Genomic DNA, 57,671 nt, shown 5'->3' on the forward strand with positions numbered 1-57,671 from the left:
CGTTGGCGATTTACCCATAAAGGGAGTTCGCACGATTCCGATGTTCCTATTACTCCCGCCGACTAGCACCCTTCGCCGTGTATGCGGCTTTCCCGCACTCAGACTACTACGATGCCTCTGTTGCTCAATTAGTTTCATTGCGTGACATCGCTCCGCTAACTGGCAATCCCCCGTGATTTTGTGATTATCCTTTTGTATATCCCTTAGGCGGCAACTTTACCCCGGCGATTCCAGAGACGGTGTGAATCAAGAGTTAACCGTCTACTTCAACTCGGTCTTTATTCCGAGAGATATCTGATCAAAAATTACAAACAGATACAACCGCTTGTCCTCTCCTACATCGGGTATGGGAGAGCGAAGATGACGAGGCTTACGTTACTTCACATATGTTCGCCGTAGGATAAGGAGGCCCGCGCTATACTAGGCACTATTGAAACCCGAAGTGCTTTTCAGCTACGACTTTTAACCCGCTTTATGAAGGTTTGCACTATGTCAATGCTCCCCCATGGGTTAGTTCTCAGCCCGCGCAGTACCAAGGAGGGTGTCACCCCTCCCCATAGGCATTGATTCCTGCGGGATGGGGTATTCACCCATCATTCATCACAAAACTTCGCTTAGACGGAATTCCACCGTCGAGATAGTGTTAACTATCTGCGTGTACGTTACTTGATGGATGACTATGCCATCAATTAGTACAAGCGAGGCGCACAATTTTTGTCTTCAATTGAATCCGGATCTGCTATGAGCAAAAAGGAATTCACATTACTAAAAGCACTCATTATTTTTGTAATTCGCTGAACTGCATATCCGCCAGTCCCTCCGCTACCAACGATCACGATATAATACATCATTCTTGAAATTGAAGGTAGATGATATTGTGATTTCTCTTTTTCATGAAAATCGAATAATCGAATCATTTAAACGACCTCCTGAGAGGTAATCACAACGCGATTTCTCCATTTTTGAGGATATGGTGTATAAGGAATTAGGTTCCACGAATCATCCTGGTTATCGTAGTTACCATCTATCCAGACAGACGAGAGAAGCGGGAGGAATTTACCTGCAACTCCAGCACGCGTCTTGATGTCAAAACGAATAACGCCATCTCCCTTTATCATTCGGCCAATTACACCATATAACATAGTGCCAACCTCATCATTGTCATCAATAGTACTGAAATAAGCTCTCATCGTATTGTGGGAGTGTATTTCAGCAACTCGCATGAGATCTGGTCTAAATTCAGTGTAATTCGGATCAATTGATTCTTTACTTACTTTTTGATGAGGCACATTCACAACATATTTTTTATTTATGCGATCCCAGTAGAAAACTCCCATTACCTCGACTTCTAAATCGGAATAATCCGAGAAGAAAGAGAGTAGCTGTAGCATTAAATGCTCAGGAATCTTCGGGAGGGAAAGCTTAAAGCCTTCTTGGCATTGATCTAAACTATTTCTTTCAGGAAGCTGGGATACGAGCTGCTGGAACCCTTCCCAATTCTGAAGTTCATCGATATTAGATCTGGCAACAAAAATACCAATTGGATTCTCACGAACTTCATAGAATCCATCCTGAGCTGCTAAGATATTGACTATTTCTTTATTTTCAACTAGCTCCTTTGCGGTAGAAAAAAAACCGCGGGAGCCATCAATAAAAAAGGCTCCTTTCGAACCCTTAATAATAATCGGTACGATAATGTTTTGTTTTGCATCCCAGTCCATTTTTGTTCTACCTTTAGAACACTCTGGATGATCTTTCTGTAAGGCTTTTCGTACATCATCCAACGTGGTCACTGATAGTTTATCGAGCGCAATATATTTGGTAATGGGACGGTTTATTCCGGCATAGCAGATAAATGTTGTACTCGTGAACACTGGTTTCTCTTCGGACTTGGCTACAGCAGACTTGATTGCAGTAGATGGTGAATTTCCAGCAAGTTCATTTTCATCTGCTGCATCTTCATTTTCTTGTTCATTATCAGACAAGGCTTCTCTCTCGCTATCATCCAGATTAGCATCATCGCATCCATCCTTAGAGCAAGAGACTGCTACAGATTGTTTACTCGGATCTGAGGCGTTATGCTTGCCATTCAGAATATTCGAGAAACTATTTTTATCACATTCTTTATTATCAGTAGATTTATTTAAATCCTCTGATTTCGTTTCAGCCGGGCTACTGAAGCCACCGCTAAAATAATCAAAGAGACTTGAACCACCATAGTTATCGTTATTAGTTGTCATTTTTATATCCTCCAGATTCGATCATTTTATTTTTATAATCATTGCTTGAACTAGCTAAATTCATTAACCCAATTAAGCAAAGTTCTCCCCGACTTTTTAAGATATTCTTCCGGGAAATCCTTCCCTTTTAACTTTTCTAATAATTCTTTATAGGACAGATTACTATTATTTGCATTATAGTAATAGCACTCAGTATTAGAAGAGTTAAAAAATAGTTCTGGGATCGTTGAAAGCTGTGATAACCGCTTAAGAATAGGACGCTCAGTTGACCCCCAGCAAACAACAAAATTATCTACATTAGAATAAGGAAATTGATAGATCTCTGAATCTTCATTTAGTAGACCGTAGCTTTCAGTGGCGCCAAGAAACACCTTTGAGATAACGTATTCATCTTCGCGATGAAGTAGTTCGAACCCAAAGATAAGTCTAGGAAATGGAACTTCCTCAATTTCTTCCCTGTATAAAAAAACCGATCTTCGATGAGGAGCTACCTCTAGAAAGCAAGTACACTTTGAATTGTCATTATTTACTGAATAATACAAGGTACCACGTGGCAAGATCGGTGTAGCTAAGCCACCTACCTTAGCTGAGTGCGTTAACGCTTTAGCTATCGTTTCAAAGGTATGATATCCTTCGCCTATTTTGATTCCATCTTGATAATCTTCAACGTACGGTAGACTAAAATCAGATATCTTAACAAGTTGTACATTTCCTTTATCTTCTATCTCTAGGGACAAGTTCATGCTACCTCATCAGCCTCTCTATTATTTTTTGCCTTCTTATGTACTTCTGCAGACGAACTAATCAAGACAACCATATCTTGCTCTTGGAGAGAATTCTTACTCACATCTGTCTGGATTGTCGAAGACTGCAATTCCTTATCTATCTTCTGCAGGAGAACACTTCGAAGACGTTGCACCAATGTATTTTTTTTAGAATCTATGAGCTGTTGTACTTCATAACGTATTTCTAACAATTGCTTTAAAAAGTTGTGGTTGTCATCGGAATATCCTAAAAGCTCGATTACCAAGCCATTGGATGAATAACTACCGGTCATTTCTCGATCCCCATACTCTGAGTCGGTACGCAATTAGTTGATTAATGATTTGTACAATCTTCAATTCTTCTTCTGGAGATAGAAGCGACAGCAGTTCCTTCATCAGAGGGAATGGGAGCGTTAGGGTAATGTTTTCACCACCAGAATCTTCGTACTTTTTTTCGTCGATTTCATAACCGCCAAAAATTCGAGTTATACACTCATAAAAGACCGTGAGCTGGGAATCGATATCAGTGTAATAACTACTAAGATAATTAATAGGAACACTACAAATGTCGATACCTGCATCATGAGTCATTTTTAGCATGACCATTGAATCGAATTGCGATTGCAATTGTATTACGTCCTCACTATAAAGATAGCTGCTCTCCATTTTTTACACTCTCCTTTAAAAAAAATTGATATCTTCTGTTTGCTTAATAGGTTCGGTTTTTTTTAAACTCCTAACAGCCTGTCTATTATGTAAATATTGATGGATTACATTATCTTTGTTTGGATTAAACAGAGATTCTGAATCAATATAATCCTGGTCGCAATAACCATATGCTTCGTGCATTGCGGTCATTGCATCCTCTACTGTGAAAGAATTCCAGTCCACAGAATTACTTTCTCCATCAAACCCAGCTTCAATAGCTATAAATACACCAGGTTTAAATCTCGGTGAATTTATAGATGTGCCTGATAGATGCTTTCTGAAGCTATAGAGATCAATACTAATCCCCATTTTTTATCCTCCCTTGTTTTAGGCACAAAAAAAGCCATGGAGACAAAAAAAGCATGCGAAAAATCGCATACTTATAGTCTCCATGGCATGATTTTAGCCTACATTTTTTAGCAAAATAACTATTGCTCTTCTCACTCATTCATCGAATCATTAACGATGAAGAAAATTAAATAAATCGGAATAAATATATTATAGCATACTTGACTATGGTGTAAAGAATGGAGCACTTTTTAAGTGTTATGGGTATGAGGACCATTATGGATTGAAAAATTTTATGTAGTTGAAAAGCTTGTTCGTGGGTTGATAGGAAGGCTGGTAGCAGATGCTAAAACGTACATATTCTCTGGATGTAACCCGAAACAGATAATGAATCTTAATCAAAGAAAACCGCGGAAAGGAGTTGAAGCTCCTTCGCGGTTTTCTTATTAATAAATCGTAGCTAAAGCAGTTCAACAAAATTATAGCATACCCATTAAAGTGAAAAAACCCCATCCCGGTTCGTATGTAAGCGAGTCTATTCCTTTCCTTTTATTTGGTCATAAGATTTTAAAAAGAACCTCTAGCATGGAGTTTTTAGTTGGAAAATATATGTAGACTCAATTACACGCTAGGCGGGAGTACTCTATTAATGATTGCATAGATAATGTATATCAGAATATGAAATGCTCCAAGTTTACTCTGCGAAAGAATACGAACCATACGAGAACGAATGTGAGACCGATACAGAGGTTTTCTATTAATGTGCCTTTCATAGTCCCAGTACTCATCAGGCGTAGCTTCAGACGGAAATCGAACGGTGGTAATGGGCGAATTCCGTGGTTTGTGAGTGCATCAGAGAGTAGATGAATTAGATAAGATAAGCCACCGGCGATCCATAGCGCATGTCCATAGGTATAAGTTGAAAAGTAAAGAAGTGCAGTCCATCCAAGTACACCGTATAAAGAGTGGGTAATCCCACGGTGAGGCACTAGAGCACAGATAATGAGCAGGCAGCCGATGATAGTGCTCCACGGAATATAAGACTGACCAAACAAGATCAGGCAAGCGCCAATCAGGATCATCATGACGTTCCGGAGTGTTCGGGTTGGCATGAAAGATACTAGTGCAGCTAGAATGGCGATGACTGTGTTCCATGGTGCGAGTTCAGCTCCATAAAAATAAACGAATGCAGCAAGTGCGATAAGTACTCCCTGCAGAAGACGAAGCAAGGATGTTGGGAGTGCTCTTGATACTAAAAGTGAATTAGGTTCATCGATATCCGGAAGAAGAGAACTAACCACAGTTACAGCGACTACTGGTACTGTTATTTTATAATCGGCTAACCCTAAGATCGAAATAGTAACTCCGGTACTTATTGCTAAGTGAGCTCTTCCCATCATAAGAATCAACAACCTTTCTTTAGCAAGGTAGTATGTGAATGATATCCTCTAATTTTCTTGAATATTGACACTTTGGGAGACTACGAATGACTCTTCCCCCATATCTCTTGGTTAAGATCCTATTGTCTAGAATGATAAAAGCGCCTTGGCACTTCATGGATCGATTTAAACGCCCAAATCCTTGCTGAAGCTTTACCATCATTTTAGGGAACATATAATCAAAGAAACTGCTGCGCTTGGCTTTTTCAATGACGGCGAGCTGGGCTTGGATTAATGGCTCATTAGGCTGAGGAAAAGGAAGTTTAGCAATTACTACTGTTGTTAATGCATCACCAGGAACATCTACGCCGGTCCAAAAGCTTGCACATCCAAGTACTATTGTTCGTGGATTGGTTTTTAACTGATGAATGATATCCTCTCGATCGCATCCAGGGAATTGAACTAGAAGGTTTAGCGAACGTTCACTGCAGTAATCTTCGAGACTACGAGCAACACGGTTCATACTCTCGAAACTGGTGAATAAGACAAGCATTCGGCCACCGCTATATAGTAATATTTCTTCAATTTTGTGTGGGAGGTATTCGTCATACTCGGGACTACTGGGGTCAGGTGCATCATCGGGGCAAATAATCATTGTTTTCTTCTCATATTCAAATGGGCTGTCTACTATAATGGTTCCATACTCTTTAAGACCGAGTCGGCCAGCATAAAACGTGAATGTTTTTCCCTCTTTAGTACTCGTGGACATGGTAGCGCTCGCCAAGATTACAGGTACCTTGTCGAATAAACCTTTACTTAATATGACTTTTGGGTAAAGAGGAGCGGCATGGAGTATTACATTGCCTCTGCCTTGAATCGTAGCCCAATATGCCCAAGAATTCTTCTCGTTTGAGCTAATGAATTCTAAATCATCATTACCTTCAAAGAGTTTTTCAGTTAAGTCTGATATCCCTCGTACCTTTAAACTTTTGACTTTCTCAATGAAGCTAGTTAGAGTAGCACAGACCTCGGAAATTTCAATCTTTGTTGTCATGAGCTTGAAGGCAAGCAATCCCCCCTGATCATCTCTCATCTTCTTTCCTACTTGAGCGTACACTTCATCAATTTGCTGGTGAAAAGTTTGACGAAGCTGAGCAAGCTCGATTTGATTTCCATGATCGAGTTCCGAAAATGCGCTTCGTTTGAAGATTGCTTCAAATAAAATTTCAAAACGGTTGATATCTACTTTCTTTTCGAAGACATTGCAGCATACATCCTCTATTTCATGTGCTTCGTCAAAAATGACGGCATCATATGCTGGAAGAGTACCATTCCCCGTCTTCATTCTCATTTTTAGATCATTAAAGAAGTAAGCGAAATTTGTAACAATTATATGGGAGGTATACATCTTTCCTTTCAGGTCTTCTAACATGCAGTTGCTTGGTTTAGTAATGGCTGGGCAATTGGAAGCACTAATCTTTTTCCACACAGTGTCTTCAACATCGAATCCTAGAGCCGCACGATCCCCAACCCGTTCTTGTTTTACCATCTTTGAAATCTGACGTACAAGTTTAGCTTCAGAATCATTACTGCGTAACTTTTCTTGCCAGAGTGTTTCTAATTTTGTATTACAGATATAATGATCCTTTCCTTTGACATGTTGGAACTTAAGTGATAACTTCTCCATCTTAAGGATGTTAACTACCCTTGGTAGCTCCACATTAACGATTTGATTCATTAAAGGGATCGTATGCGTACAGACAATAACTGTTTTCTTATTAACGACAGCCCAGCGAGCTGCAGGAGTTAAATATCCAAGTGATTTACCAGTGCCGGTGCCGGCTTCGCAGATTAAATGCTGTGAATTTTCTAAAGATTCGCCAACCTTTTTCGTAATCATTATTTGGGGGGCTCGTGGGGTATATCCATTTACTAGCTTAGACAAATGTCCTTGAGCCCCAAAAGCCCGTTCAATAAAATCCTCCACAGCGAATCCTCCAATTAATATAGTAATAAAATATATATGTAATATATTAATATATTAACAAAAGCGTGAGAAATATCAACGAAAACCATCATAATTATTTAGTAACAATGCTAATTCTTTCAGCACATATGATGTCTCCAGTCGCTGCCTATATTCAAAAAGTTAATGATAATACCATACACTAAACCATGAACACAAACGCCAAAATTCCAAATAAACAACAACCTAAGAAAGACTTCCATCGATCTAAACTATTCCCAAGCTTTATTGATCTAATGAAAGCTACTAAACCGGCCACGATTAGAATTAAATGTTGTGGTTTCTCAGGAAATGAAACTATTCCAAGCATACCCCAGATAGAAATCAATAAATAATAAATTGTAAATGCTTTTGCAGGAATCTTGTTAATAAAAGCCATGGTATCACTCTCCTACTTATTTATTCATCTAAAATTTTGGAAGCATCTGATGCGTAAAAGTATTCATTTTGTCGATCTTTATACTCCTTAGGAATTTCCTTCCCCCAATATTTTGCATACGAATGTAATGTCCTCTTGTTCCCTCCACGTCCAGGTTTCCCAACATAAAATTCGAAATAATTCTTGGGTTTGCTAGTAGGATCAAAAGCTCGTTCAATAAAATCCTCCATAACGAATCCTCCTTAATATTCTAATATAGTATTTAATTGAATTACTAATATACTAAAAAAAATGGAGAGGGAAATCAACCAAAATAACTCAGAATAATCTTGAGTTGAAATTATTAATCTTTTATCACATGTGACGTCTCCAATAACTTTTGGTGGGACGCATAAATTCAGGGAGATGTCCAAATTGTTTTTGGTATCGGAATTCATCCGAAATTGTTCTGAATGAAAAGTATACACCAGTAATTCCCACTACAATGAATAATACAATAGGCAAAATTTCGTTAAGTGCAAGTAATTGATTTAAACTTGGCATTTAAATTCACTCCTATTCTTTTATCATCTAAGACTTTTTGAAACATCTGAAGCAAAAACATCATCTAGTCTGCAATTTTATCGCTGTATATTTCGCATTATTTGCATATCGAAGGTGGAATTCAGCAATTCCATATTCTCTTTTAGAATCTTCCAAACTGGGTTCAACTGCTCTTCCTTCAATAATAAGGCGCTCAATAATTCCTAGCCTATCTTTATAAGCAGCCGTTTCGACTTTCTCAACTTCCTCAATTAGTACAAAATATGTTCACATGAAGAAGGGATTATTAAGTCCATCAGGCGCAAAAAAAATGCTCTCTTTTTTCTCATTACCAGCAATTGAAAACCCGTATCCCCCATCGTTAACCTCAATAATTCTTGAGAACGTACCCACTACTTTTTGTTTCCATTCTTCAATATTTTCAAATACCTTGATCTTTTGTTCTAGCATTTCTAAACCTTCAGATATGTTTTTTGCAGAAACTACTGGTAACCATGATCCTTCGTTATTAAAGTAAGATGCCAGTTCAATTGCTTCAATATCAGCACCTTCTGTGATTTCTCTGATTTGATCCAACTGTTCAGCAAGAGGCGAAGCAATCACCCATAGTTCTGTGCCATACCGAAATCGCCAGCTTTGAATATTCCAACCTTCATTACTTACCAATTTGTCGATTGTATTCAATGTCATTGAAAATCCCACCTTTATTTAATGTATGGAACTAAGCAGAAGCCTAACTTTAATTAAATCTCATTCAATAGACAGGTAAACAAAAGAGAAAATTCTTCTGCTTCTTCTTTAGAATAAATTACATTAAAAGCTCGAACATAAATATCAGTGATGTTTAATTGTGTTTTGATTTTTTTAGTGCAAGATCAATTAAAACAATAATAATCACAAAAGCCTCCAGTGAGATCAGGGATCTTCCAATAAAGGACAACGGAAGAAACCAATTCATCCATACTGAGATAAGAATTAATAGCATTAGTGCAAAAGCAAATATACTAATCCATTTAGTTGCAAATCGATTTAACATTATGAAACACCCTCCCAATGGCTTATTTCGTTTGACGCTAAAGATCTGACTATAAATGGATTACGTACTCTATCAGATATTTGTAGCAATTTTTAATGGTTTTCGCTCATTTCTTTTGAAAAAAACGAAAAGAAGGTTTTTTCACAAGTTAGTTCTAAGTTTTTGAGAGCTGTATTAGCTATATCTTTCTCTTTTTCTAAATATCAATTATCATTATTGAGGTCTGTTATTTCTTCAAACATTTTTATATCCTCAAGGTAAAAATGCCTTAAACTGTCTGCTGTGAATAACTCATCCCTCTCTTAATATCTTGTAATTTCACCAGCCTTTCGTCATCCGGATAATGCTTTTTAAGGTATAGGAGAAATGCATCATTTATTTTTTCATGCAACATTTTAGTGGTTTCAAAAATCAGTTTAGAATTATTAAGGATTTTCAAATTACTTTCCCATTCTCTCAGATCATCAGGCGTGCTCTGATTTAGCACGTCTCTCACTCTAAGTCGTTTTAACTGTTCACGAGCTTCTTTGCTCTGGGGGAATATTATTACGGAATTGAGAATATTACGAATATAACTCATTCAAATCTACCTCCATACAACTTAATATTCATTTTGTTTCGTCCGTTTTGTCGGTAGCATAGTTTCCCCATACTTTTTTTACAGCTATAGATAATACACCTAGAGATCCAAAAACCACTAAAGCACTTGGAGATAAAAACCATTTTATTATATCCATGAATACACTCTCCTTATGAACGGACTTATTCATCGAAGATCATTAAGTAATGTTTTAATAGACACTCCGCTTTCACGAAGCACACTTAAAAATTCTACGGCCTTTATATACATTTCCATGGTTAGCCCTATTTCATTTGACAGGATCTCAAAAGACTTCAATTCCCCATTGGCATCCAGAACATCTTTTATGGTTATCGGAGGGTGCGCAGCGTGCCGCATTTGTGGATCTCCTGGTATCTCGAAAGGATTAAACGTTGTAATTTCGCTTGGGTCAATATCGATAATCCTTCCCCCAAGCTTTTCTACCAAATCATTCATCTTATCATCCATTTGAATACACTCTCCTATTCATTGTGTGTCATCTTCGAAGCTACACACATATTTTTGGTATGAACTAATAAATGCCTGAACATCCGTCTCAGTAATTTTTTCGGATTCCAAGATTTTGACCGCCGTAAAACGTTCGGCTATGTTCTTGATATGTTTTTGGCTCAGGTGCTTTGCATTGGCTCTCTCTTCTTCTGTCATACGCTCCGCGATTTCCAGATCTTTTATAAATTCAAGGCTAGATCCGTATACTCCATCGACTATAACTCCCATCCTACGCAACTCCTCATGCTTCTTTCCTCGCGGCTTCTATGATAACGGATTTCCGCGTACGTCAGTACATCAGTAGGTTGCGGCTTGGGTGAAATGAATTCTCTTACCCGTGGGTACTTGTTTGTTAGATAAGCCAATAGGGTGCCCACAAGCGCAGATCCAGAAACTATGATTACGATGGTTAAAGTCTCCATTCAAGCTCTCTCCCTATTCAAATTTTCATTCCAATACACCGATTTATTCAATATGTGGTCTAAAGATAGACCGGCTCTTCTTCCTTATGGACGATGCGATCATCAATGTTGTTGACCTTCCGTGAGTACCCTTTACCGCACTTAGTACAAGTTCCGTCCATACGGGGAGTATTGTCATATGAAGGGTAGGTATGCACCAAAACGTTGTCACAGCTATCATTAAAACACTTCACGCGAACGGTGATTCTGTAGTAATCGATCTGGCCGGGGAAACCGTACATGTTATACACTCTCCTTATTCAATATGTTTCTTCCAGCTTTGAGGTAACAACCGTGTGATATCCTCTTGCATGTTCGGGCAAATTATCATTTTCAAGTTTATCCATTTCGGCTGCATACTTTAAGGCAATATCTTTTTTTGTGAAGGTTTTTTCTACAGAGCTATATATCTGAAAATGTCTCAAAACAATATGTATTTCATCATTTTCGAGTTCCATGTTGAATCTCTCCTTATGAACTGATTTATTCAATATGATACTTCGCAATTAGTATCTGGGAATTTTTGAATCACTACAATGGAATTATTAAGTTCACTTTTATAATTGTTGATTGCTAAATGAACTACTTCTGGAGCATCCGGATTCTCAGATTGCCAAGTATTCAATTCCGCTATAATTCCCATCATTCCCTTAACTACATCCACTTCGTCACACTCCTTAATAATACGCTGTACAGTTTGCGGCTACTATTATTACACACTGTTCTATTCAATATGATTCATCAACCGTATGAAGCGTTATATATGGCCACATTTACAAGAGAAAATACTTTGAAATTATGATAATAATACTTAAAAATATAGCCGCTATAAAACTATACTTTAGACTAATCTTTTCAGCATCCATGTATTCATTCCTCCACAGAATTCACTTTTTTTGAATCTCCTTTTCTGATACAAAGATTTATTCAATATGATGTGTAGCAAACTACATTTGAATAACTTTATATGTAACAATCGTTGTAATTACTACAGGGGCATTCAAATAGTTACCGACAAATGCAGAACTATGATCTACGTTTACTAATTGAAAATTCTTGTTCTTATCAAAAAATCTATTAATTTCCTCGTCTATTGGATCATAATGTCCGAGATCCCTAAGAGTATTGACAAATAGTTTAGTTCTCAGCAATTCCAACACGCCCTTCCCTATTCATTTAGAATTTTAGCAATACAACCAGGTATTCATTGTGTAACTTAGTGAGATCTACTCTTCTTTCTTGCTCTCTTGCTTTATGGCCTCCATATTCAAAGGCTTTAATATATAATTTCTTATAGTATGTTTTCCATCTGTATATTCTTCTATAATTTGTCGTCCGGTTTCTGTACGTCTTACAAGTTGCAAATCAGTTGTATTCAACTTTTTTGGCGGTCTGGTTGAAAAATAGAATTGTAACGACATTACAAGCAAAACAACAAGAATTCCAAATATAAGATCCATTCCTTCCACTCTCTCCTTTTATACACTAGCTTATTCATTAAGTTACTTCCTTGAACCTAGTAAACTCTATACCTTCAAATTCCCGTTTTAAAAATTGTTTAGCAGCTGGTAGTGTTTTGGCCCAATATAGATCCTGACCCATAAATGATCTTACGGTAATATCATAAAACCCCTCAGATTCTACTATCTCGAAAGTATAAGATCCACCAGTAGCGACCCATTTTCTCATGTTCTCACCTTATTCAATATGTACCCACAATTCGGCTGGATCAGTATCTTTATGCTTCTTGCAATTTCTATAGAGCAAAGTTGTTTTACCTTCTTCCTGAATTACGTAATCAATTACCCACCAATAATGAAGGCTACCGGCAATCGCCAAAATTTCCTTCTCATCTTTGTTATCCGGGAACGATATGCTAACCTTTTCTTGATCGCCTGAATCTGCTTTTAACAGGGAGTCCCTAATTTGAAAAAGAAGAGTATATTTGCCCTTAATCTTCTGTAAATTTTTGGGTGATATATAGTTTTCCCACTCATACTCACGCATCATTTCAATACATCCTCTCTATTCATTTTGTATCTTGCCGATCAATTTCAATTTTTGTTTTCTTTTCTACGATTGAATCGCTCTTTTTATTTTCCAATCTCCCGTAATAGCCCTCACCATTTATTTCGAATACTGGATAATAAATTTGATTATCTTGTTTAAGTTTTTGAAGTTCGTTCTCTTTCTTCATATCTAATACCTCACTTTCCCCTTTTTAAATGGCTTTTCACAGATCGGGCAGAATGACTTTTTCGTTAACATGACTTCATACATCTTCTTCATACCTTTCTATTCATTATGATACATTGAATCTTGCTTTGGTCCCTGACATTTGAGGAATAATTATTTCCTCTTTAATCGCTGGCATGAATTTTTACATAATAGAACCTGGTGCGGTCATGGTAGCAAATATAAAACTGGGGTCCTTTTTTTAGCGAATTTCACGTTTGAAAAATGGATAAGAGGATGCATCTTCTAATTCACTATCGAAGTTTTTATTATTTATTTCTTCAAGTGTACAATCAACACGAAGTGAAGTATTTATTCGATAATCTACAACTACTTTGCCATTGTATCTTTCAATTTGTCCTTCTTTGAAGTCTCTTAATTCTTTAGAAAATACATAATCAACGGACTTAGGAGCAATAGTTTTTAGTTCTAAAAGCTTTGTCTTTATATAATCAAATGTTGCACGAGCATATTTTTCTGTCTTTACACGAGACGGAAATATCCCCTTGTGTGTTACATCATTACGGAAGGTTATATATTTATCTTTCATTAGAATAGGTGTTCGTTTAAATGTAATAAGGTAGAGCATGATGTAAGCGCCGTATTGCCGTTCAGATTGTTTACTTATCGCTTTCCAAGAATTTTGATACTCATCATCGAATTCTTGGCTAATAATTCTAAATACGTCTGAAGAATCGCTTTGCTCACCCCCATGTTCCTGGGCAAAAACAGCAATAGAGAATTCATGGAATCGTTCTATAGCAGCGGCGAAATTTGCTGCTGCTTCACGAGAATAACCGTCGTTTAATGCATAGAGTCCCATTTCAAAAAGCATTTCAAAGCTATGATTTCTTAAAACAAGAACATTTTCATGACCTTCTTTGCAAGTAAACTCATAAACTTTTTCTTCAGTTAATTCTAATTCATACAAATGATCGTCAGCTTCATCTTCAAAGCTATTGCACATAGGGCATTTCGTTAACATTTTCATTGTAACCTCCGAGGTTTAATCTGGACGCAGTGTATAAAAACATTGATACGTCAGACTTCTAATATTTCTTAATCTCTATTTCGCTTTTCTTCAAAGTCAGTCAAAATTTGCTGCAGAAGTTTGTGATTTAAATGCCGGTATATGCTCGAAGCAATATACCAAAGATTCGCGGATTAGATTCGGGTTCCTTCCTGGCATCTTACTTTTCCGTCTTACACTGCTGGTATTTATGATTGGTACCAATCGAATTATAGATCGACTTTTTCCATTACCGAGACGATGGCCACTCTACAGTTGATGTGAAAGGAGCAGGAACGTTCATAACACATCTATACTATAAATATTAATATAATAATATATTAATTAAGTAATATGGGTAGTTAAGATTCTTCAGCTCCTATTGGTAAGTATCATAACAATGCATAATTTCTAATAATTAATCCGATAACAAACAACAATATACAAAATACGAAAATATATATCTTTTTTTCTTTATGATCAAATATTTCCACGATAAGTATGAAAAAACTAGTAGCAAAAAAACAGTAGGCTAATAATATGAGTAAAGAAGATATCATGTCGATCTCCTTTCATTGTTTCGCTTCTCTTCAAAGTCAGTCAAAACTTGCTCCGGAAGTTTGCGTTTCAAATGTGCAGGTATATCTTCGAAGCAATATACCATTGATTCGCGGTTTAAATTCGGAATCCTTCCTAGCAGCTCCCACTCGGCAATAGTCAGGTTCGCTTTACACTTCAGGCATTTATGGTTAGAGACCGCAAATGATTGCATTGGAGCGGCTCCAACCTCCACTCCTGCAGGTGGTCCACTCTGTAGTAAATGTGCAAGCGCTGGGTTCCCTGCCCAGTCCTCAAGCTTGTAGGGGGCGAGATCCTTCCATCCCATCTCATAAGTATCAATCGCATCGATGAAAGCTTCATTGACTGCCTGATCGACCGCTGTACGTATTAACTTGGGCTCGGCAGCAGGATCTCCATTCATAATCGATACTCCGTAGCCATCACGAGTATAGGGTCCAATACGGATCTGTACGATCGCCTTTACATAGCGGTGTGGCACACTAATATCCAGCTCCTTAATCTCCTTATCCCACTCACTGCCTGTTGCAGTCTCAAGTCGATCTGTATAGACCTGGTTGGGGATATAAACCCCCTTCTTATCTTTTCTGTGTGTTACTGTCCCTTCCGGAAAGCGCTGCTTCAGCGAAGCTATGATCTCCTGATAGTTATCCATCCTCTCATACCTTTCTATTAGTCATATTTTTTCATGATTTTAGAGAACCGTTCATAAACCTGAATGGCCATGTTTACTCTTTCCGGTAATTCACGCAGGAGTTGCTGGAAATACTCTTCTCCGGAAGGTGTGATTTCATAGTATCGGTTATACCGGTTATCGTCTTCCCACCTACTTGTGGCATGCCCCTTCTCAGCTAGCTTCTTCAATCGCTGTGACAGATAAGAGTCATTCACGCCCACACCATCAAGAGACTGAATAATAACCTGGTCAATTTGCTTGCCATAACGCTCGCCTTTCTGCAGCTCAGCCAGAACCATGAAATCAATGACTTGCTGAACTTTAACGACTGAACCAAGCGTAGACTCTTTTTCAACCTTATCTGTATTTCTCATTTGTCTGTATCCTTTCTATAATCCAATCGCTATACTTATGGAAAAGTAAATGAAGTATTAAACTACTTTTAGTTTGTTCATAGCATTTTGGAAAGCTTTCTGGTATAAATCAATCAGATTGGCAAGAACAACAGTAAAGTCATTTTGATTTCCGTATTTCTGCTGAATCTCATGAAGCTCTAAGGCTGATGGTGAGAAGTAGTCATACATTTTTGCAATATCAGTTTCACTAATTCCTCTAAAGTGAATCTCAGGAGCCTCTATGACTTCGAAATACCAAACATCATCGTTGTTCAGTTGATCTATAGAATACTTTCTCAGTAGTTGATCACGAACCCAAGTAACATGGCCTTTAAGTATCCAAGGCATTTGTCTTTTCAAGTGATCACCATCCAGTCTGTAACGTCTCAATGTCTTCTCCCTACCAGTAACTTGCCCGATGGGGGAGAGCTTAAACCCCGCTCCTAGAACAGAGATACAAACTCCCAAAGAAAACTCCTTATACTCCTAATTATACCATAACACACGTGATAATAACATACGTGTTAGCACGTATTCACATTATTTAGCCGCATCATTCCCCTCTTTATCTGTATCTCCTCCCTTTATACCGCACTTCAACACTCTCCGTATCTAGACTCCACTTAGTAACAGAATTCAACTCTACATCTATATCCGTGTTTATTCTTTTGCTATCTACGTATCCAGTCGAAGAGTTCAACTCTACTTCTAAATCCGGATCAAGTTACAATTTTAGATGGTTTGGGGGACGGGGCGGCGCGGAAGGCAAAAACCGGGTTAAAAGGTAAACCCAAAAGATCCAAAAATGCAGGTTACACCTGCAGGAGTTTATTATCGGCTATGTTGAAGAAATGGGTTCAGAAATAGACATAGGAATCATAGTCATTCCTGGATAGATGATAGATTCGTGGATATGCTTACGTGCAGTGTCCCAAAGGGACAATACACATAAATAGAATTATCGATGTAGCTAAGCAGCCGTATCGAACGAACTAAATAGTAGCAATCAATCAGTGAAAGAAGTAGAAATGCGGGGATCAAGCTCGTAGGAGCGGGACGTTGGGGGCGGAATGCGTGCAAACACGTATGTGTAGAACACGCGTTTAGACGGAAATATATGTTTATGAGCCTTGTTTTACAAAGGAATTAGACCTGAATACGTATGTAGTTATGATTAGATACAATTGTTGATCTTCCCAGAATTATGAATGGTTAAACCGTAAGAGTTCGAATGAAAGTACTAGATGTTCCAATAATAAAACCAGGGCAATGGTCTGAAGAATCAGTCTTAGACACCCTGGTTTTTACGTTTCAAGTTTAACTAAATGTTCTCTTGCGGTAGATTGATTAAAATAGCTGCCATTTTATGATCTGCGGATTTAAGGAAAATAACTAATTTATGTCTTTGGTATAAATTTATCTGGGTTCATTTTGATTTGAGCCGCGATAATACCGTGCACCTTCTCAATACGCATGTAGATGCTTTGCCACTCTAATAATGCCTCACTAAGTGGATCTTCAAAATTGTCCGGATCTTTGTCCTCGTAATCTTCTGATTCTAAGGATATTGCGGCCTCTTTCCAAAAGTCATCCTCATTTTCTTTTAATGTTTCTGTAAAGTAACTAAGTTTTTCTAGGATTGTTTCGTCAGGGTCATACTTTATGACGTTCTCACCAAAAACTTTTGTAACCATTACCAGCGCATTTCTATAGCTCGGAAGTGTACCTTTAAGCCAGCATTCAAGTTCAGAAATTAGTTTAATTGATTCTTTTACATTATTCTCAAATATACGGATAATCTCTGGCCTCGTTGCTTTGAGTTCAACAAACCTCGCATAATTCCATAATTGATTTATTCTTTCAACTTCATTTTCGAAGGCACTTCTGTTTTTATTCAAGCTGATGTGTAAATCTTGTACTTCACGAGTTGCCACATTAAGATTGCTGTTAAGTTCCCTTACGGTTTCGATTTTCGTTAATGTTTCATCATGAAGCTGCTTCATTTCATTGAGCCGTAACTCCACCTCTTCTACTTTTGATGAAAAAGTCTTTTTGGAAATCCAGACAAATATACCGCCGAATAATGTAAGTCCAGCAACAATAACAGCAAGCAATGACAATAGAGCATTAATATTTCCTTCAAGAATAGCTATTCTTGATTTTTGAGTTTCTATTAATTGCTGGGTGATCTCTTCCTTCGTAAGTGTATCCCCTGGCTGCTGAACCATTGTCTGTAGTTCTTCTTTTGTGGCCATGTCCATCTTGAGTTTTTCCAAACTGTTTTGCAATTGATCGTTCGTAACAAAATCGCTTTCCGTTGCTGCATTGACGTTTAAACCCGCTAAAAAGATACTAATTAAAATACAAAACGCCAGTACTTTAAGCCTAAATGTTTTATTCATGTGTTCCTCCTAGTATCTATCCACTTTAAATCTACTAAGAGTAGGAAAGACTAAAAAATAGCCTGACCTCCTTCTTAATCTCATCAAATATTACCACATGCTGGATAAATAGAGGAACGAAATTATATCCTCCCGTAAGTTAAAGTCGTTCCCAGCCTATCAAAATTCGGTCTAGTGATTTATTTTTCTATTAACTTAGAATAGTCCACCTTATTCAGAAACGACTATGCTATAAAATCGTATAGATTTGTAATGGATATAACATCGTAGAACTTCATCATTTCTAGAGAAGAAAGAGGTTGCCTATGAGCAAAAATAAAACTAGTAAAAACCAAAGAAAAAAACATAAAAGAACCAAGAATATCCCTGTACTAGAGAGTGGACCTCCACCCGTCCCCCCAATAGGAATTGAGCTCTTAAAAATAAGAGAGAGCCTCACTAAGATTTTGGATAAGTTATTCATCATTGCTCAGTGGGATAAAAAGCTCTACTTAGACAAGATACGTTTTGCTTTCTCTCCATTTATGCTCATCCCATTGATTGTTTCCTGGATAGAAGCGCCAATTCATAAGTTAGGTGCAGCACCTCACGTGCTACAAAGCACATTTCCAATCATTCTAAAAACAGTTGAGATTTGTAATACGGTTATGTATTGGTTACAAACTAGTGGATATATCCAGATCGTATACCTTCTGTTATCCATGAAATTCATTCAAATTTTATACAAACATAATAAGCATGATAAGCAGCTTCAAGAGAAAATGACCCCACCGCTAATTTGCAAAATGCTATTCGATTTAGTATTACTTTACTCAGCAACGCAATATTTTCCTGGTGTGCTTGCAACTGTTTCAGCTTGGGCTATTCTACCGTTTCTCGTTATAACTCTAGCTTACATAGCTAGTTTAGGTCATTATCATAAACAAAAGGGATCCTATGATCCCGATCAGATGTTAAAACGGGAACGTAGGAGAGAAAAAAAACGTCATATAAAATAAAAAAACAGTAGAATTCCCTATTAAGAATAAGCATTCTACTGTTTTTTTATTGATTTAAATAATTATCTACCGAAAGATTCATTTATAAGGTCATTAACCTTAGAATCATCATACAATTACCTTTTCCAGGACCGACAATCTCAGCTTCCCAGCCTTTGTCCAGTGACGAAAGCGAACTTCTATCTTCACAAAGGGCTCTACATAAACAAAATCCTTAGTTTCTCGAATAGCCGCTTTCTTTAGAAATGGAAAAGTTGCTTTCCCGATCGGTGTGTTAAGGCCGTACTCTAATAGACCAACTGGGATGATCTTTCCATCACGCTCGACGCCTATAGACCAAGCCTGTGTTTTCTTTGAAAAACCCGTGACAATGCATTCTTCTCTATTATAGACAACGACGCGTTGCCAAATCCCCCGAGGTCTCTTCCCCTTATAATAGAGACTATCTCTGCGCTTTAGCACGATGCCTTCCAGCTCTTGCTCGCGGCACTGTTCATAGAGAGGAATAAAACCTTGCTCTACATATCGGATTCGTTTAATGAACTCATTCTCCTTCACTGCTTCTTCAAGCAGTGCTTTGCGCTGCATAAGTGGTAAAACGGTCGTATCTTTCCCCTTGTATGCCAAAATATCAAAAGCCACAAAGCATAATCCAGGCGTAATCATCTTTTGTCGCGTAGACTGAAACCGCGCCATTGTGGCTGCAAAGTCAGGTTTACCCGTACTAGTGTCACATACAACGATCTCTCCATCTAATTTGGTTCCACTATCAATTGCAGCTGTCGCAGCTTCTGTAATCTCCTCAAATCGAGAAGTTATTTCATTTTGGTGCCGGCTGTATATTCTAGTTCTGCTCTCTTTACCAATAATACCGCGAATACCATCTATTTTTAGTTCCGCTATATGAAGATCAGACTCATATGGAACATGTACTTCATCTAACAACATTGGATCAGTAAACATTATCATCACCCAGTATATCGTAACAAAATCGATAAGTGATTGATATCGGTAGATGGTGGTAATCATCATTTAACATCATAAGATAATTATGGTCTAGGTAACCGCTTATACAATGCTAATCCAATGTATAAAACCCTAGGTGAAGAAATGCAAACCAACATTTCCACGAGCTTATATGTATTCGTACAGATTCAACTATCCTGCCCTATCGTATTATAGGTTCAACCAGATCTTTCTGGTTGAACCTTTTTTCATTTGCTTAGAGGATTAAGGTAGCCGAGTCGAACGCACCTGCCCGTGGGACTTGATCCCGAGCGCTATAATGTTCACCCCTACTTGTCATGACCATGATTGAGGCTGGTTGGGACTTAAGATCCCGTATAACAAGCGATGCTATGGAGCGACAAGAATAAATCATTAGGGCTCTCGGTAAATCTACAAAAAGGGAGAGATTGAATGAATCCAGTTATCGGTTTAGATATATCTAAAGAAGAAAGCCATGGACAAGCCTTTATAGAGCGTGGAAAACCATACAGAGGAACTTTCAAATTTGAGCATACTCAAGAAGGACTTAAGAAACTGCTTCAAGTTGTTCAGGACCTAGAACATTCGTCTAGACAACGTCCCATGCTTATTTTAGAAGCTACTGGGCATTACCAAAGCCCCGTTGTTCAGTTTCTGGAGAAGCATCACTATCTTTACATTGTCATTAATCCGCTAATCTCAAATCGGCTTAGGAAGTCCAACCTTCGCAAAGTAAAGACGGATGCTGCTGATGCTTACCTTTTAGCAGAACTTTACTACAAAGAAGAATTCGAGCCTTTCAAGAAGAGAGGCGTTCAGCTGCTTAATTTGCGCTATCTAACGAGACAATACGAGGCTCTTTCAAAGATGTGCGTACAGACAAAACTGCAATTTCAAGCAGTTTTAGATCAAGTTTTCCCTGCTTATAAAGGTGTATTTGGGGCTATGTATTCTAATATTTCACTTCAGTTTTTAAATGAGTTTCCAACTTCAAATTCGGTTTTGCAAACGGATGAAGATACACTCAAAGCTAAAATGAAAGAGTTGCTTTCTTCAAAACGAGGGCGGTCCGAGGACTGGATTCACCTACGTGTTCAACGGTTACTGGATGCGGCTAAAGAAAACCCATTTCAACGAACCATGTACGCAAGTCACTTGGTCAATCTGAAAGTTCTTATTAGCCTCATTCTCCAGTACCAAGAGCACCTTGCTGGATTGGAACAAAATATAGATGCCTTGGCTGGAGAAATAGAAGAATATGATTTAATTCAGTCGATCCCTGGTATTGGTCATAAAATTGCGTCAACAATTTTATCGGAAATCGGAGAAGTCGACCGATTTGATCATCCTAAAAAGCTAGTCGCCTTTGCAGGTATTGACCCGAGTGTCTTTGCTTCGGGTAAGTTTACGGCAACTCGAAATCGGATAACAAAACGTGGTTCCAGACAGCTTCGATATGCCCTAGTTTTGGCTGTCCAGTGTGGTCTCATTCGCTCTCGTAATACACGAATCAAGGAGTTTTACGATCGCAAGAGAGCCGAAGGAAAGCCGCATAAAGTAGCTCTTGTCGCATGTGCCAACAAGCTAGTTCATTGGCTGTATGCCATCTTAAAAAACAAGAAGATGTTCCGTCCAGCTTAATAAAAATATTGGTATAACCTTCCAACACAATTATGAATTGGAGGGTTATTTGCCATATTTATTTTTATTATACCAGATCATTTATAATCACTTTACTGGGAATCTTGACAAGCTATTAGCTGGTATAGATTAAAGAGGCTGCCATACATATACGTGCAGCCTCGATTGTTTTCTTTATTAGTCTATTGTTCTCCGATGGTGAATCGCATGCCAGCGAAAATACACCTGGGCCTTCAAGTTAAACCCTCCAGAATTTCTATCGAGATTTCATCTACACCTGCGTCCTTATCATCAAAAGTTGGATGTATTGATAACCGCTGAAGATCCGGTACTAACTCCAATTTATCCCTCAAAGATAATTTATCAAACAATAGACTTAAGATAGAACACTTCCACAGACCATCTTCAGAATTTAAAATATCTCTAATAAATGGAACTAATTCTGAATTGAATTTTATTAGAATAACACTTCATAACTAACGTGCAGCTAGAAGATGTTCAAATGCAAGAGCAGCCTCTATTGATAAAACAATGAGAGTACGTTGCATTTTGAAATTAAGAAAGTTACTCCACAGTATACTTCATGTTTAATGTAGAAGTAACAAAATATCGGTTGCCTCTTCGTTGACTAATTCTTGTCTTTCACGTTCAGTAGGGTTAAAAGCTAATCTTTTAAGATCAGCTTCCATTTCCGATAATACAGATTTAGGTAAATTTTTAACCAACTTTACAAGTATTGAATATTTCCAACAGTCATCATCAGAAGTGAAAATTTTCCTGAGATGAGGAATTAATTCCCTGCCTAAGGGTTGCAGCAACTTCCCTATTTCTTTTGTAGTAGGCCAATTTGCATCTTCAGTCCACTCTAATAAATCAGGAATAATAGGTTTAATTAAATTTATATCCAATGTTTTCAATTTATTAACTGAATCGATATCCATTTTATCTTTCGGGATTAATCCTTTGATATCCATCTTTATCCTCCTACCTATAATCATGTTTAAAGGTAATTGCTTTCAAAACTAAAGTTAGATAATAAGGATTAGTTTCAGCATTCACTCTTGATTCCATCCATAACTTATGTTCGTATGGATTAGTAACTCTGATACTCACATGACCTGTTACACGATAATCTATCTTTGCAGTCAAGACTCCAGTAGCGTTAATTGCTTCGATTGATGTAAACCAACCTTTAGGTTCATCTGGCGCAAGAAAACGGATAATCCCTTTGTATCTTGAAGTCGAGCTGTATGATATGTATTGGTCATTGAGCCACCATGATGGGGTAGTACCAGCGAAGCTGACACCACCCGCAAAGTAGATGGTTATATATATAAATTAGGTGTTTACTTGTATTATTCAGCAGATAACCAGATTCATCCTGCCGCCGGGTATGGCGATTTCACGAAACAACCTCCAAAGATTCCGGAATAAAATCCAAAATGGCGATAGCGATTAAAATCCCTGCGATTAAAGCCATCAAAGCATTCAAGCCCTTGCGCGACCAGTCACGTTTTAACACAAAAACGAGGCCGCCGATCACATTGGCGGCCGCCGCCAGAAATATATAAAAACAAACTTCCCCAATTCAGCACAACCACCCTGAACTACTCAGGCAAGCTCTGACTAGATGCCTTATCCGCTCTGGATGCCCAGAGCGTTTCAATCATGACCATAATAACCCCTGTCATGATGAACACATCCGCCATATTAAATACCGGATAATTGATAAATGTTAATTCAAGCATGTCCACTACTTCGCCATGTAGAGCGCGATCTACAAAATTACCAAGCGCTCCTCCAAAGATCAGTACTAATGCATAAGCGAGGAATTTTTGTCCGCGGTAGATTTTGCGTAAGTAGATGATAATACCAATAAGCACGATGGCAGTTACCAAAATAAAAAACAGCCGCTGGTTTTGCAAGATGCCAAACGCGGCACCCCGATTTCGAATGGATGTCAGTTGGATAAAACCCGGAATAAGCGGTATTTTTTGACCGATATCCATATAAGTCGCAACACTCCATTTGATCAATTGATCAACAGCAAAAGCGATAATGGCCACAACGTAGTAACGAAACACAATACACTTCCTTTCAAAGTAAAGAGTCAAGGGTATTCACCCCTAACTCGACCTGAATGTTTTAGTCTTATGCCTTATTCCTTGACTCTCATCAGTCGCAAACCGTTTAACGCAACCAGGAGCGTTGCCCCCATATCGGAAAGAATAGCAATCCAAAGCGTTAACCAACCCGGGATGACCAATAATAAGGCAATTAATTTAATAGCGATTGCGAAGGTAATATTAGCCTTGATTATATTTAGAGCTTTACGGCTTAGTTTCACAGTGAATGGAAGTTTTCTTAAATCATCTCCCATTAGAGCAACGTCTGCTGTTTCAAGTGCTGTATCTGTACCAGCTCCACCCATTGCGATCCCAACAGTAGAAGCTGCCAACGCAGGGGCATCATTGACTCCATCACCAACCATTGCTACCTTACCGTACTCGGATCTTAATTGTTTAATATAGTCTAATTTGTCCTGTGGCATCAGTTCTGCCTGAATATCCGATACTCCAACATGCCCGCCTATCGCATTCGCAGTACCTTTGTTATCACCCGTAAGCATAACGGTTTTTTTGATTCCAAGTTGATGCAGCTTTTGAATGACTTCCTTACTTGTTTCACGTACTTCATCAGCTACTGCAATAACAGCAAGCATTTCTTTTTCAGTTCCAACTACCATCGCTGTTTTACCTTGGTTTTGAAGAGTCGTTACATTTTGCTCTAGTTTTTCATTGAAACCAGAAGCTAATAATTCCTTAAAGAGTTTTGGACTTCCGATATAATAGGCCGTTCCGTTTACAATACCTTTAATTCCTTTACCTGTAATAGAAGAAAAGTCCTCAACCATTACGTCAGAATAAGATATATTCTCCTGCTCAGCTTTTTTCATGATGGCTGAAGCAAGAGGATGTTGGGAACGGTATTCCAATGCAGTGATAATGGACAACAGTTCTTTGTCGCTCGTCTTATTGTTCAACACGTTAAAATCAGTTACAACTGGGACTCCTTTTGTTAATGTACCTGTTTTATCGAATGCGATGGCCTTTAAGGCACCCATTTCTTCTAAATAAACCCCGCCTTTTATAAGGACACCTTTTTTCGCTGCATTCCCAATTGCTGAAACAATCGAAATCGGAGTGGAAATAACCAATGCACAAGGGCAACCAACAACTAGAACAGCTAAACCTTGATAAATCCATGTCTCCCAACTTCCATCAAAGAAAAGTGGAGGAACAACTGCGACTAAAGCCGCAATGATCATGATGATTGGCGTATAATATTTTGCGAATTTCTCAACAAATGCTTGAGATGGAGCACGTTCACCCTGTGCTTCCTCTACAAGATGAATAATTTTAGATATCGTTGTATCTTCTACCAGCTTAGTTATTTTTACCTCAAGTAATCCTTCTTCATTTAGAGTACCTGCAAATACGTCATCATCAACCGTTTTCTCAACAGGGACTGACTCACCTGTAATGGCTGCCTGATTGACTGCAGAGTAGCCATTTACAACCACACCATCCATAGCAATCTTTTGACCAGGTTTGACAATCATGATATCTCCAACCGCGATATCATCGACATGGACCATCATTTCTTGTCCATTCCGTCTAACGAGGGCTTCCTTTGGAGCGATGTCCATTAATGAACGAATCGATTGTCTTGCTTTATCCATAGAGAATCGTTCTAGAGCTTCACTGATTGCAAAGAGTATGACAACAAGGGAAACTTCAGCCCATTCTCCTATAATGCCACCACCTATAACAGCTACTGTCATAAGGGTTTTCATGTCAAAGTCAAAATGAATCAAGTTTTGTAAACCGATTTTAAAGAGTGATAATCCACCGATTAACATAGATGCTACAAATAATAATGTAGTAACAATGTTCTCATCCCCATTAACAGATGAGGAAAGGTAACCAAAGATAAGAAATAAGGCTGAATAGAGTAATGTGCTGTGCTTTTTATAGAACGGAACTTTTTCTTCCATTTTTACCTCTTTAATTTCTTGATTAGCTACTCGTACAGGTTTTTCCGGAGCCACTTTAAGATTTTCAAAAGCTCCTGCCTTTTCAAGTTCCTCAATCGTTGCTTCACCATAAACGGAAATTTTAGATGCTCCAAAATTCACTTTGGCATCTTGAACCCCTGGAAGTTCCATAACATTTTTCTCAAATTTCCCTGCACAATTCGCGCATGTGAATCCTTCGACGCGGTATACGTTTTTGTCATCCAATGGTTTAGCCACTTTACTCAACGCCAACAACCTCCTTTTGATGATCAATGGCAAGCCTTATCATTTGTTTAAGCTGCTCATCTTCCAGTGAATAAAAAACAAGTTTACCTTCTTTGCGATACTGTGCAATCCCCATGTTCCGCAGCAACCGTAAATGATGGGAAGCCGTCGCCATCGTGGAGCCGATAATATTGGCCACATCGCAGACGCATAACTCGTCCTCATCACATAGTGTATATGCAACCTTCAGCCGCGTATGGTCGGCAAGCACTTTAAATACTTTCGCCATATCCTGAAAATCATTTTTGTTTATTTTTTCCCGGACTCGATTGACCTTATCCTCGTCATAACAAAAGATCTCGCATGTATCTTGGTTCTTCAATTCCAATCACCTCAATCTAATGTTTGTTTGATTATTATATTATGCTTTTGCCATTGGTTTGTCAAAGGCAAACAAAACTAAATATGAATGGGATGGCCAAGGGCAACTTCTGCCGCTTCAGCCGACAACTCCCCAAGTGTCGGATGCGCATGAATCGTGAGGGCTAGATCTTCCATGGTCGTGCCCATTTCAATTGCTAAGGCAATTTCCGGAATCAAGTCCGACGCGTTTGTGCCGACGATTTGTCCGCCAAGGATCAATCCTGTTTTCTTATCCCCTACCAGCTTGATGAACCCCTCGGATGCACTCAAAGAGAGAGCACGCGCATTTGCCGCAAACGGAAACTTGCCAACCATGATGTCATACCCCTTCTCCTGGGCTTCAGGTTCGCTAAGTCCTACGGAGGCAATTTCCGGATCGGAAAACACGACTGAAGGTATCACCTTATAGTCTAAGAAACTTGGCTGTCCAGCTATTGCTTCAGCAACCACTTTTCCTTCGTATGAGGCTTTATGTGCCAGTGCAGGTCCAGCGATAATATCGCCAATCGCATAAATATGAGGAATGGATGTTCTTCCTTGTTGATCGACTTCAACCAGTCCCCGATCTCCAATTTTCACCCCAATCCGGTCAAGACCAAGTTCGCCATCGGTATTGGGTCGTCGTCCTACTGTCACAAGCACATAATCGGCCGTCACTTGTTGTTCTGCCTGATCCACCGTAAAGGTAACCTCAATTTCATCAGTCGACTGTTGTGCGGATTGAGCCATGGCGTTCGTGTGCACCGTAACGCCAAGGGAATCAAGCTTTTTTCGCACAATACGGGTGATTTCACTTTCGAATCCGGGCAGAATCGACGGTGAACCTTCCAAAACGGTTACCTTCGTGCCGAACTTCGCGTACATTTGCCCCAGCTCGATGCCGATGTAGCCGCCGCCGATGACGACCATCCGCTTAGGGATTTCGGTAAGGCTGAGTGCTTCGGTGGAGGACAAAATTCGGTTCCCATACGGGAATGCTTTTAATTCAATTGGGCGCGATCCAACAGCAACGATACAATCGTCAAATTGGTATCGGAGCGATTCTTGCTCATTATAGAGACGGGCTTCCCGATCATTAATGAAAAACGCCTCTCCTTTGAAGACTGAGATTTCATGCTTTTTGAGTAAGGAGTGAATTCCCGTTTTGAGGCGATTCACCACTTTCGACTGTTTCCACTGTTGAATCTGCAAAAAATCAATCTCAACGCCTTTCGCTTTTAAGCCGGATATGCCGCTTTCCAGCATTTGTTCATAACGATGCGCCGCTGATATCAGCGCTTTGGACGGCACGCAGCCGCAATTGAGACATACACCGCCGAGTTCCGATTTTTCCACCAGCAACACTTTCTTGCCAAGCTGCGCGGCTCGTATAGCTGCAACATAACCCCCAGAACCACCGCCGATTACCAACAACTGAGTGTGCATGCTTGCGTCACCTACTACCATTGTGTTTCCCTCCAATTCGTCATTTCGATTTTCGTGAACGTTATCCAAACAGCCTTATGAGATATGCAAATGAATCACCATGCAGCATGATCGAAATACCTAATGCGATAAACACCAGTGGAACAATGACATTTCCGTACTTTTCCAGAATCTTTAGAATGGCCGGGAAGCTTGCCAGCCGATACGCCAGGAAACACCATACCGCGACCATCAAAAGGAACACAATCGCGATGGATAAAAGTGACGCATTCCCCTGGGTCGTAAAATACGGGATGTATATACCCAGGTTATCCCCACCGTTGGCAAAGGTAATCGCAGCGACCTTACCAGTTAGTGGTCCAAACAAACGGTTGTTTGAAGGTTGTGACTTTAGATCGCCCAATTTCTCAAGCGCTTCCTCTGACTCATCTTCTTCCTCCTTTTTGAGAAACATTCGGATACCGAGATAAATCGGTATCAGCCCGAGAAAACCAGCCCATTCGGGTGGCAAAAATGTAAAACCGAAAGCCCCTAATAGGCTCAATACAACGAGCAACCCGAATCCAAGATATTGTCCTAGAACAACTTGTGTGTGCCGCGCTTTCTCAATCTGTGCGAAAAAGATCATCAGCACAAAAATGTCGTCAACGTTTGTCACGATGAACGTGCCAATAGCAGAAAGAATTAATGTGAGTGACATTGTGATTTGCTCCATCCAATTATAGATTTACATGTTCTTATATCCAAATAATTATTTGATTAAACATTACAATTTAACAAAGGTTTACTCCGGCCAGCTATTTGGGGCAGTAGCAGCGAAGCTAACTTCACCGCAATGCTGTTTTATTTCTTCGCTTTGTATAAAGAAAGGGTTCCGTATACTGTCATGAACCTATCCGTCTCTTTAGATTTAGCAAACCCGGCCTTATCGATAATTTGCGGTATCAGGCCATTTACATTATCTGCCGTCGTTTTAAAACCATCGAGGATTTGGATTGAAAGGAACGCAATGCGCATGAGCCGATTTTGCGCCTTTCCCCAATCCGCTATGTGAAGTTCACCTTGTGGTTTAAGTACACGAAAAATTTCTTTTAGTGTTCGGAGTTTATTTTCTAAAGTCAAATGATGAAACATTAGACTTGTGACAACACGATCAAATGAATGATCAGGGTAGGGGAGTTCAAACGACTTTCCTTGATTAAACACGATGTCCATTCCCATATCCACTGCTTTTTTCTCTGCAATTCGGAGAACATTCGGATCAATATTGAGTCCGGTTACTTCTGCTTTCGGGTAAGCTTGTTTTAAAAGAATGGTTAATGTACCGGTCCCGCATCCTAGATCAAGCACTCGCTGCCCCGAATCAACTTGAATTTGTTTAATTAATTTATTCTTGAAGGTAGACTCCCTCATTGTGCAGCGTAATATCGGATCATAAAATGATGTTAACCAGTGAAATCTCAGCGCAGGTATAAAATCTCTATTGTCTTGTTTATGCATCTTTCACCTCAATCCGGCAATCTTGCCAGTAGTTTAAGCACGAATTTTATGAAGGTATGAATTTCCGTTACACATCCAGGAATTAAAGAGATAACCTTAAAAGGGAACCCAGCAACAATAAATCATTTTATTTAAAGAGTTATTCATAGTCGAATATTTGACACCTCCTCGACAATCAAATGATTATTTGAGTATTATAATAAACCAATCCCCTAGAATATTCAAATAGATATTTGATTATTTGCACAACTAGAGAAAAATATTCAAGTTCCGAAAATGTTTTTGGCATCGGAACTTCGACATAATCCACAATATTATTGCCTCATTTTATAAGGAAAGATAGACTAACATTAGGAACATTGTTCCGATACTGACCATTTTAGGAACTTTACCTGGAGGGAATAACATGAAGCGAAATTGGGAACTGGATGAATTAATCGAGCATTTTACGATCCTACCGAACGAGATGAGTTTGATCGAGTACAAGACCGGGGAAACCAAGATTGGATTTGCAGTGCTGCTCAAGTTTTTTCAAAATGAAGCTCGTTTTCCAACCCATAAGTACGAAGTTCCTAAAGCCGTGATCGCGTATATTGCAAAGCAAATCTTCTCTGAGCCGGAATTATATGCTCAATACGATTGGACCGGTCGTTCGATCACGTACCACCGAACGCAGATCCGGGAGTTCTTCGGGTTCCGCGAGGATACGATAGAGGATGCTCAGGAAATGACAGAATGGCTATGCCAACATGTTCTGCATCACGATCATGAATTTGAGCATTTAAAAGAACGCGTTTACCGCCGATTCCATGAATTAAAAATCGTGCCTCCTTCACCGGACCGCATTGAGCGTCTGATCCGTTCAGCCATTCACACCTATGAAGAATCCTTCTTCCAAGCGATATATCAAAAACTGCCTTCCACATCTTTAACTCTGCTAGACTCCCTGATTGATAGCATTTCGTATTTAGAGATTGACGAAGAAGAAGCCGCCAGTGACAGCAGCATCCAAATATCATTTAATGAGCTAAAGGCAGATCCTGGTCGTGCTGGGGTGGATAGCGTGCTGAAGGAAGTTAACAAATTGCGGACAATTCGCAATTTGGAGCTTCCGGATGGTTTATTTCGAGACATTCCCCATAAGGTGTTGAAAAAGTACCGGCAGCGCGTTTCTACTGAAGATCTTCGCGAGCTGCGCCGACATCCCGATCCAATTCGATATACGCTGTTGTCAGCTTTCTTTTGGTTACGCTGCATGGAAATATCGGACAACCTGGTTGATCTGCTTATTCAAATTATTCACCGTATCGGAGTACGCGCCGAACGAAAGATCGAAAAGGAAATTCTGAACGATCTACGACGAGTCAGCAACAAGTACGGCATTTTATTTAATATGGCACAGACGGCCATCGAGCATCCAGAGGGAATCATTAAAGATGTCCTATACCCCGTTGTAAACGAACAAACACTAAAAGATTTGGTCAAAGAATTTAAGCATACTGGACCAGCATACCGCGAAAAAATCCATACGGTCATTCGCGCCTCCTATGGCAGTCATTACCGCCGGATAGTTCCTGAAATTCTTAGCATTCTTGATTTTCGTTCTAATAACGAGGTTCACCGTCCGGTTATCCTCGCGCTCGAACTAATCAAGAAATACACTCAAACGGGAATGCACTATTTTCCATTAAACGACGAAATTCCTATCAATGGGGTGATCCGCAATAACTACAAAGAAATTATCATCGAAAAAGATGAAAAGGGACAAGAACGAGTAAACAGGATCAACTATGAAATCAGCGCCTTACAAATGCTCCGGGATAAGTTACGGTGTAAAGAAATATGGGTATCTGGAGCGAACCGGTATCGAAATCCAGATGAGGACCTGCCGGTAGACTTCGAGGAACGCCGGGAGGAAAACTACAAAGCTTTAAATCAACCGTTGGTTGCAGATTCCTTTATCACTACGCTAAAACAGGAAATGATTCAAGGTCTTGAAAAATTAAACGAGGGAATGCCGAAGAACTCTAAAGTAAGGATTACTGATAAAGGTAAAGGCTGGATCTCGGTTTCTCCGCTGGAACCGCAAGAAGAGCCGGTTAATTTAATCCGGATCAAAGGTGAAATTACGCGCCGCTGGCCAATGACCAGTTTGCTAGATATTCTGAAGGAAACCGATCTACGTATTTCGTTTACAGAAATGTTCAAGACGGTGGCCCATCGAGAGATATTAGACCGGGATACGCTACAAAAGCGATTGATCTTATCTCTTTACGGTTTGGGAACGAATACCGGTTTAAAGCGTGTCAGCGCCGGTGATCATGGTGAAAGCTATAAAGACCTTCTTTACGTCCGGCGTAAATTCATTCACAAGGATAACCTTCGCAACGCGATTTCCGAAGTGGTGAACGCTATCTTTAAAGTACGAATGCAGGAAATATGGGGTGAGGGAACAACTTCTTGCGCCTCCGATTCAAAGAAATTCGGGGCATGGGATCAGAACCTCATGACGGAATGGCATATCCGATACCGCGGCCGCGGTGTTATGATTTATTGGCATGTAGAAAAAAATTCGACTTGCATCTACTCACAGCTTAAATCGTGTTCTTCATCAGAAGTCGCTGCGATGATGGAAGGGTTGCTGCGCCACTGCACCGATATGGATGTGGAGAAGAATTATGTTGATTCACATGGACAAAGTGAGGTAGCATTCGCCTTTTGTTATTTGCTTGGTTACAAACTCATGCCTCGATTAAAAGCTATTCATACACAAAAGTTATACCGACCGGAGCCGGGAATGACTGACGCTTATGCGAATTTGCAGCATGTACTTACGCGCCCGATTAATTGGGAACTGATCCGTCAGCAGTATGATCAAATGATGAAGTATGCAACAGCTTTACGGCTTGGTACGGCTGAAACGGAAGCCATTCTGAAAAGGTTTACCCGGAACAACTTGAAGCATCCAACGTATCAGGCGCTAGGTGAGTTGGGTAAGGCAGTTAAAACTATTTTCCTTTGTGAATATTTGCATTCGGAAGAATTGCGCCGAGAGATTAATGCTGGTTTAAATGTCGTGGAAAATTGGAATTCAGCCAACGGGTTTATCTTCTATGGCAAGGGTGGAGAAATTGCCACCAATCGCATGGAAGATCAAGAGATGGCCGTTTTATCTCTTCATCTGCTTCAAAATTGCTTAGTCTACATTAATACCATCATGTTCCAGAATGTTTTATCGGAGAAGAAGTGGTTTGATCTAATGACTCCGGAAGATTTGCGTGCGGTGACACCCTTAATCTATACACACGTTAATCCATATGGCACATTCCGATTGGACATGAAGGAAAGACTTCCATTAGAAGGTGAACTTGCATGATTGAAAAACGCGTATCCGCAAAAAAGAAAGCCCGGGAACTGGCGAAGTATCTTCGCGCAGAACGACCGGACTATGCTTATCTAAAAAGTTTGTTTCAGTATTTAAGAAGCGAGCTTGAAATTGAGGTTCCAAAATCATCAAAGAAGCTGCCTTACGTGCCGACAGAAGAAGAATTAAAAAAATACTATGAAGTGGTTTGGAAGGCCAAGAATTTTCAGGACATGATGATCGTGAAAACCCTCATGTATACAGGTGTCCGGGTCAGTGAGTTAATCAGCATTAAGCTGGCGGACATCGATTTTCATTACTGTCAGATCAGGATCAACAAAGGAAAGGGCAGCAAAGACCGCATTGTTCCATTTCCTCAGACTTTCAAAGAACTGCTGGCCATGCACGCAGATTCGATGAAAAAGAAGCAAGCTGCCTATTTGTTTGAGTCCTCATGGAAGAAAAAGTACACGGACAGGGGAATCCGCAAGATTTTGGCCAAATATTCAGAGGAGGCCGAGTTATCTCAAAACCTTTCTCCTCATAAACTACGTCACTTTCTATTAACCTGGCTAAAAAAGCAAGGCATCGATGACGCGCTGATTCAACCGTATTCCGGCCATGAAAGTAGAAAGTCGTTAGAAGTTTATTCAAAGCTGGCGATTACCGATGCACAAAATGAATATAACGAGGTCATTAACAAATTCCCATTTTAATCCATTGGTTTGCGGGTGGTGTCAGCTACGCTGGTACTACCCGATGATATATTGTCTGCTGTTTCTGATCTGAGGAGTAACATCACTTATAGCTTTTTCCATAGACAGTGCAGCCGTTTTCCCTACAGCTTTCACCAATGCATCAAGTATTGAGGCCGACTGTGCACCAGGAAGTGGGATGGCTGCTGCTCCGCCTTTGACCACGTAATTATGGGGGTCAATTTTTGCAGCATTAACTACCACTTGTACTTGAGTTTTTTATAAATCTGCAGTAATTCTGTTAATAAGGAGTTTCTAACCAATGTAAACCACATCATTTTCTCGTCGAAATACTGTTGGAGCTTGTACAGCTGCTATTATAATAGCTGAGGAATAAGGGATGTTCTTCTCACGGTGTATATTTTAGAATTGCCTAAAAACCCTTCCATTTTCATTAAAACATAAAAAACCGCAAGAGGGTCACTTTTTTCAAAGTGTCCTTTTTGCGGGTTACGAGTTCAGGTGGCAACTTTGTAGCCCTAATGAAGAACTAAATCAAAAATACCATGCTGTATGTCAATCGACATATTCATAAAACTGCAATGCCTTTACTTTGACATCTTTACATTGACACTAAAGCTTCTGCCCCTGTCTTGGAGCAATGAATAAACTTGCGATGAATGCAAGTACAGCAATACATACAGATACCCACAGAGCGGTGCTGTATCCGCTAATCGTTCCTTGAGCAACATAGGGTGCTATGATCCCTATTCCGAGACTAGCACCAATACCGAATGCGGAACCGTTGAGTCCTGGCAACGCTGCTGGTGCTTCTTCTGGGGAAAGAAGTACGCCTAGCCCGTTGATGGTCGTAAGAATCAGTCCGTTGTAGGTGACGCCTAAGACAGCAATGGAAGTGAACACAACCCATTGGCTTTGCGGAAGTATCGAAATTACAATGAGGACTGCAATGTTGATGATCATGCCTACCCGCTGCAAGAGAATCCAGCCCCATTTACCTGCAAGCCAACCTGACAAGGGCGCAGAGAAGACACCGATTAATGCGGCAGGTGTAAGGAAAAGTAATGCGGATGTAGCGGCGTCGAGTCCGACCCTACATTGTGATCCTGACTAAGCAGAACGATAGTAAAGTTGATAACGGCAAAGGTGCTGGACAAGGTCAGAATGGTAGTAGTAATTACGGGCCACACTTGACGGGAACGTAGATGTTGGACGGATATCATTGGCGTCTTGCTCTTCTTCTCAATGAACCAGAATGCAATGAAACAGACAACAGTTCCGAAAAGGTACATAAGCGTGATGGGTGCTAGCCAACCATTCGCTGGACCATTAGATACAAAGTACGTTATGCAGATCAATCCTATGGAAAGTACCGCAGCACCCCACCAGTCCATCGTTTGGGTTGTTTCAGACCTTCTTTCCTTGGGGACGACGAGCATGACGCATAACAATGCGACGAGACCCAAAAAAAAGACGACGACGAAAATGGATCGGTATCCGAACTGGTTGCTAAGCAGGCCTCCAATATAGCCGTCAATACCTCCAACCCCTCCATTCACTGCCGTGAGGATGCCTAGGACGGTTCCGAAAACCTTTGCGCTGAAGGACTCACTCAAAATCACATAAGCTAGTTGGAACGCTGCACTCGAGGCACCTTGGAGCACTCGACCGATCAATAAAAACGCAAAATTTGAAGCGAAGATACATAAGAGGGTTCCTGCTCCTAGTATGCAAAGAACAATGACAAGGGCGCGACGTCGACCGATAAAATCACTCCATCGGCTCAGTACGACGCCACCTATTGCTCCAGCAAGGAAAAACAAGGATGAAACCTGCGAAACCTGACTAACACTTACATGCATGGCTTTCGCGATATCTGGAAGTGCTGGGGTAAGCATGCTTGCATTCAGTTGATACGACAAGACACATAAAATTAAGGTTACTACCAAAGCTACTGCACGACCTCCGACGTAGGTTACTTGACTTTGCTGCTGAGATTGCTTTGCTACTTGATCCATTAGGTAAGGCTCCCTTCTTTTAGTGTCCGAACCATGTTATGAGTTGTTTTGAAATACAAGCATTAGCGTTTCATTTAAATGTTGAACTAAAGCTTGTGAATCTACCTGAATGCACACCTTTACGTTTGGATTTGCTTCTCTTAATTTCTGTGGGTTTCCAATCGTTCTACCTACTGCCTCTCCTTGTGTAATAACGGTCATGTGCATGGATACCATCGTAAAAAATTCAGGATGTAATGCATTTATAACAGCAGATGGGTCATGAAGATAACAGCCTTGAATTTCATCATGTTGTGAAATGTAATAATCTATCATATCCGCATATGTTTTTCCTGCTAATGTTCCAGTATTCCTCCAGTTTCTAGTATTTTCATTAGTGAGTATAGAGCGTTGCGTTACATCCAAACCAACCATGGTAACGTCTACACCGCTTTCAAATAAGTACTTCGCTGCCTCTGGATCTTGCGAAATATTAGCTTCTGTATATGGACTAACATTACCTGGGATTGTTAATGCTCCTCCCATAATTACTACTCTTCCCATTTTGTCTTTCATTTCTGGAGCTCTTTTGAGTGCCATAGCAAGATTGGTCAAAGGCCCGGTAGCTACAATTACCAATTCATCCCCATATTTTGTTGCGGATTCAACTAAAAAATCGACCGCATTTTTCTTTTCTTTTTGTTGTGGCGATTGTTCCATATGAATTTGTCCTACCCCATTAGCTCCATGAATACGTGCACTAACTTCTAATCGATTAAAGACATCTTTACACATCGCATGGTTTTCCCCAGCAAATACCGGAATTTCTTGTGCATTGCACATATTGAGGATATTCAAAACATTTTGTACCCCTACTTCTGTGTACACATTCCCATAAATGCCAGTTACTCCGATTAACTCGATCTCTGGATTCCCGATTGCGTAGGCTAAAGCCATTCCATCATCTATTCCTGTGTCTAAATCTAAAATCATCTTAACCATCGTTATAACTCTTCCTCTCTTATAGGTATTTTTTTAATTCTTTTATAGAAGGCATTCCGCTTTGTGCACCAAGTGCCCTTATCGATAAAGATGCACCGATTCCTGCTATCCTAACGGCATCTCGTAATTCCATTTTTTCTGCAATTGCATAAGCAAGTATTCCATTAAAAGTATCGCCCGCTCCTGTGGTATCCACGACATCCACATTTATACATGGAATGGTAGTCACTTGACCATTCTCAACATAGGAGGAACCTTGCGAACTCCTGGTAACAATTAACTTCACACTGTTTTGCTTACTCCATTCCAGCATGTCTGTCTCTAAATCACCCGAAGATCCTAATTCCCCACTCATCATACTTTCAAATTCAGTATCGTTCGGAGTTATATAATCGACATATTCTATCAAACCTATCGGTATTTCTTTGTAAGGAGCGGGATTTAGAATTGTTGTTACACCAAATTCCTTTGCTTTTTGCAATGCATATTCAACAGTCTCTATAGGGATTTCTAACTGTGCTAGCAATACATCTGCTTGTTTAATGATTTCAATGTTTTCTTCCACAATTCGTCGATCACAACAATCATTAGCTCCTGAATTCACAACAATAGCGTTATTGTTTTTGGTTTTAAATACTGTGGCTATTCCTGTTGGGGTATCTTCTATAATGTTCAGTGAGGAGATATCCAATGTTTCTCTTGATAAATGTTTCTGGATTCTTTCACCAAATGCATCATTCCCTACACAACCTAATAAAGATGTCGAAATTCCCATTCGTGATACGGCTACTGCTTGATTTGATCCCTTACCACCGACCATGTAATGAATTTGATCGCTACAAATCGTTTCACCAATCATGGGTAACCGTTCTGTCGTCATGACCATGTCCATATTTAAACTCCCTAGCACAACAATCTTTTTCATTCACTCATCCCTCTCTACCAACACACATATTGAACACATGATGTTCAGTTGTATGTATTGATGTATGTTTTATACAAGTTGATAATAAAACAAGTTGTAAGCGTTGTCAATACGGAACAACAAAAAAACCTTCCTCGTTTGATTTCTCAAAACGTAGAAGGTTATCTGTATATGAACATTTTACTGTTTCCTAAAAACTTTGAAAATGGCGCGTTCGAAGGGAATATAATATTTACTATAGGCTATAATGTTTCCGGTTTTATCACTGATTCGCTCGATAATCATCTGGTAATAACTCGATTCATTCCCTGTGTTCGCTTCTTTAATATATTCTGTTGCAGGGACAAGACGAATTTCAAGAGCAGAGGAAAGTCCGTAATCATAAATTCCATGTTCAAGAAAATCTAAAACTTCATCGTGTTTATTCAGATCGATCGAATTAATATATTCAAAGTCCGTGGCAACATGTGAAAAACACGATCCTTTTATACAATTTTCACTTTTATAATACCTATATATCGCAAGTGCTAGGGGAGTTCTTCTGTTAAATATTCGATCAATATGTTCGCTTGATACTTGAACCTCCATTTCTATATCAACATGGTCAATTGGATCTATGCAACTCATATAAAACGGATTTGACATCCGCTCCATACCTATATTATCAATATTCAACGTTTTACGAACAAAGTTCCCTATTCCTTTTTTAGTTTCTAAAATACCATCTTCCTGCAATAATTTTAATGATTGTCTTAATGTAGACCTACTTATACCAAGTTGCTCTGCTAATATCGGTTCAGTTGGAAACTTACTTCCTTCCGGATACAACCCATCTTTTATCATTTTCAGAATTATATTATAAGCACTAGCATAACGAGTTGATCTCCCATTTGATCGATTATTTTCAATCATATAACCCTCCATTCACTGCCGAAGTTCACAGTATGATTTAATCAAAATTAAACAGCACTATTATTTACATCCATGTGATAGGGATAATTCATATTATCTCATTATCATCTGTTTATATAAAAAAATCCACTCGAGAACCTTTTTTGATTCTTTCTTTATTTAACTCTCCGGGTATAAAAACGCCTTGTTACAGGTGAAGTAAAAGTGCTGAGACATAAAGGTAAACGGCGTAAACCCATGGAGACACGCGGACGCTTTCTCATAGCGAAACCCATTAGCCAGCACCATCCATCTCATTTAACTCAGTCCTCTAGTTTATATTTCTTTAACAATCATATTGATTTCCTTTAAAAAAGACCCTACCACAACGGTAGGGACTCTAAAGTAATATTTGTTCTTCCTTTTCTGATTCTAGATATTTAAATACCTCTTTTGCTTTACCATCTGTGAAGTCTTCGATCTGCAAAGGTCTTTTATTGTTCATGGAGCGCCGATCAGAGGTGGCCACAATGTCTTCCATAATTTTTTGTCTCATGGAAAGCATACCTTCAGCTTTCGTCGTGATTTCCTCTCGAATACACTGCTCATAAAAGAAAATCGATTTGCCGATCCTATCATTTAACCATATCAGTGAAGTGGCTTTATCATCTTCATCTTCCGGATCATACTCACGCTTAGTATCCGCGTAGTTATCTTCAATTGCTCTTATTATGTAGCCGGCTAAATTACTTACATCCATATTACGTTTTTTATCATATACATACTGTACATTCTCACGTATAAGTACTTCACCATACTTATGGATCAGCTCTTTAGCTGTCTTTTTATTAATTTCAAAACGAGCTAACAAAGCGATGAGATCTTCCTGCGCGATATATTCCGCATCATTTAATCCTTCACGTCCTCCACGAGGGTTCGGGAAGATATGAAACACGATACCAACCACTTTAGCACCTTTTTTGATCTCTTCGAACGTAAATTTTATATCCGTCTTAGCTTCTAGTTCCATTTGAGAAGATAGTAAAATACGATTTTTCAAATGACTGTATTTCACATACTTACCTTCTTCTAGCTCAAGCATATCCCGTAGCTGTTCCAGTGTAAATCTTCTCTTTTGGAGCGGGAGATACTGTTTAAGTAGCTTGTACAACTTGGAAGAATAAAAGCTTTTCAAATAAAGCACATTCCACATTTTAAACTTCGTAAAGTTTTGCTGGAGCTGTAGTAAATAAGGGCGAAGCATTGAAGAAAACTCAAGCTCTATCGTACCCTTACCATGATAGTACCTTGCTGCAGCCAACCAATGTGCTGACAGTGTGGACTGCATGCTCTTTTCTTCGATAATCACCTTTTTATCCTGTAAACCCTCTACTATATCACGAACGCGTTTATAGAAATTCTTTTCGGTAAGGTCCAGCTTTTCAGCAATATCCTTAACCTTGAAAAAATGAGTCTTAAATTGTGTATCATCAGGGTGAATCCTAGATGCTAGTATGTATATTAGTCTCTCTTCGTATAGTGTGAGATTAGTCCTGGCCTCAATTAATGCATTAGATTCCGAAACGATGTAATGATCCGAGATGGCATCATGTTCGAATTCGAACTCTAACTGCTGCTCTTTCTCTATCATGCGTTACCCTCACTAAACTTTATTTAATATATAGATTGTATTGTACCTTAAAAGTAATATCTACTCCCTTCGATGTGGCATTTTTTTCAGAATCTTACCCACTATCAGAGTTGTAACTCTAATAAATGCCACATCATAAGGAGTCTGAGTACTCAAAATAGCTAATTTGATGGTGTTTCTATTAAAGTGCCACAAAAAAAGGAGTCCATTGACGTTAAAAGTGGCATATAATCGATTGTTCACTCCCGTAAGTGTGGCATTTTAACTAAAGTGCCACATGAAAAGGAGTCCATTGACGTTAAAAGTGGCATACAGTCGATTGTTCACTCCCGTAAGTGTGGCATTTTAACTAAAGTGCCACATGAAAAGGAGTTCATTAACGTTAAAAGTGGCATATAATCGATTGTCACTCCCGTAAGTGTGGCATTTTAACTAAAGGCCACATGAAAAGGAGTCCAATGACGTTAAAAGTGTCATATAATCGATTGTTACTCCCGTAAGTGTGGCATTCTAACTAAAAGCCTCACTTATGGGAGTACTATAGTAACTTCTTTATTGCTATCTCAACAAACACTCCTTTTTATGTGGCACTTAGGCTAACATGCTCTAAAACAGACTTATTTCGGATGTAAATCAGAGGTGATTTCACTCAAATCCATGAGATCACCTCTGATTTTTAGTACAGCCACAGTGCTAAATGCCACACAAAAGGGATTAACTAAACTATATACAACCGATCTTGTAATGACTCCCTTGTAAGTGGCACCTATACTCCCTTTAATGTGGCATTAGACTCCCTTCTATGTGGTACCTAGTACTCCTTTTTTTGTGGTCATAGACTCCCTTTGATGTGGCATTTAACTCCCTTCTTAGTGGCACTAATCTATGTTTAACCCTTACAGGTACTAGCATTTCAGCCTCTTAAAACAATAAACATATTAATAAAATAAAAGAATATAAACACATTAATAAATAACTATGTATATCACTTAAGAGATTAAGAGAATCTTCATCAATAAATCTCCAATTTTAAACCTTCTCTATACTCTATTCTCCTAGACTCTAATTAAGAACACTGAAACCCTTCATATATAGTAATTCTAACCTCTAAAAACACAAAAAAAGCAACTTAGCTGGTTTTAAGTTGCTCCTACGCTATCGATATCCAAATGGTTAATTAACAGATACCTCACACACACTAAACTTCAAAAGATCATTTCATTCAGGTAATAATCCTGATCTCAACGATAAATTTTTTTTCATAAATTTTCTCTGAACCAACACTTTATTAATGGTTTGGATCACTTTAAATTGAATTTTATCTTCAGCAATAAATGAGCTATCATTTTTTAATAACTCTTTTATACTCACTAATCGCGACACTGATAAATCCCATAGTTTTCTTTCAATAGCATCACCAATTTCAATGACTCTTTTCCCGTTTCTTCCCACGGATATCTCATGGGAATACACTGAAAGCACATGATTTCCATCAAACATAAGTTTTGTTTCTAATTCTTCATACATCGTTTAGCACTCCCACAATCAATATAATATATATACTATTATATTGATTAGATAATATAGTGGGTTGGTTGTTAATTCTCAGTTTCATTCTTAGAAATAGATCTTTTTATAAAAAAAGAATTTGCCCATTGTTCCAAAGTAATCCCATGTTTCTCTATAAACTTATCGGTTTCATCTTTTTTGTCAAAAATAAATAACTGTCTATCCTCTTCCTCATCTACTAATTTACCATCTGGTAAACGACCATAATTGTATTCATTAGGTGAAGCATGAAGCAATCGTACATACTCACCAGATAGAGAACAAGCTCCAGCAAGAGCAGTATTATCAATATTCTCTGGAGCAAGCGCACCATAGATCGCACAATGAGTCATTTCTGCATTAAGCTTGTCACATAAACGGCACGTCGGGTATATTTTCTGTTTCATTACCATTTGGATAAAACCTCCATTATTCTGTCTGTGGGATTATCATATAACGGAACTCCCAAAACTCAAAATAAATTCTGTACTTAGTAATTATTTGAAATATTGAAAAATAAACATGTGAATCAACAGAAACTTCATCCATTTTTGACTTATTAGAATTTTTTTGTCATATAATAGTTCGTATAGTTCTATTAAGTAATCGTTTACAATTAAATCACAAGGAGGGTTGTGAATAATGAAACATCCCATTCTAAGTAAAAAGTCGCTCTTTCTTATAATTTTTTTGATAATCCTTATAGGAATATACTTTCTATTCTTTGGATTACCATGGAAGTCCATAGCACAGAAAAAACAATTCGAAGTCTATTTAGAAAATAAATATCAAATTGAATTCAAGTTAAAAAAAATGGACTTTGATTTTATGCACCGCACATACCTTACTTATGCATACCCCGTGAGTGATCCATCTTTAGTTTTTTATGTAGGTCAAGATATTGAAAACAAAGAAATTCATGATCTTTATCAATATGAACTCGATAAACGTAAGGCAGGATCAAAGTAGCTGCGCTTATTTATTTTGAAAAAAGCAAGGAATCATCCGAATTCGGAAAATTCCTTGCTTTTTCTGTTCAAAACCCCATATTTAGTTAATTAAATCATATCTCACACTCTATTATATAGTATAATATGTAATTAAAGGAGGAAACTAGACTAATAAGATCATTTATCCAAACATAAGGAGATGATAGAATGTTTGTAAAAAAAACAATAGCCATGTTTCTCTTACTCGTACTATTGGGTTCTACTGCATTAATCCCACCTCCGGCAAGTGCAAATAGTGAAATAATCCCCGTTAATACTGCCATGCAAGTTGTTGAAAACGATATCAAATCCTTAACTCCTGAGCATGAATTTTATGGGCTTTGGAATCATGTACAGGTGGTTCATCGTGCAGACTTGTATGATATTCATGATAATATTATGGGTTACTACTTCCAACTTATGGATGATGGACAAAGCGTTGGATACTATATTTCTGGAGCAAGGTATGATATAACTCCGATACTAGAATACAGTAGTGCACCGGCCAAAGATTCTTTAGAATCACCGGAAACAGGCAAGAAGTTATATTACTTTGGAGGTGAGAATCAAGCCGCGGCAGCTAATGCCGATGAACTAATAGCTCAAATTGAATTAGGAGTAAAAACGTATAATGAAAAACTACTGCAACAAAAGACTATAACTGATGCTTCAACATTGACTTTAGCTAATGTACTTAACAAATTAGAGCTGAACGAGGACCCTAACTCTCCCCAGCTGTGGCAACAGAAGCTAAACTCGAATGTTTCTTTATTAGCTTATCCATCTACTTACTATTTGGCGGTTCCATCTATGAATCAATATCAAACTGGTGTTAATCATCCTAAAAGCGCCTGCGGTCCTACTTCGTTATCGATGGCCATTCAATATCTGCATAGTATAGGACTCAATGTTCATGATATGCAAACATATTTTAATAATTCAGAACCACAAATGATTAATGGAATGTATAATTTACTAGGATCGGGTATTTTTGGTACATCTGCTGGGAATATGTCGTATATGACATCGTATTTGCTAAATATGCACATGAGCGGATGGTCAGCAACAAATGTCAACGGAAGTTCCTCTGGTGCTACAGATAAATTTAAAGATCGTATCGTCAGTTCAAGACCTCCCCTGGTGATGTGGGATACAATCGGATTGAATTTTCTCTTCCCTTGGCTTGACCCAGCTGTAAGTTGGCATTGGCAGACAGGGAATGGATACAGATCTACCAATGGTGTCTTCGAGTTAGGCGTTAAGGATCCTAGCAGTAATTATACTGTTTCCAAATATTATAACTGGGCTGCTAATCAAAGTTACTTCCTCTTCACTTCTTATACACAATAAAAGTAAAATGTCTTATCAAGAAGCATACCTACATTGTTATAATCATCTTTTTTAATAACGTTCGGATTAAAAAGGAGAAAGCAGCAACTGCTGCTTTCTCCTTTAATTTACTTGAATAGTTATTTTATATCCAAGACTAGAAATTAAAAACCATCTGCCCCTCAGAAACGTTATACGACTTTTTCCTCTTAGTCCCTAGTGCCTTTCCTTCAACAAGAAGTTCCAGCTTCCATTCGTTATCTCTCATAACATTTGATTCAACCGGCTTAGTTGTCAATGCTAACAACCACCGGCGGAAATCGATATCGTTTAACTGTACCTTAGTAGGATCCCAATGCAGTTCATAAGGTTCCAGGAAAGATGTTCTTGATACAGTTAACCCATCAACCCCTAGCTCAATGTTATTGGATACATATATGATTTGTTGTTCAAACCGCCCATGCATGTCTTCTGGAACGATGGAGTGTACCCAAGATACTAACGCTTCTTCCAAAGTTGTTCCAAAATACGTAGAGGTAGTAGGAACTTTATCAATGATATTATCCACTTCCAAATCTGTTATTACTGTTGTTGGAGTAATAGGAACCAAATGTGTAGGCGTAACAGACATCTTGCCCCAAATGGATTCAGCACTCTCTACTCCAGCAATATTGTTCCCTACAAAGCGTTTAGCAAGTTCATTCGCCAAACTTCCTCCGGAACTTTCCGTTAAGGCAGCAAGACCATCCTGACTAAACTGTCCTTCTAAAGCAAGCGCTGTAACCATTTTCGTGGCCATAAGATTGATCGCTAATTCCTGCATCGTACCTTTATAACCGCTATATACAGTTTCACACAGAGCCTGCTGACCAATTCTCCAATGTCGCCGGCTTGCTTGACGAACAATAGATAATCGATACCCCGTTTGATAAAAATAGAGAGATGGGAAATTCAGAAGATCTAAACCTGTACTCACCAAAATTGGATTCGTGAGCATAACTTGAATTCCTTCTTGTTCCCGCTCCGCAATCCAAGCTTCCCGTAGAGGTCCATCTACACTGGATTCTAGAACACCCGTTTTGATTCCGCGCTCCTCAAATAAGGTTTGTAAGCGCTCGAGTGTACCCAGCTTTCCAGTGTACATAGCATATACTCCAACTTTCCGTCCCGCTTTGATCCTTGCCCTAGCGAATTTGATCAGCTGCAGTTCTTTTGGATATAACAACCGATCGCTAAGTCGATATCGCGGCGAGACAATCTCTTCCCCAGTGTCAGGATGATAGACACCTTTAAAGTTGAATGGTACATCTGGATAAGATAAAAGTGTATTAAGTAAACTTCCGAGTAAGACAGGTTGTCCACCTGCCTCAATTTCTTTCTGTACAGCTTTACGCAATAGATCAGATACTTCATTCAAGTTCTTTTCCAAATACCACGGAGGAGCCAATAATCGAATACCCTTCTTCACTATTCGTTTAGTGCGTCCTGGTTTTCGTTGAATTCTCGTTGTACAGGATACAAAGGTTCTTTCTCCCCCAAGCTTAACGTTCAAGGGCCCTTCCTGCAGCTCAGGTAAAACTTCGAACATATCAGACATCTGAATAAAGCAGGCGACGTCACTTAGCATGTCCGTGAAAAGCTGAGGTGCAGCTGCCGGCAATTCCTTTACACTAGTTCGAACAGAAGATCCATTACTGGATGAATTCAATGCATTATCCTTACGAATTTTGGTTACCCTTTCTCGTACGCCATAAAGATCGATCCATTTCCCAACATCACCCCAATTAAACCCCATTTGCTTCAATCGCTGTGGAAACATACGAAAAATAAGCTCAAATAGGTTACTAGCATATCCATTGAGCAGTGTCCCAGTCATTGCAATGGACTTCTTCGCACAACCAATTAATACATGAAAAGCATGCGCTTGAGCGCTTCCACCCGTAAATAGCCATAGGTAAGGGTTTGATGCAATCGCTCCCTTTTCCCCGGCTCCACACCGTACGTGAACCTTTCAGTTCATACGGCGTTCCATCTACTAGCCTACCTATTACACCCTATTTAGCTTACAAAGGCTCCTGAGTTGATTCAGTTTTCTCAACTGCATTGCGTTAAGATTAAAATAGTGGAGATATTTCTTAATAGTCTCTTCGTTCGTCGCGTGTATCAGCCTATGAATGTCTCGGTGTACAATTGTAAGATTCTTAAAGTCATCTCCCCCACCAAGGTATATAGGGGTTTTATGATGACAGTGAACGTCTGATGCTTGTAACGGGATTCCCGTTATAGCGCATCGTCCCTTCTGCATGGAGTAAACTGACAACCGATTGTCCATGTATTCAACGGATCGGTTAGGCAGTTTGGACCTCATAAGTATTACAATCTGTGAGTCCCATGCAAAATCTCGATCATTGTCAAACGGGTTCGTGGATTGGGAGTAGTTTAAGTTCGGAATGGACTTGATGTTCCCTATTGGGAAGATGTACAAATCTCCGATCTTATATGTCCTCCTCGTGACAGGATAGTGCCTCCTGTAAGTCGCCTCCGGCGGCAATCCTGAAGGATATTCATAGGATGCGATGTTCTTAAGACGATACCTCAAGGTTTTCATGAGCCGGAAATCAAGGTCACGGAAAGCTACAGTCGCATGGGTAGCATACTTATAATAATGGTGCATACCCAAAATGATCGAGTTGTAACGGTTGATGTTCTCCGAGCTCGCGTCCTTATGGATTGATTCAATATGTCTCTTCAAAGTACCCTGCATTTGCTTGGTCTTTTTATCTGAGACATAAGTGAAAGCGACAATTTTATGCCCTTTCTTAGCGGTCTTGAACTTGTAGCTCAGGAACTCAGAACTTTTCTTCCGAAGGTTAATAACTCGGGATTTTTCCGGGGATATGTCGAGTTTCAACCTATCCTTTAGGAACTTACGGACTGCATGGAACCATTTATGTGCAGTCGTGCAATCCCTGGCCATTATTCTGAAATCATCAGCATACCGGACGATGAATCCTTCTTTCATATTGCTTCCGCCTCTCAATGCTCGGTACTTCTTATCGTTGCATGAGTAAATATGACGGGTTTTATCGAAAGTTTCCCATTGATCAGCTACCCAATGATCGAGGTCATTAAGAACCACGTTCGAGAGCAGCGGGGACAGGATACCACCTTGCGGAACTCCCTTGGTTGGAATGCCTTCACCCTTTATAGGGGCTTTGAGCATTTTACTGATGACTGACAGCACACGCTTGTCCTTTATTCCAATGTTCCATAGCTGCTTAATAAGCAAATTGTGGTTCACGTTGTCAAAGAAACCCTTGATGTCGATGTCCACTGTGTAATGCAGTTTGTTGATGTTAATCAACGTCTGCACCCTTGCTATAGCATGTCTAGTCGATCGGTTAGGTCGAAATCCGTATGAGTGATTGTAGAACTTAGCTTCGCAGATGGGCTGAAGAATATTCAGGAACATTTGCTGAACTAAGCGGTCTATGATGCTAGGGATTCCGAGCGGTCGCTTGTCTCCGTTTGGTTTTGGAATCCAGACTCTTCTTACTTCACGAGGGCGGTAGTTTACTACCGTTTCCCGCATGAATTGTATGAAGTGGGTCTGATCCAGTTCTGCCATGTGTATGATCGTGTATCCGTCTGTACCCTTGGTTTTGGAACCCGTGTTGGCTTTAATCATGCGGTAGGCCAAAAGGATATTTTCGTCGGAGATGATCATTTCCATGAGGTCTCTGAAATTACGCTTCCCGCTCTTACTCTGGGCGTAAAGGTCTTTTTGAATCTCCACTGATTCGTAGTATTTATTGCCTCAGGACGTCTTTGTGTTCATCGGTGTAGGACCACCCCCTAAGAGTGAATCCAACTCACCTTCTTACCCGAAGGATGAACTTTAGCAAGCTAGAATGTAAAATGGTGATCTGTAGACTTGGGGCTATCCCTCCACTGTTTTTCCACAGTTTCAACGGTACTGTGCCCCTACTTTCACAACAACAAACACATTTCGGCTGAAGCCTTATAGTGACCCTTCCGGTGATAGCCGTTTGGTATGAAGGTCTGTTGCTTACAACGTTCCGATAGATTTAGCTGTACATATGCCTTTAGGTGCCTGCTTTGTACCCGTGAGCCTTATAGCCCCATTGTTGGCTATCCCGACTTTCATAACGAACACTCTTACTCATCGGTATCTCACCCCGCTTCACACGGTAGCAAGGGTTTCCCCAAGCTTATGCCTCTGGATACGTTCATTCGCAGGTTTGTCAGTCCCACCCTTGGGACATTCTCACCGTGGACATTTTATAGCGCCCCGGCATATCCCGATCCATATCTTTTCCTGGAGCGGGATACCCGCTCCATAAATGACTTAGGAGCGGTTCTGCCGACTTTACCTAGCTTCATACCCATTGGACTATCATCTTACAGAGCATGTAGGAGTATTAGGCTGTTGGTTTTAGCTCGACATGGCGGCCTCATTCCCAACATCAATCTATCAGTTGTATCTCAAAAATCGAGATCAGCAATTTCGCTCCAAAGGAACTTATATGCTAACGTTTCGCACGTTCGTGGCATTCATCTCCAATAGCTAGATCAAATTTATTTTTGAAATAACGCTTAAAGAGGTTCGCTGGCGACACTTTACGAGGAGCTGGACCTACTGGCTTTTTCGCTAGCCCTGAGTAGCTGCTTTGATCATGATTCTTCGCCGTCCACAAGGAAGCATTACATTTACGATTTCCCATCTCATAAATAGGCCTCTTTTTAATAGATCCATCCAGCTGTGACTCCTCTACATGTCGTGTGGCCTTAACATAAGAAACCAAATTGGAACAATATAGATTATTTTTACGCCGAGTCGGCTTTCCCTGTTTATTAAAGAAATCTTCGTACTCCATCGGTACTAGATCTCTCTCTTCTTCTTTCATGAGTAAACCACCACAGTCCGGACAAACCCATCCCTTAAAGGCTGTTTTTGTAATAGGTTTATCCTCGCTACCTACCTTTGGGACACAGGTATACGTACGATCTACCCACTTAGCTGCAGGAGCATTAACATATCCTAATTTGGCTGTATCCCTTGCAATAATATAGACCTCTATCTTTGTAGGAGCGGTCTCCATTTTTTTGCTATCTCTTAAGTGGATAACATCAACATAATTATTCAAAAACTGGACTTCAAATAACTCTTTATTTAGGAGAAGTCCGACTTCACGCTTTGTTTTCTCAATGAGATGGTTTGGAACCATATATATTACGCGACCTCGACCATGCAGAACTTCTGAGAGCAGTGCGAAAAAGGTAGCAATACTCATAGCCGTTTTACCGGTGCCTGGTTCACCAATAAGGAAAAGATTACGTGATTTACGTAATCCTTTAATCAAAGCAGTCACAAGGTGAGCTTGGGACTTAAATAAAGGCCGCTTGAAATGATTGAGGATCTCAAGCGGTTCATCTCTCCCTGGGTGATGGATCGGCACATACTCTTTATCCAAGCGCCGGATTAAATCCGCTCCGAACATGGATAAATAATCCCCTATGTTTTCAATGTCCATCAGTGTATTGAGTTCTCCCGCTCCTATAACCCCATCTTCTGTCTCATGCTCTGCTTCGTTTCCCTGCTCTTGAACACCTGACTGCTGATCATTGATCTCTAATAGCTCATCTTGGCTTTTATCCATAACCGCAGGATAATTCAAATTAGACAACCTCCTGTACTTGTTCATCTTCTGTGAGTATTAATGCGCCAGTCTGAAGACCAAATGAAATACAGCCATCAAGCACATCTTCCTCAACCAGTAATTCATAAACGACCAATTCAGGATTATCATTTGAAAAATCATGTACGTTCAAAGGAACTAAGCCTTTACTTTTTATTAGCTGCTCATAGAGATAAGGTGTCCACTCTTCAAGCAATGGTGTCTCATAATACGAATCAATGGTCCAAAAAAGCTTCTCATGAATGTTCCCATCCCATGCGAATATGATATAGCCATCTTTTTGGCGTTCTAATACCTTTTCACTCACGACTAACCCAGTAACAAAAGTATCATCCTCGCGTAAAGACATATGCTTATATTTTCCGGATGGATAAACATAAAGTGAGCTCTTATCATAATCTTTTTCACCAATCCGTGGTGCATGAGATATTCGGAAGAAAACATCACTTTTCTTCCGAGAATGATGAAATTGAGCAAACATCGCCTGCACTCTGGAATCAATATCAATGACGTTTGCATACACCAACTCATTCTGTTGCTTTCGATCTTTCTCATTTACTTCACGGGTTACAATAATAGAAGTATGTGTTTTTACATAAATATCTTTATGCTTAAACTCCATGAATTTCATATTTTCTATTCCTCCAGATTCGTTCTTTTTTAGCTTTGAATAGTACGAATGTTGCCATACCGATCTACAATTTTAAAAGTAATCGTAAACTTTTCACGTTCGGTAATTACGGTTTCATTGTCTGTTACCTCGGTAGTACTAATACTCTCTTTTTTGACAACCCCTTTAAGAACATGAAGAAGTTTCCCACTTCCCACTTTTCCGTTCAGTTTTCCAGAAGCCATTCTAAGTACTCTGTGCATTTCTTTGTCTGGGAGGAGCGGCTGCAGTCGTTCTGCAGGCTTCTTAGGGGTTGACCATTCCATCCCTTTACGAGTGAGTGAAGATAGGCGTGATACCTCTCTCACATGATCTACGTCGATATGACTCGAGCGAAATAGCTTAGGGCTAATGTTTCCAGGAAACACTTTATATAGTGGGGCCTCTGCCATCGGAATACGTTGTAGTTCGCTTCCCTCAAGCATTAATCCCAAGATTCGCTGTACCTCATTCCTATCAATATATTTAGTAGCCCTCTTTCTTCCGATCGTATACACCTGATTGAAGGTATCATCATGGGAGGCATATACACGGATATCATCCAAGTTGGCCACCAAAATATTCACTATATCTTTGGTCATACGACCACGAGGGATATTAAATATTAGGATTCCATCCACAGCAACATAAGGGAAAAGCTGCCGAAGAAACCGCTTTTCTTTACGCTCCATCTTCGATTCTAACGTCTCGCTATCGTTATATAGCGATAGGTAAGGGTTTGATATGATCTCCCCCTTTTCCCCCGCTCCAAACCGTGCGTGACAGTTTCCCGTCACACGGCTTTCGGTCGATCAGGTAGGTGTCACTTCACTTTACAGTGGGACACTCATGAGAGGTTTGTCTTACGACTTAGCTCTCTCCTGTTGAGGTTTCAAAAGACTCCGGAGTTTGATGATTTTATTAGTCGCTTTAGGATTGTCGGGAAGTCCAATATTGTGAATCCAGGCATGACACTCTGTGCATACCCAGATCAGTTCTTGGACCTTGTTCACTCTATCAAGTGGTAACCAAGGGCGCTTATGATGGCATTGGCTATGAACTTCAACCAATGGTGCATCGCAGCACTTGCATCGTCCTTTGTCCCGGTTGTAGGCGTACTCACGATTCATCATGAACTCGAAATTGTAGATGCCCTTTACTCCAACTTTGCTCCAGAGGAACTCGGTAGAATAGAGGGGTGGCCTATCCAGAGGCAGTTTACGCTTCGTTTGCTCAGCGTACTGCTTCCTGCCTTCCGGCGTATACGGTGTCATGTCCTGATTGAACATGAACCGCTGATACTGGATGGCGGTGATCTGCGCTTTGGTCAAACCAACCCACAAATCACCTATGGGTACAGCCCACGTACTGTCTGCTCTTCCTGCGTGTCGCAGGGGTCTGTTGTTAAGCTTTGATAGCGGAATGTGGTAGGCTTTGAGACCAACTCCTCCCCACTTTCTTCTGAAAACCGCACGTGCAATGTGATGCACAGCGTTGTCCAGTTTGGTGAGGGTTCGTTTGCTCGTGCCCGTTTTCCAATATTCCGCATATCCGACTATGATCGCGTTAATCCTTTCGATTTCGGCTGCCCATTCTTCATGAGTAGTACGTCTGCTGAGGTTGTGGATCGCGCTGGAGAGGGACTTGATCTGTTCCCTGACCTTCTGCGGGTTGGGGTAGTTTTTCCCCACAATCCTTCCAGAACTCGGCTTACCGTGCTTTGCCTTAATCGGCTCAGCTATGAGGTTGAAACCCAAGAACTTAATGGGGTTCTTCCGCATATCTGTAATTACCGTTTTCTCGTCTGACAGTTCAAGCTTCAGCTTCGAACTGAAGTATCTCTTCAGCTCTCTAAGCAGTTTGACAGCGTCTTTCTCCGTAGGAACTTGGATAACCCAATCGTCCGCGTATCGGGTCAAAAAGCATTCACCGAATCCTGCTCGTTTCAAGTAATTTCTGGCCGCGTAACGTTTTGAATACTCGTTTTCGCGGGAAGGGATTTGCCAGCGCCTTGCGATCATCCAGTCGAAGTCATTGAGGTAAATGTTCGCTAGTAGCGGGGAAAGAATCCCACCCTGTGGCGTGCCCTTTTCGGAGTGTTTAAGGTTCCCTCTGTCCAGTACCCCAGCTTTCAACATCTTCTTGATGATTGCTAGTATGCGCTTGTCGATAATCCCAATGTTCCAGAGCTTCTTGATAAGTAAGCCGTGGTGGATGTTATCGAAGTAGCCTTTGATGTCTCCTTCGATGACCCATGGTGTCCGGTCGGCGTGATAGGTCACGCTTCGAATCGCATGCTTGGTCGCTCTGTACGGTCTGAAACCGTAGCTGTGTTCGAAGAATCGAGCTTCTGCGATTGGCTCGATCACAATTCGAATACATTCCTGGATGATGCGGTCAATAACAACTGGGATACCGAGCGGTCGTAACTTCCCATTCTGCTTTTCAATGAAGTGCCGTCGAACAGGTTTCGGGTTGTAATTCGTGAAACACCCCTTAACCAGACCAATCAGCTTCTTGAAAGGCATTTGGAGATAGTGGTCGACCGTTTTCTTGTCGATACCTGCTGTTTTTGAGCCTTTATTACTCTTGATGTTATGAACGGCCGTGATGATCGTTTGATCATTCATGGCAAGTTCGAGCAATCCCGTGAACGATTTCCCTTCCTTGCTTGCGTGGAAGAGAGTGTCTAAAACTCCCTTTAAGTCCTTTTCACTTGCGACAAGGTTTGGAACCCGCATCTGATCACCCCTTTCGGTATGTCGATGCGTTTGCGTATTACCCTCATGGGCGTTTACCCTGTCTATTTCCTCCAACAAGACCTGACCGATTGGCGCCCTTCGCCACACATTGTTTTTTTTTTTTGTAAGATCCGCCCCTGATGATACAATGGAAATATAACCTTAACAGGGAGGGCGTTACATGCAAGAAAGCAAAGATATTAAGTATGTCGTGTTTGGAAGTCCATTGTCTCGGAAAGATTTGAGTCAGTTCATGACATTGAAAACGTATGTTGATACAAGTCATGATACCCGGGCTCTAATGCAGTCCCCAGAAGGGAAACTGTATCTATATAGCTGGCACGAGGAGATGGGTTTTCCAAATGACTCTGTACATGAGCACTACTTCGAAGTAGATAACCAGGAACAATCTGATAGGTATTCTAGAGTCAGCATGATCGAGATCAAAATACATCTTCCTCGGTACATTCATGTCTCACCTGATTGTAAGGTAACAGGTGTGGGAGTTTAACAATACTTAGCATAGGCCGATTCCGGTCTATTTTTTTTGCTTCCTGCCAAAAAACAAGTGTCCTATATTGAATAGGTGTAGTTGGCTTTCCCAACCTCTGACTACTACGGCGCCTCTGTCAGTCATTCAGCATCATAGAACCGTCATTCTCCACTGAGTGACCTTCCCACGTACCGAATTCGTCATAACCTCTTTTTGCAGTCTTTAGGTGGACACTATACACCGGAGAACCCAGCCACGGTTTGAACTCTAGTTGTGCCGTGGACTTCTGCATTTCATTTCAGAAATGCGGAGGAGCGGGACCCATACGAAATCCGTTCCTCGTTCTCATCTGTAATGGGCTATGTGCTTTCCCATTCAACCCTGACGATGCTTGGGTGTCTTCGATTGCTCTCACCATGGACTGCAGGTGGCCCGCGCTATCGGGATCTTCTTCCTTTCGGATGCGCACGATCCGTATTCACGACTTCAACCCCTGCTCTCGCACATTTGAATGTGATGGCACTCTCCTGCACGGGGGTAGTTCTTAGCCCTCGTCTTGTCTGGCGGGGTCAACCGCTTTAGCGACATGAGTTCAGACGGCGGAAGCATTTCAGCCTCCAATCTTTGACGAATTAGTTCTTCTGCTTAATGCTTCAAGCAGCGTTGGTTTTTGCTGTAGGCCTGACTAGGGCTCACAGTTTGCCAAAACGTGGCGCACCATAGGGAGGATTAAGGTACATGAGTCTAAAGGTATCTCTGCTGATACGACACTCTTCATATCCCCCGTATAGAGCGTAGTTCGCACGTTCTCGAAGTTCGAGATACTTCTCTTCATTTGGCTCAATCCCGAAGGTTACCGCCTCAGTGCCTTCTGTCATGACATTCAATGCATTTCCACTGCCGGCACAAAAGTCGGCTACAGAAAATGCGGATTTCGGAAATTGAAGAAGACTACGAATACACAGCGTATCCTGATCTTTAGTCTCAAAATTGCCCATTCTCACTTTGTTATGAATAACCCGGTCAAACATATCTTTCATCTGATTGGACGACATCTATTTCCCTCCTAATTTTTAGCCAAAAAAAAGAGCTGCAGCATGACGCGCAACTCTTTTAGGCATCCTGTTATAGTAATCCCACACACCATTGCTACTACTAAGCCCTTGTCATAGGCACGGAAGTAAAACTGCAGTTACCGATGGATCACCTTCTAATGTCAGATACCCAGGGCTCTTCGAACTACTCACTCGGATCTGAACATTTTTGGTTTCTCGGTTGCCCAGAAGTAAAGCTTCACGTAGATACTTTCCATTAAATTTCATGACGGGGAAAGAAGCATTAGCATCTAAAATAGCTGTAGGAAATCCTTCTGTCAGTGCACTGTTTTTTGATTGAGTATGAACAACAAATTCTCCTGTTGTATCAACTTCAAGCGTCACACGATTATTTTGAGCATCCAGTGACAAAGCACGATAAAGTGTCTTATCCAGCTCCTCTTTAGATAAAGTAATCGTGATTCCCTGATCTATCCCCTTAAAAGCTACAGAAAGATCTGGAAAAGTCGCATCAATCAATCTACCAAAATAGACAATGTTCTTATCTCTTAGGATTAAGTAAGTACTCGTTACTGCGAGTTGAATCGCAACCGAGTCTTTTAATGAATCCACAATCTGTTTAAAGTTCTGTGCAGGGACAATTGAGGACAGAAACGTTTCCGGAGTATCTATAGGGATGTCCGAAACAAATCTACTAATCCGATGACGATCCGTTGCTTGGAATCCTAATTTCCCCTCATGATTATAGATATGTATACCATTCAGTGCGGGTGTTTTTTCATCCGTAGCTGTAAAAAGTGATGTAACAGCAGCTCTTCGAAGAGTCTCTAATGAAATAGGGATCATATCTGTTTTCCCCAAGACGGGAAGCGCAGGGAATTCATCAGAGTCTAAGACACTAAGATTAGCCTTACCACTCTTTCCATATTGAACATGCACTGATGATTCCTTTCTTGTCAGCGTCAAACTACCAGCAGGCAACCGCTTAATAAGTTCGATCCCTTCTTTTGCTGGGAACAAATAACTCCCCTTTACCCCGCCTGTATTTTTCACCTCCATCATCTGCAGCACGGATTGACTAACGTCTACAGCCGTGATGAACAGAGTATCACCATTCAAGTCAAACTTTATCGTTTGCATGATAGGGATAGCGCTCGATTTAGGTATAACCTTCCCGCAGATTGTTAGTGCATTCATGAGGGCACCGTGATCTACTACAAAAGCCATCTCACTCGTTACCGCTACTTCTTCTTTTTCATCCACATGATTTTCATGACGCTGCTCCAAAAGTATTTCCATTATTATCTTCCTCCCAGTTTTTAGGCACAAAAAAAGCCATGGAAAATAAAAAAAACATACCTGTGGCATGCTTCTTAATCTCCATGGCAAATTCTATGCCTGTTATTTTTTTATCCGTTAACCGGATATACTCCTTCACTCGCCGAAAAGGTAGACGGCGGTGAAAATAAATACCTTTCGTAATATCCGTATTATAACAGTTCAACGTCTTTACAATCAATATAAATGGTTCTCATACCTATAAAATAAAGATACCCTCTTTTTGAAGAAGGTATCTTTATTAATTTATGAGTTACCAATGATTCTCTTGGGTAGTTCTATTCCTTCCGGAATCGAAATGTAACAGCGCGTTAGAAGAAATCCAATACAATTGACCTGCATGCCTTCTAACAGACTGTACCCATTTTTAGTAGATACCAGTGAATATACATGATATTCTTTGAACTCTTCGAGAATCATTTTTAAATGTTGCTGTGTTAAGCCAGTCCATACATTCCCGAAAAAACTTTCATCGTAACTTACCCGCTTCACGAAAAGTGGATGTGTCACCGCTGTTTTGTTCGAAGATGGAGGTATGACTACGCTAGCTTTGTTAATGAATGTGTCAAAATGGTACTCGATAACCAACTCTTGTATCAAGGATTCTGTCATTTCCCCATAAAAGTTGAATAACCTTCCATGACAATACTCAGTTAATACAGTGATACCATCCATAGTACACCAGATCATAACATTCTCACTAACCTCTAAACCTCTTGACCGGAGCATCCCCTCACATATAAATCCAAAACGTCCTAACTCGAATCCAGAAGAGACTTGTGAAGCAAAATCGATCAGTTGACGCTTGGATTCATCGGCGGCTTGCTGGACACTGAGTGGATCAGTAGAGCGAGGTAGATATAGCGTGATTTCACTTTCACTTTCATTCTCTTTAATATCATAGTAGATATTTAATTTTTGACAGAGAGCACGAACGGCATGAACTGAAGGATCATCTATACCATAATCTATATGGCAAATCGACCAGTCCCCTTCGTGATAGGCAGAAACAAATGTTGTGAGAATGTCAGCTACATCTTCATCTACAATATCAAATCCGAATTTAAAATCAGCTGATAGGAACATTCTTTCTAATTGCTTTATATGTTCTTTACTTATATAAGTCTTGGGTAACTCTTTAATTTCTATATTTTCTATGGTCATTGACACTATTATCACTCCTGCTTCTTTTTATCACTCCAGCTTAAATCTCGTTTACAGATTCTTTTCCATTTCCGTCCGAAATACAGCTACTCGAAGTGCCTGTAACTCTTGACGAGAAATGTAATCAGGGATTGCCTGAGGAAGGGCGTTTGATTACCAACGCCTCTCCATAGGGGGAAAGTTAAGATGAAATCTAATAAAACTCAATCACTCTTAGTTCATTCACTACCAGTTTAATTTTTCTATCTCGAATAATAAGACGATACTTAAGCATCGAAGTTGAGCTATGCTCAGTGTTGTCGCCAACTTCATATTCCCAGAATCCATCTTCATGCTCGCTTATGGTTCTAAAAATATCTTTCACTACATCCTTTTCCTTAATTAATTTTTTCAGTCTGGATATAGACAACGGATATCTAACAATCACGTGATGCAATCTCGAGAATGGAACTAAATCCTTTATTAAGGTATTAGCATTTTCTAGTCCTACGTTATGAGCTGTATTGGTTTCCTGTGAGATATTAGAGCATAAACCCCGTTCTACCCTTTTATTTTTATCTGAGCTAATGCCAACAATCTTCATGACCATAT

63 protein-coding genes and 1 pseudogene (1 of these 64 only partly in view) are annotated in these 57,671 nt (G+C 39.9%); 8 read left to right on the forward strand and 56 right to left on the reverse strand.

Annotated features, from left to right (window positions below; translation table 11 throughout):
• Positions 1-689: 689 nt before the first annotated feature.
• The 26 genes from MHB64_RS30815 to MHB64_RS30940 form a co-directional block, all read right to left on the reverse strand.
• A complete protein-coding gene (locus MHB64_RS30815) occupies positions 690-917 on the reverse strand; it encodes a hypothetical protein (protein WP_341136155.1) in 228 nt (75 codons plus the stop codon).
• Positions 918-2,240: a hypothetical protein gene (locus tag MHB64_RS30820; protein ID WP_341136156.1), complete on the reverse strand. Its 1,323-nt coding sequence runs from the start codon at positions 2,238-2,240 to the stop codon at positions 918-920.
• Positions 2,241-2,290: 50 nt separating this feature from the next.
• Positions 2,291-2,983 (reverse strand): hypothetical protein, encoded by a 693-nt coding sequence (locus MHB64_RS30825; protein WP_341136157.1) that lies wholly within the window; start codon positions 2,981-2,983, stop codon positions 2,291-2,293.
• Entirely contained in the window at positions 2,980-3,297 is a 318-nt protein-coding gene (locus tag MHB64_RS30830) for a hypothetical protein (protein WP_341136158.1), read from the reverse strand. The genes MHB64_RS30825 and MHB64_RS30830 overlap by 4 nt, the downstream gene beginning before the upstream one ends.
• Positions 3,287-3,670, reverse strand: coding sequence for a hypothetical protein (locus tag MHB64_RS30835; protein ID WP_341136159.1), 384 nt, complete (start codon positions 3,668-3,670; stop codon positions 3,287-3,289). The genes MHB64_RS30830 and MHB64_RS30835 overlap by 11 nt, the downstream gene beginning before the upstream one ends.
• Positions 3,671-3,685: 15 nt before the next feature.
• Entirely contained in the window at positions 3,686-4,021 is a 336-nt protein-coding gene (locus tag MHB64_RS30840) for a hypothetical protein (protein WP_341136160.1), read from the reverse strand.
• 650 nt (positions 4,022-4,671) lie between these two features.
• A complete protein-coding gene (locus tag MHB64_RS30845) occupies positions 4,672-5,400 on the reverse strand; it encodes a metal-dependent hydrolase (protein WP_341136161.1) in 729 nt (242 codons plus the stop codon).
• Positions 5,401-5,419: 19 nt separating this feature from the next.
• Positions 5,420-7,366, reverse strand: a complete 1,947-nt coding sequence (locus tag MHB64_RS30850) for an ATP-dependent DNA helicase (RefSeq protein ID WP_341136162.1) — start codon at positions 7,364-7,366, stop codon at positions 5,420-5,422.
• 181 nt (positions 7,367-7,547) lie between these two features.
• Positions 7,548-7,784 carry a hypothetical protein gene (locus MHB64_RS30855; RefSeq protein ID WP_341136163.1) on the reverse strand — a complete coding sequence of 79 codons (237 nt, stop codon included), beginning with the start codon at positions 7,782-7,784 and terminating at the stop codon, positions 7,548-7,550.
• A gap of 20 nt (positions 7,785-7,804) precedes the next feature.
• The gene (locus MHB64_RS30860) at positions 7,805-8,014 is read right to left on the reverse strand and encodes a hypothetical protein (protein ID WP_076315857.1); all 210 of its coding nucleotides are present in this window, start codon (positions 8,012-8,014) and stop codon (positions 7,805-7,807) included.
• A 580-nt stretch (positions 8,015-8,594) separates the two neighbouring features.
• Complete coding sequence (locus MHB64_RS30865; protein WP_341136164.1) at positions 8,595-9,017, reverse strand: hypothetical protein; 423 nt, start codon at positions 9,015-9,017, stop codon at positions 8,595-8,597.
• A 154-nt stretch (positions 9,018-9,171) separates the two neighbouring features.
• The gene (locus MHB64_RS30870; protein WP_341136165.1) at positions 9,172-9,363 is read right to left on the reverse strand and encodes a hypothetical protein; all 192 of its coding nucleotides are present in this window, start codon (positions 9,361-9,363) and stop codon (positions 9,172-9,174) included.
• Between the two features lie 268 nt (positions 9,364-9,631).
• Positions 9,632-9,943, reverse strand: coding sequence for a hypothetical protein (locus MHB64_RS30875; protein ID WP_341136166.1), 312 nt, complete (start codon positions 9,941-9,943; stop codon positions 9,632-9,634).
• A gap of 28 nt (positions 9,944-9,971) precedes the next feature.
• A complete protein-coding gene (locus MHB64_RS30880) occupies positions 9,972-10,100 on the reverse strand; it encodes a hypothetical protein (RefSeq protein ID WP_341136167.1) in 129 nt (42 codons plus the stop codon).
• 29 nt (positions 10,101-10,129) lie between these two features.
• Entirely contained in the window at positions 10,130-10,432 is a 303-nt protein-coding gene (locus tag MHB64_RS30885) for a hypothetical protein (protein ID WP_341136168.1), read from the reverse strand.
• An 18-nt stretch (positions 10,433-10,450) separates the two neighbouring features.
• On the reverse strand, positions 10,451-10,702 hold the full coding sequence (locus tag MHB64_RS30890; RefSeq protein WP_341136169.1) for a hypothetical protein: 252 nt from the start codon (positions 10,700-10,702) through the stop codon (positions 10,451-10,453).
• A gap of 493 nt (positions 10,703-11,195) precedes the next feature.
• Complete coding sequence (locus tag MHB64_RS30895; RefSeq protein WP_341056392.1) at positions 11,196-11,393, reverse strand: hypothetical protein; 198 nt, start codon at positions 11,391-11,393, stop codon at positions 11,196-11,198.
• Between the two features lie 29 nt (positions 11,394-11,422).
• On the reverse strand, positions 11,423-11,599 hold the full coding sequence (locus MHB64_RS30900) for a hypothetical protein (RefSeq protein WP_341136170.1): 177 nt from the start codon (positions 11,597-11,599) through the stop codon (positions 11,423-11,425).
• Between the two features lie 562 nt (positions 11,600-12,161).
• Entirely contained in the window at positions 12,162-12,395 is a 234-nt protein-coding gene (locus MHB64_RS30905) for a hypothetical protein (protein ID WP_341136171.1), read from the reverse strand.
• Positions 12,396-12,633: 238 nt separating this feature from the next.
• Positions 12,634-12,945, reverse strand: a complete 312-nt coding sequence (locus MHB64_RS30910) for a hypothetical protein (protein WP_341136172.1) — start codon at positions 12,943-12,945, stop codon at positions 12,634-12,636.
• A gap of 19 nt (positions 12,946-12,964) precedes the next feature.
• The gene (locus MHB64_RS30915; protein WP_341056319.1) at positions 12,965-13,132 is read right to left on the reverse strand and encodes a hypothetical protein; all 168 of its coding nucleotides are present in this window, start codon (positions 13,130-13,132) and stop codon (positions 12,965-12,967) included.
• Positions 13,133-13,372: 240 nt separating this feature from the next.
• Positions 13,373-14,161 carry a hypothetical protein gene (locus tag MHB64_RS30920; RefSeq protein ID WP_341136173.1) on the reverse strand — a complete coding sequence of 263 codons (789 nt, stop codon included), beginning with the start codon at positions 14,159-14,161 and terminating at the stop codon, positions 13,373-13,375.
• Between the two features lie 574 nt (positions 14,162-14,735).
• Positions 14,736-15,413 carry a hypothetical protein gene (locus MHB64_RS30925; RefSeq protein ID WP_341136174.1) on the reverse strand — a complete coding sequence of 226 codons (678 nt, stop codon included), beginning with the start codon at positions 15,411-15,413 and terminating at the stop codon, positions 14,736-14,738.
• Between the two features lie 17 nt (positions 15,414-15,430).
• A complete protein-coding gene (locus tag MHB64_RS30930; RefSeq protein WP_076179481.1) occupies positions 15,431-15,808 on the reverse strand; it encodes a PadR family transcriptional regulator in 378 nt (125 codons plus the stop codon).
• A gap of 57 nt (positions 15,809-15,865) precedes the next feature.
• On the reverse strand, positions 15,866-16,219 hold the full coding sequence (locus MHB64_RS30935; RefSeq protein WP_341136175.1) for a hypothetical protein: 354 nt from the start codon (positions 16,217-16,219) through the stop codon (positions 15,866-15,868).
• A 1,007-nt stretch (positions 16,220-17,226) separates the two neighbouring features.
• Positions 17,227-18,231 (reverse strand): hypothetical protein, encoded by a 1,005-nt coding sequence (locus tag MHB64_RS30940; RefSeq protein WP_341136176.1) that lies wholly within the window; start codon positions 18,229-18,231, stop codon positions 17,227-17,229.
• Between the two features lie 305 nt (positions 18,232-18,536).
• On the opposite strand from MHB64_RS30940, the gene MHB64_RS30945 reads away from it, so the two are divergent.
• Complete coding sequence (locus MHB64_RS30945; protein WP_341136177.1) at positions 18,537-19,229, forward strand: hypothetical protein; 693 nt, start codon at positions 18,537-18,539, stop codon at positions 19,227-19,229.
• Positions 19,230-19,337: 108 nt separating this feature from the next.
• Here the strand turns inward: MHB64_RS30945 and MHB64_RS30950 are convergent, their stop codons facing one another.
• Positions 19,338-20,261 carry an ATP-dependent DNA ligase gene (locus MHB64_RS30950; protein ID WP_341136178.1) on the reverse strand — a complete coding sequence of 308 codons (924 nt, stop codon included), beginning with the start codon at positions 20,259-20,261 and terminating at the stop codon, positions 19,338-19,340.
• A gap of 387 nt (positions 20,262-20,648) precedes the next feature.
• Here MHB64_RS30950 and MHB64_RS30955 point away from each other — a divergent pair, with 387 nt between their 5' ends.
• Positions 20,649-21,857, forward strand: coding sequence for an IS110 family transposase (locus MHB64_RS30955; protein ID WP_341136179.1), 1,209 nt, complete (start codon positions 20,649-20,651; stop codon positions 21,855-21,857).
• A gap of 233 nt (positions 21,858-22,090) precedes the next feature.
• Here the strand turns inward: MHB64_RS30955 and MHB64_RS30960 are convergent, their stop codons facing one another.
• The 8 genes from MHB64_RS30960 to MHB64_RS30995 form a co-directional block, all read right to left on the reverse strand.
• The gene (locus MHB64_RS30960) at positions 22,091-22,321 is read right to left on the reverse strand and encodes a DUF5071 domain-containing protein (protein ID WP_341136367.1); all 231 of its coding nucleotides are present in this window, start codon (positions 22,319-22,321) and stop codon (positions 22,091-22,093) included.
• 123 nt (positions 22,322-22,444) lie between these two features.
• Positions 22,445-22,831, reverse strand: a complete 387-nt coding sequence (locus MHB64_RS30965) for a DUF5071 domain-containing protein (RefSeq protein ID WP_341136180.1) — start codon at positions 22,829-22,831, stop codon at positions 22,445-22,447.
• A gap of 633 nt (positions 22,832-23,464) precedes the next feature.
• Positions 23,465-23,941 carry a signal peptidase II gene (gene lspA, locus MHB64_RS30970; protein WP_341136181.1) on the reverse strand — a complete coding sequence of 159 codons (477 nt, stop codon included), beginning with the start codon at positions 23,939-23,941 and terminating at the stop codon, positions 23,465-23,467.
• 74 nt (positions 23,942-24,015) lie between these two features.
• A complete protein-coding gene (locus MHB64_RS30975) occupies positions 24,016-26,181 on the reverse strand; it encodes a heavy metal translocating P-type ATPase (protein ID WP_341136182.1) in 2,166 nt (721 codons plus the stop codon).
• Positions 26,174-26,542: an ArsR/SmtB family transcription factor gene (locus MHB64_RS30980; RefSeq protein WP_341136183.1), complete on the reverse strand. Its 369-nt coding sequence runs from the start codon at positions 26,540-26,542 to the stop codon at positions 26,174-26,176. The genes MHB64_RS30975 and MHB64_RS30980 overlap by 8 nt, the downstream gene beginning before the upstream one ends.
• A gap of 77 nt (positions 26,543-26,619) precedes the next feature.
• On the reverse strand, positions 26,620-28,029 hold the full coding sequence (lpdA, locus tag MHB64_RS30985) for a dihydrolipoyl dehydrogenase (protein ID WP_341136184.1): 1,410 nt from the start codon (positions 28,027-28,029) through the stop codon (positions 26,620-26,622).
• Positions 28,030-28,069: 40 nt separating this feature from the next.
• The gene (locus MHB64_RS30990) at positions 28,070-28,708 is read right to left on the reverse strand and encodes a CadD family cadmium resistance transporter (protein WP_341136185.1); all 639 of its coding nucleotides are present in this window, start codon (positions 28,706-28,708) and stop codon (positions 28,070-28,072) included.
• A gap of 143 nt (positions 28,709-28,851) precedes the next feature.
• Entirely contained in the window at positions 28,852-29,508 is a 657-nt protein-coding gene (locus tag MHB64_RS30995; protein ID WP_341136186.1) for a class I SAM-dependent methyltransferase, read from the reverse strand.
• A gap of 406 nt (positions 29,509-29,914) precedes the next feature.
• Between MHB64_RS30995 and MHB64_RS31000 the strand changes: the two genes are divergently transcribed.
• The gene (locus MHB64_RS31000; RefSeq protein ID WP_341136187.1) at positions 29,915-32,884 is read left to right on the forward strand and encodes a Tn3 family transposase; all 2,970 of its coding nucleotides are present in this window, start codon (positions 29,915-29,917) and stop codon (positions 32,882-32,884) included.
• A complete protein-coding gene (locus tag MHB64_RS31005; RefSeq protein WP_341136188.1) occupies positions 32,881-33,588 on the forward strand; it encodes a tyrosine-type recombinase/integrase in 708 nt (235 codons plus the stop codon). The genes MHB64_RS31000 and MHB64_RS31005 overlap by 4 nt, the downstream gene beginning before the upstream one ends.
• A 36-nt stretch (positions 33,589-33,624) precedes the next feature.
• On the opposite strand, the gene MHB64_RS31010 is transcribed toward MHB64_RS31005, so the two are convergent.
• The 6 genes from MHB64_RS31010 to MHB64_RS31035 form a co-directional block, all read right to left on the reverse strand.
• Complete coding sequence (locus tag MHB64_RS31010) at positions 33,625-33,831, reverse strand: hypothetical protein (RefSeq protein WP_341136189.1); 207 nt, start codon at positions 33,829-33,831, stop codon at positions 33,625-33,627.
• 369 nt (positions 33,832-34,200) lie between these two features.
• Positions 34,201-34,626 (reverse strand): hypothetical protein, encoded by a 426-nt coding sequence (locus MHB64_RS31015; protein WP_341136368.1) that lies wholly within the window; start codon positions 34,624-34,626, stop codon positions 34,201-34,203.
• Positions 34,626-35,606, reverse strand: coding sequence for an MFS transporter (locus MHB64_RS31020; RefSeq protein ID WP_341136190.1), 981 nt, complete (start codon positions 35,604-35,606; stop codon positions 34,626-34,628). Before MHB64_RS31020 ends, MHB64_RS31015 begins: the two co-directional genes overlap by 1 nt.
• Positions 35,607-35,642: 36 nt before the next feature.
• A complete protein-coding gene (locus MHB64_RS31025) occupies positions 35,643-36,587 on the reverse strand; it encodes a nucleoside hydrolase (RefSeq protein ID WP_341136191.1) in 945 nt (314 codons plus the stop codon).
• 19 nt (positions 36,588-36,606) lie between these two features.
• A complete protein-coding gene (locus MHB64_RS31030) occupies positions 36,607-37,512 on the reverse strand; it encodes a ribokinase (RefSeq protein ID WP_341136192.1) in 906 nt (301 codons plus the stop codon).
• A gap of 180 nt (positions 37,513-37,692) precedes the next feature.
• On the reverse strand, positions 37,693-38,424 hold the full coding sequence (locus MHB64_RS31035) for a winged helix-turn-helix domain-containing protein (RefSeq protein ID WP_341136193.1): 732 nt from the start codon (positions 38,422-38,424) through the stop codon (positions 37,693-37,695).
• 183 nt (positions 38,425-38,607) lie between these two features.
• Here MHB64_RS31035 and MHB64_RS33975 point away from each other — a divergent pair.
• Positions 38,608-38,706 (forward strand): annotated as a pseudogene (locus tag MHB64_RS33975) (IS30 family transposase); the annotation flags it as partial.
• Positions 38,707-38,803: 97 nt separating this feature from the next.
• Here MHB64_RS33975 and MHB64_RS31040 read toward each other — a convergent pair.
• The 3 genes from MHB64_RS31040 to MHB64_RS31050 all read right to left on the reverse strand — a co-directional run bounded on the left by MHB64_RS31040 (position 38,804) and on the right by MHB64_RS31050 (position 42,015).
• A complete protein-coding gene (locus MHB64_RS31040) occupies positions 38,804-40,054 on the reverse strand; it encodes a replication initiation protein (RefSeq protein ID WP_341136194.1) in 1,251 nt (416 codons plus the stop codon).
• Positions 40,055-41,272: 1,218 nt separating this feature from the next.
• Positions 41,273-41,581, reverse strand: a complete 309-nt coding sequence (locus MHB64_RS31045; protein ID WP_341136195.1) for a hypothetical protein — start codon at positions 41,579-41,581, stop codon at positions 41,273-41,275.
• Positions 41,582-41,652: 71 nt separating this feature from the next.
• The gene (locus MHB64_RS31050; RefSeq protein WP_341136196.1) at positions 41,653-42,015 is read right to left on the reverse strand and encodes a hypothetical protein; all 363 of its coding nucleotides are present in this window, start codon (positions 42,013-42,015) and stop codon (positions 41,653-41,655) included.
• Positions 42,016-42,244: 229 nt separating this feature from the next.
• On the opposite strand from MHB64_RS31050, the gene MHB64_RS31055 reads away from it, so the two are divergent.
• Both MHB64_RS31055 and MHB64_RS31060 read left to right on the forward strand, forming a co-directional pair.
• Complete coding sequence (locus tag MHB64_RS31055; RefSeq protein WP_341136197.1) at positions 42,245-42,571, forward strand: hypothetical protein; 327 nt, start codon at positions 42,245-42,247, stop codon at positions 42,569-42,571.
• A gap of 188 nt (positions 42,572-42,759) precedes the next feature.
• Positions 42,760-43,941: a hypothetical protein gene (locus MHB64_RS31060; RefSeq protein WP_341136198.1), complete on the forward strand. Its 1,182-nt coding sequence runs from the start codon at positions 42,760-42,762 to the stop codon at positions 43,939-43,941.
• A 136-nt stretch (positions 43,942-44,077) separates the two neighbouring features.
• Here the strand turns inward: MHB64_RS31060 and MHB64_RS31065 are convergent, their stop codons facing one another.
• The 6 genes from MHB64_RS31065 to ltrA (MHB64_RS31090) form a co-directional block, all read right to left on the reverse strand.
• Complete coding sequence (locus MHB64_RS31065; RefSeq protein ID WP_341136199.1) at positions 44,078-45,796, reverse strand: hypothetical protein; 1,719 nt, start codon at positions 45,794-45,796, stop codon at positions 44,078-44,080.
• 171 nt (positions 45,797-45,967) lie between these two features.
• Complete coding sequence (gene ltrA / locus MHB64_RS31070; RefSeq protein ID WP_341136200.1) at positions 45,968-47,716, reverse strand: group II intron reverse transcriptase/maturase; 1,749 nt, start codon at positions 47,714-47,716, stop codon at positions 45,968-45,970.
• Between the two features lie 754 nt (positions 47,717-48,470).
• Entirely contained in the window at positions 48,471-49,619 is a 1,149-nt protein-coding gene (locus tag MHB64_RS31075; protein WP_341136201.1) for a hypothetical protein, read from the reverse strand.
• 1 nt (position 49,620) lies between these two features.
• Complete coding sequence (locus tag MHB64_RS31080; protein WP_076179615.1) at positions 49,621-50,271, reverse strand: hypothetical protein; 651 nt, start codon at positions 50,269-50,271, stop codon at positions 49,621-49,623.
• Between the two features lie 29 nt (positions 50,272-50,300).
• Positions 50,301-51,086, reverse strand: a complete 786-nt coding sequence (locus MHB64_RS31085; protein ID WP_341136202.1) for a DUF6094 domain-containing protein — start codon at positions 51,084-51,086, stop codon at positions 50,301-50,303.
• A 66-nt stretch (positions 51,087-51,152) separates the two neighbouring features.
• On the reverse strand, positions 51,153-53,030 hold the full coding sequence (ltrA, locus tag MHB64_RS31090; protein WP_341136203.1) for a group II intron reverse transcriptase/maturase: 1,878 nt from the start codon (positions 53,028-53,030) through the stop codon (positions 51,153-51,155).
• 181 nt (positions 53,031-53,211) lie between these two features.
• On the opposite strand from ltrA (MHB64_RS31090), the gene MHB64_RS31095 reads away from it, so the two are divergent.
• A complete protein-coding gene (locus MHB64_RS31095; protein ID WP_341136204.1) occupies positions 53,212-53,541 on the forward strand; it encodes a hypothetical protein in 330 nt (109 codons plus the stop codon).
• A gap of 118 nt (positions 53,542-53,659) precedes the next feature.
• Here MHB64_RS31095 and MHB64_RS31100 read toward each other — a convergent pair whose 3' ends face one another.
• From MHB64_RS31100 to MHB64_RS31125, 6 genes are all read right to left on the reverse strand, one after another.
• Positions 53,660-53,815, reverse strand: coding sequence for a hypothetical protein (locus MHB64_RS31100; protein WP_341136205.1), 156 nt, complete (start codon positions 53,813-53,815; stop codon positions 53,660-53,662).
• A gap of 400 nt (positions 53,816-54,215) precedes the next feature.
• Positions 54,216-54,578, reverse strand: coding sequence for a DUF6094 domain-containing protein (locus MHB64_RS31105; RefSeq protein ID WP_341136206.1), 363 nt, complete (start codon positions 54,576-54,578; stop codon positions 54,216-54,218).
• 111 nt (positions 54,579-54,689) lie between these two features.
• Positions 54,690-55,877, reverse strand: a complete 1,188-nt coding sequence (gene dnaN, locus MHB64_RS31110) for a DNA polymerase III subunit beta (protein WP_341136207.1) — start codon at positions 55,875-55,877, stop codon at positions 54,690-54,692.
• The gene (locus MHB64_RS31115) at positions 55,849-56,016 is read right to left on the reverse strand and encodes a hypothetical protein (protein ID WP_341136208.1); all 168 of its coding nucleotides are present in this window, start codon (positions 56,014-56,016) and stop codon (positions 55,849-55,851) included. Before MHB64_RS31115 ends, dnaN begins: the two co-directional genes overlap by 29 nt.
• 146 nt (positions 56,017-56,162) lie before the next feature.
• Positions 56,163-57,086 (reverse strand): hypothetical protein, encoded by a 924-nt coding sequence (locus MHB64_RS31120; protein ID WP_341136209.1) that lies wholly within the window; start codon positions 57,084-57,086, stop codon positions 56,163-56,165.
• Positions 57,087-57,273: 187 nt separating this feature from the next.
• Positions 57,274-57,671, reverse strand: partial view of a hypothetical protein gene (locus MHB64_RS31125; RefSeq protein WP_341136210.1) — the 3' portion only. The gene runs 13 nt beyond the window's last position; only the last 398 of its 411 coding nucleotides appear in the window; its start codon lies off the right edge, out of view; its stop codon occupies positions 57,274-57,276.

Source organism: Paenibacillus sp. FSL K6-2859 (assembly GCF_038008265.1).
Taxonomy (GTDB): Bacteria; Bacillota; Bacilli; order Paenibacillales; family Paenibacillaceae; genus Paenibacillus_AQ; species Paenibacillus_AQ nitricinens.

Excerpts from the sequence above, each read along its gene's own strand:
- MHB64_RS30815 (WP_341136155.1), bottom strand. The coding sequence starts at position 917 with ATGATTCGATTATTCGATTTTCATGAAAAAGAGAAATCACAATATCAT.
- MHB64_RS30820 (WP_341136156.1), bottom strand. The coding sequence starts at position 2,240 with ATGACAACTAATAACGATAACTATGGTGGTTCAAGTCTCTTTGATTAT.
- MHB64_RS30825 (WP_341136157.1), bottom strand. The coding sequence starts at position 2,983 with ATGAACTTGTCCCTAGAGATAGAAGATAAAGGAAATGTACAACTTGTT.
- MHB64_RS30830 (WP_341136158.1), bottom strand. The coding sequence starts at position 3,297 with ATGACCGGTAGTTATTCATCCAATGGCTTGGTAATCGAGCTTTTAGGA.
- MHB64_RS30835 (WP_341136159.1), bottom strand. The coding sequence starts at position 3,670 with ATGGAGAGCAGCTATCTTTATAGTGAGGACGTAATACAATTGCAATCG.
- MHB64_RS30840 (WP_341136160.1), bottom strand. The coding sequence starts at position 4,021 with ATGGGGATTAGTATTGATCTCTATAGCTTCAGAAAGCATCTATCAGGC.
- MHB64_RS30845 (WP_341136161.1), bottom strand. The coding sequence starts at position 5,400 with ATGATGGGAAGAGCTCACTTAGCAATAAGTACCGGAGTTACTATTTCG.
- MHB64_RS30855 (WP_341136163.1), bottom strand. The coding sequence starts at position 7,784 with ATGGCTTTTATTAACAAGATTCCTGCAAAAGCATTTACAATTTATTAT.
- MHB64_RS30860 (WP_076315857.1), bottom strand. The coding sequence starts at position 8,014 with ATGGAGGATTTTATTGAACGAGCTTTTGATCCTACTAGCAAACCCAAG.
- MHB64_RS30865 (WP_341136164.1), bottom strand. The coding sequence starts at position 9,017 with ATGACATTGAATACAATCGACAAATTGGTAAGTAATGAAGGTTGGAAT.
- MHB64_RS30870 (WP_341136165.1), bottom strand. The coding sequence starts at position 9,363 with ATGTTAAATCGATTTGCAACTAAATGGATTAGTATATTTGCTTTTGCA.
- MHB64_RS30875 (WP_341136166.1), bottom strand. The coding sequence starts at position 9,943 with ATGAGTTATATTCGTAATATTCTCAATTCCGTAATAATATTCCCCCAG.
- MHB64_RS30880 (WP_341136167.1), bottom strand. The coding sequence starts at position 10,100 with ATGGATATAATAAAATGGTTTTTATCTCCAAGTGCTTTAGTGGTTTTT.
- MHB64_RS30885 (WP_341136168.1), bottom strand. The coding sequence starts at position 10,432 with ATGGATGATAAGATGAATGATTTGGTAGAAAAGCTTGGGGGAAGGATT.
- MHB64_RS30890 (WP_341136169.1), bottom strand. The coding sequence starts at position 10,702 with ATGGGAGTTATAGTCGATGGAGTATACGGATCTAGCCTTGAATTTATA.
- MHB64_RS30895 (WP_341056392.1), bottom strand. The coding sequence starts at position 11,393 with ATGGAACTCGAAAATGATGAAATACATATTGTTTTGAGACATTTTCAG.
- MHB64_RS30905 (WP_341136171.1), bottom strand. The coding sequence starts at position 12,395 with ATGGATCTTATATTTGGAATTCTTGTTGTTTTGCTTGTAATGTCGTTA.
- MHB64_RS30910 (WP_341136172.1), bottom strand. The coding sequence starts at position 12,945 with ATGATGCGTGAGTATGAGTGGGAAAACTATATATCACCCAAAAATTTA.
- MHB64_RS30915 (WP_341056319.1), bottom strand. The coding sequence starts at position 13,132 with ATGAAGAAAGAGAACGAACTTCAAAAACTTAAACAAGATAATCAAATT.
- MHB64_RS30920 (WP_341136173.1), bottom strand. The coding sequence starts at position 14,161 with ATGAAAATGTTAACGAAATGCCCTATGTGCAATAGCTTTGAAGATGAA.
- MHB64_RS30925 (WP_341136174.1), bottom strand. The coding sequence starts at position 15,413 with ATGGATAACTATCAGGAGATCATAGCTTCGCTGAAGCAGCGCTTTCCG.
- MHB64_RS30930 (WP_076179481.1), bottom strand. The coding sequence starts at position 15,808 with ATGAGAAATACAGATAAGGTTGAAAAAGAGTCTACGCTTGGTTCAGTC.
- MHB64_RS30940 (WP_341136176.1), bottom strand. The coding sequence starts at position 18,231 with ATGAATAAAACATTTAGGCTTAAAGTACTGGCGTTTTGTATTTTAATT.
- MHB64_RS30945 (WP_341136177.1), top strand. The coding sequence starts at position 18,537 with ATGAGCAAAAATAAAACTAGTAAAAACCAAAGAAAAAAACATAAAAGA.
- MHB64_RS30950 (WP_341136178.1), bottom strand. The coding sequence starts at position 20,261 with ATGATGATTACCACCATCTACCGATATCAATCACTTATCGATTTTGTT.
- MHB64_RS30955 (WP_341136179.1), top strand. The coding sequence starts at position 20,649 with ATGAATCCAGTTATCGGTTTAGATATATCTAAAGAAGAAAGCCATGGA.
- MHB64_RS30965 (WP_341136180.1), bottom strand. The coding sequence starts at position 22,831 with ATGGATATCAAAGGATTAATCCCGAAAGATAAAATGGATATCGATTCA.
- lpdA (WP_341136184.1), bottom strand. The coding sequence starts at position 28,029 with ATGGTAGTAGGTGACGCAAGCATGCACACTCAGTTGTTGGTAATCGGC.
- MHB64_RS30990 (WP_341136185.1), bottom strand. The coding sequence starts at position 28,708 with ATGTCACTCACATTAATTCTTTCTGCTATTGGCACGTTCATCGTGACA.
- MHB64_RS30995 (WP_341136186.1), bottom strand. The coding sequence starts at position 29,508 with ATGCATAAACAAGACAATAGAGATTTTATACCTGCGCTGAGATTTCAC.
- MHB64_RS31000 (WP_341136187.1), top strand. The coding sequence starts at position 29,915 with ATGAAGCGAAATTGGGAACTGGATGAATTAATCGAGCATTTTACGATC.
- MHB64_RS31005 (WP_341136188.1), top strand. The coding sequence starts at position 32,881 with ATGATTGAAAAACGCGTATCCGCAAAAAAGAAAGCCCGGGAACTGGCG.
- MHB64_RS31020 (WP_341136190.1), bottom strand. The coding sequence starts at position 35,606 with ATGGATCAAGTAGCAAAGCAATCTCAGCAGCAAAGTCAAGTAACCTAC.
- MHB64_RS31025 (WP_341136191.1), bottom strand. The coding sequence starts at position 36,587 with ATGGTTAAGATGATTTTAGATTTAGACACAGGAATAGATGATGGAATG.
- MHB64_RS31030 (WP_341136192.1), bottom strand. The coding sequence starts at position 37,512 with ATGAAAAAGATTGTTGTGCTAGGGAGTTTAAATATGGACATGGTCATG.
- MHB64_RS31035 (WP_341136193.1), bottom strand. The coding sequence starts at position 38,424 with ATGATTGAAAATAATCGATCAAATGGGAGATCAACTCGTTATGCTAGT.
- MHB64_RS31040 (WP_341136194.1), bottom strand. The coding sequence starts at position 40,054 with ATGATAGAGAAAGAGCAGCAGTTAGAGTTCGAATTCGAACATGATGCC.
- MHB64_RS31045 (WP_341136195.1), bottom strand. The coding sequence starts at position 41,581 with ATGTATGAAGAATTAGAAACAAAACTTATGTTTGATGGAAATCATGTG.
- MHB64_RS31050 (WP_341136196.1), bottom strand. The coding sequence starts at position 42,015 with ATGGTAATGAAACAGAAAATATACCCGACGTGCCGTTTATGTGACAAG.
- MHB64_RS31055 (WP_341136197.1), top strand. The coding sequence starts at position 42,245 with ATGAAACATCCCATTCTAAGTAAAAAGTCGCTCTTTCTTATAATTTTT.
- MHB64_RS31060 (WP_341136198.1), top strand. The coding sequence starts at position 42,760 with ATGTTTGTAAAAAAAACAATAGCCATGTTTCTCTTACTCGTACTATTG.
- MHB64_RS31065 (WP_341136199.1), bottom strand. The coding sequence starts at position 45,796 with ATGACTGGGACACTGCTCAATGGATATGCTAGTAACCTATTTGAGCTT.
- MHB64_RS31080 (WP_076179615.1), bottom strand. The coding sequence starts at position 50,271 with ATGAAATTCATGGAGTTTAAGCATAAAGATATTTATGTAAAAACACAT.
- ltrA (WP_341136203.1), bottom strand. The coding sequence starts at position 53,030 with ATGCGGGTTCCAAACCTTGTCGCAAGTGAAAAGGACTTAAAGGGAGTT.
- MHB64_RS31095 (WP_341136204.1), top strand. The coding sequence starts at position 53,212 with ATGCAAGAAAGCAAAGATATTAAGTATGTCGTGTTTGGAAGTCCATTG.
- MHB64_RS31100 (WP_341136205.1), bottom strand. The coding sequence starts at position 53,815 with ATGCAGAAGTCCACGGCACAACTAGAGTTCAAACCGTGGCTGGGTTCT.
- MHB64_RS31105 (WP_341136206.1), bottom strand. The coding sequence starts at position 54,578 with ATGTCGTCCAATCAGATGAAAGATATGTTTGACCGGGTTATTCATAAC.
- dnaN (WP_341136207.1), bottom strand. The coding sequence starts at position 55,877 with ATGGAAATACTTTTGGAGCAGCGTCATGAAAATCATGTGGATGAAAAA.